This is a genomic window from Nocardia coffeae (assembly GCF_019890715.1).
GTDB classification, from domain to species: domain Bacteria; phylum Actinomycetota; class Actinomycetes; order Mycobacteriales; family Mycobacteriaceae; genus Nocardia; species Nocardia jiangxiensis.
This window is the reverse complement of sequence record NZ_JAINZY010000010.1, coordinates 1-57,240: the sequence shown is the minus strand read 5'-3', so window position 1 is coordinate 57,240 and position 57,240 is coordinate 1. Positions and strand designations below refer to the sequence as shown.

Annotated in this window: 55 protein-coding genes (1 of these 55 only partly in view); 24 read left to right on the top strand and 31 right to left on the bottom strand. The window is 67.2% G+C overall.

What is annotated here, in order from left to right:
- The 3 genes in view from K7711_RS30740 to K7711_RS30730 are tightly spaced (at most 56 nt apart) and all read left to right on the top strand, a layout consistent with a single transcriptional unit that may run on beyond the window.
- Positions 1-2,809: the 3' portion of an alpha/beta hydrolase gene (locus K7711_RS30740; RefSeq protein ID WP_222973367.1), read on the top strand. It extends 2,567 nt beyond the left edge of the window; the window shows 2,809 of its 5,376 coding nt (coding positions 2,568-5,376); its start codon lies off the left edge, out of view; its stop codon occupies positions 2,807-2,809.
- 56 nt (positions 2,810-2,865) lie between these two features.
- Positions 2,866-3,333, top strand: coding sequence for a hypothetical protein (locus K7711_RS30735; protein WP_222973365.1), 468 nt, complete (start codon positions 2,866-2,868; stop codon positions 3,331-3,333).
- A gap of 28 nt (positions 3,334-3,361) precedes the next feature.
- Positions 3,362-4,036, top strand: coding sequence for a hypothetical protein (locus K7711_RS30730; protein WP_222973364.1), 675 nt, complete (start codon positions 3,362-3,364; stop codon positions 4,034-4,036).
- 74 nt (positions 4,037-4,110) lie between these two features.
- On the opposite strand, the gene K7711_RS30725 is transcribed toward K7711_RS30730, so the two are convergent.
- Positions 4,111-4,602: a DinB family protein gene (locus tag K7711_RS30725; RefSeq protein WP_222973362.1), complete on the bottom strand. Its 492-nt coding sequence runs from the start codon at positions 4,600-4,602 to the stop codon at positions 4,111-4,113.
- Positions 4,603-4,921: 319 nt separating this feature from the next.
- Between K7711_RS30725 and K7711_RS30720 the strand changes: the two genes are divergently transcribed.
- A complete protein-coding gene (locus K7711_RS30720; protein WP_222973360.1) occupies positions 4,922-7,855 on the top strand; it encodes a DUF6924 domain-containing protein in 2,934 nt (977 codons plus the stop codon).
- Between the two features lie 31 nt (positions 7,856-7,886).
- Here K7711_RS30720 and K7711_RS30715 read toward each other — a convergent pair whose 3' ends face one another.
- Together K7711_RS30715 and K7711_RS48590 are read right to left on the bottom strand one after the other, a co-directional pair.
- The gene (locus K7711_RS30715; protein WP_222973359.1) at positions 7,887-8,630 is read right to left on the bottom strand and encodes an SDR family NAD(P)-dependent oxidoreductase; all 744 of its coding nucleotides are present in this window, start codon (positions 8,628-8,630) and stop codon (positions 7,887-7,889) included.
- Complete coding sequence (locus tag K7711_RS48590) at positions 8,602-8,778, bottom strand: SDR family NAD(P)-dependent oxidoreductase (protein WP_222973347.1); 177 nt, start codon at positions 8,776-8,778, stop codon at positions 8,602-8,604. The genes K7711_RS30715 and K7711_RS48590 overlap by 29 nt, the downstream gene beginning before the upstream one ends.
- Before the next feature lie 337 nt (positions 8,779-9,115).
- On the opposite strand from K7711_RS48590, the gene K7711_RS30705 reads away from it, so the two are divergent.
- From K7711_RS30705 to K7711_RS30695, 3 genes are all read left to right on the top strand, one after another.
- On the top strand, positions 9,116-9,772 hold the full coding sequence (locus tag K7711_RS30705; protein ID WP_222973345.1) for an O-methyltransferase: 657 nt from the start codon (positions 9,116-9,118) through the stop codon (positions 9,770-9,772).
- A 103-nt stretch (positions 9,773-9,875) separates the two neighbouring features.
- On the top strand, positions 9,876-10,532 hold the full coding sequence (locus tag K7711_RS30700; RefSeq protein ID WP_222973343.1) for a TetR/AcrR family transcriptional regulator: 657 nt from the start codon (positions 9,876-9,878) through the stop codon (positions 10,530-10,532).
- Between the two features lie 38 nt (positions 10,533-10,570).
- Complete coding sequence (locus K7711_RS30695; protein ID WP_222973341.1) at positions 10,571-11,812, top strand: cytochrome P450; 1,242 nt, start codon at positions 10,571-10,573, stop codon at positions 11,810-11,812.
- Between the two features lie 351 nt (positions 11,813-12,163).
- Here K7711_RS30695 and K7711_RS47915 read toward each other — a convergent pair whose 3' ends face one another.
- Positions 12,164-12,661 carry a BON domain-containing protein gene (locus K7711_RS47915; protein ID WP_235748066.1) on the bottom strand — a complete coding sequence of 166 codons (498 nt, stop codon included), beginning with the start codon at positions 12,659-12,661 and terminating at the stop codon, positions 12,164-12,166.
- Positions 12,662-12,713: 52 nt separating this feature from the next.
- The gene (locus K7711_RS30685) at positions 12,714-13,316 is read right to left on the bottom strand and encodes an Rv1733c family protein (RefSeq protein WP_222973339.1); all 603 of its coding nucleotides are present in this window, start codon (positions 13,314-13,316) and stop codon (positions 12,714-12,716) included.
- 381 nt (positions 13,317-13,697) lie between these two features.
- Between K7711_RS30685 and K7711_RS30680 the strand changes: the two genes are divergently transcribed.
- On the top strand, positions 13,698-14,501 hold the full coding sequence (locus K7711_RS30680; RefSeq protein WP_222973337.1) for a SigB/SigF/SigG family RNA polymerase sigma factor: 804 nt from the start codon (positions 13,698-13,700) through the stop codon (positions 14,499-14,501).
- A 28-nt stretch (positions 14,502-14,529) separates the two neighbouring features.
- Here the strand turns inward: K7711_RS30680 and K7711_RS30675 are convergent, their stop codons facing one another.
- Entirely contained in the window at positions 14,530-15,036 is a 507-nt protein-coding gene (locus K7711_RS30675) for a DUF6328 family protein (protein WP_222973335.1), read from the bottom strand.
- Positions 15,037-15,206: 170 nt separating this feature from the next.
- Here K7711_RS30675 and K7711_RS30670 point away from each other — a divergent pair, with 170 nt between their 5' ends.
- On the top strand, positions 15,207-15,716 hold the full coding sequence (locus K7711_RS30670; protein ID WP_308015030.1) for a DUF7144 family membrane protein: 510 nt from the start codon (positions 15,207-15,209) through the stop codon (positions 15,714-15,716).
- Between the two features lie 39 nt (positions 15,717-15,755).
- On the opposite strand, the gene K7711_RS49645 is transcribed toward K7711_RS30670, so the two are convergent.
- Both K7711_RS49645 and K7711_RS30665 read right to left on the bottom strand, forming a co-directional pair.
- Positions 15,756-15,911, bottom strand: coding sequence for a DUF8730 family Cys-rich protein (locus tag K7711_RS49645; protein WP_504740835.1), 156 nt, complete (start codon positions 15,909-15,911; stop codon positions 15,756-15,758).
- 29 nt (positions 15,912-15,940) lie between these two features.
- Complete coding sequence (locus tag K7711_RS30665; protein WP_222973333.1) at positions 15,941-17,569, bottom strand: FAD-dependent oxidoreductase; 1,629 nt, start codon at positions 17,567-17,569, stop codon at positions 15,941-15,943.
- A gap of 286 nt (positions 17,570-17,855) precedes the next feature.
- On the opposite strand from K7711_RS30665, the gene K7711_RS30660 reads away from it, so the two are divergent.
- Positions 17,856-19,142 (top strand): diguanylate cyclase domain-containing protein, encoded by a 1,287-nt coding sequence (locus tag K7711_RS30660; protein WP_308015029.1) that lies wholly within the window; start codon positions 17,856-17,858, stop codon positions 19,140-19,142.
- A gap of 35 nt (positions 19,143-19,177) precedes the next feature.
- Here the strand turns inward: K7711_RS30660 and K7711_RS30655 are convergent, their stop codons facing one another.
- Complete coding sequence (locus K7711_RS30655) at positions 19,178-19,399, bottom strand: hypothetical protein (protein ID WP_222973326.1); 222 nt, start codon at positions 19,397-19,399, stop codon at positions 19,178-19,180.
- On the bottom strand, positions 19,396-19,725 hold the full coding sequence (locus K7711_RS30650; RefSeq protein WP_222973325.1) for a hypothetical protein: 330 nt from the start codon (positions 19,723-19,725) through the stop codon (positions 19,396-19,398). Before K7711_RS30650 ends, K7711_RS30655 begins: the two co-directional genes overlap by 4 nt.
- A gap of 337 nt (positions 19,726-20,062) precedes the next feature.
- Here K7711_RS30650 and K7711_RS30645 point away from each other — a divergent pair, with 337 nt between their 5' ends.
- The 4 genes from K7711_RS30645 (at position 20,063) to K7711_RS30630 (ending at position 25,691) form a co-directional block, all read left to right on the top strand.
- A complete protein-coding gene (locus K7711_RS30645; RefSeq protein WP_222973317.1) occupies positions 20,063-23,383 on the top strand; it encodes a protein kinase domain-containing protein in 3,321 nt (1,106 codons plus the stop codon).
- Positions 23,384-23,456: 73 nt separating this feature from the next.
- A complete protein-coding gene (locus K7711_RS30640) occupies positions 23,457-24,272 on the top strand; it encodes an enoyl-CoA hydratase (RefSeq protein ID WP_222973311.1) in 816 nt (271 codons plus the stop codon).
- Between the two features lie 133 nt (positions 24,273-24,405).
- Entirely contained in the window at positions 24,406-24,864 is a 459-nt protein-coding gene (locus K7711_RS30635; protein WP_222973309.1) for an SRPBCC family protein, read from the top strand.
- 200 nt (positions 24,865-25,064) lie between these two features.
- Entirely contained in the window at positions 25,065-25,691 is a 627-nt protein-coding gene (locus tag K7711_RS30630; protein WP_222973308.1) for a nitroreductase family protein, read from the top strand.
- Positions 25,692-25,752: 61 nt separating this feature from the next.
- Here K7711_RS30630 and K7711_RS30625 read toward each other — a convergent pair whose 3' ends face one another.
- Positions 25,753-26,292, bottom strand: a complete 540-nt coding sequence (locus tag K7711_RS30625; RefSeq protein ID WP_222973306.1) for a cupin domain-containing protein — start codon at positions 26,290-26,292, stop codon at positions 25,753-25,755.
- A gap of 81 nt (positions 26,293-26,373) precedes the next feature.
- On the bottom strand, positions 26,374-27,984 hold the full coding sequence (gene mdlC, locus K7711_RS30620) for a benzoylformate decarboxylase (protein ID WP_222973299.1): 1,611 nt from the start codon (positions 27,982-27,984) through the stop codon (positions 26,374-26,376).
- Positions 27,985-28,267: 283 nt separating this feature from the next.
- Between mdlC and K7711_RS30615 the strand changes: the two genes are divergently transcribed.
- Positions 28,268-28,645, top strand: coding sequence for a nuclear transport factor 2 family protein (locus K7711_RS30615; protein WP_222973297.1), 378 nt, complete (start codon positions 28,268-28,270; stop codon positions 28,643-28,645).
- Positions 28,646-28,818: 173 nt separating this feature from the next.
- Here the strand turns inward: K7711_RS30615 and K7711_RS30610 are convergent, their stop codons facing one another.
- Positions 28,819-29,676, bottom strand: coding sequence for an SDR family NAD(P)-dependent oxidoreductase (locus tag K7711_RS30610; RefSeq protein WP_222973295.1), 858 nt, complete (start codon positions 29,674-29,676; stop codon positions 28,819-28,821).
- Positions 29,677-29,735: 59 nt separating this feature from the next.
- Between K7711_RS30610 and K7711_RS30605 the strand changes: the two genes are divergently transcribed.
- Positions 29,736-30,389, top strand: coding sequence for a TetR/AcrR family transcriptional regulator (locus tag K7711_RS30605; RefSeq protein ID WP_222973288.1), 654 nt, complete (start codon positions 29,736-29,738; stop codon positions 30,387-30,389).
- On the opposite strand, the gene K7711_RS30600 is transcribed toward K7711_RS30605, so the two are convergent.
- On the bottom strand, positions 30,355-31,344 hold the full coding sequence (locus K7711_RS30600; protein ID WP_222973285.1) for a LysR family transcriptional regulator: 990 nt from the start codon (positions 31,342-31,344) through the stop codon (positions 30,355-30,357). The two genes, K7711_RS30605 and K7711_RS30600, sit on opposite strands and share 35 nt — an antisense overlap.
- Before the next feature lie 69 nt (positions 31,345-31,413).
- Between K7711_RS30600 and K7711_RS30595 the strand changes: the two genes are divergently transcribed.
- Positions 31,414-31,926, top strand: a complete 513-nt coding sequence (locus K7711_RS30595; RefSeq protein WP_222973283.1) for a GNAT family N-acetyltransferase — start codon at positions 31,414-31,416, stop codon at positions 31,924-31,926.
- Positions 31,927-32,205: 279 nt separating this feature from the next.
- On the opposite strand, the gene K7711_RS30590 is transcribed toward K7711_RS30595, so the two are convergent.
- On the bottom strand, positions 32,206-32,916 hold the full coding sequence (locus tag K7711_RS30590) for a DUF8020 domain-containing protein (RefSeq protein ID WP_222973281.1): 711 nt from the start codon (positions 32,914-32,916) through the stop codon (positions 32,206-32,208).
- A 250-nt stretch (positions 32,917-33,166) separates the two neighbouring features.
- Between K7711_RS30590 and K7711_RS30585 the strand changes: the two genes are divergently transcribed.
- The 5 genes from K7711_RS30585 to K7711_RS30565 all read left to right on the top strand — a co-directional run bounded on the left by K7711_RS30585 (position 33,167) and on the right by K7711_RS30565 (position 39,953).
- On the top strand, positions 33,167-33,958 hold the full coding sequence (locus tag K7711_RS30585; protein WP_222973279.1) for an enoyl-CoA hydratase/isomerase family protein: 792 nt from the start codon (positions 33,167-33,169) through the stop codon (positions 33,956-33,958).
- A gap of 26 nt (positions 33,959-33,984) precedes the next feature.
- Positions 33,985-34,956, top strand: coding sequence for an ABC transporter substrate-binding protein (locus tag K7711_RS30580; protein WP_222973277.1), 972 nt, complete (start codon positions 33,985-33,987; stop codon positions 34,954-34,956).
- A gap of 113 nt (positions 34,957-35,069) precedes the next feature.
- Positions 35,070-37,418 (top strand): CaiB/BaiF CoA-transferase family protein, encoded by a 2,349-nt coding sequence (locus K7711_RS49050; RefSeq protein WP_222973275.1) that lies wholly within the window; start codon positions 35,070-35,072, stop codon positions 37,416-37,418.
- A 28-nt stretch (positions 37,419-37,446) separates the two neighbouring features.
- Positions 37,447-38,394 carry a quinone oxidoreductase family protein gene (locus tag K7711_RS30570; protein ID WP_222973273.1) on the top strand — a complete coding sequence of 316 codons (948 nt, stop codon included), beginning with the start codon at positions 37,447-37,449 and terminating at the stop codon, positions 38,392-38,394.
- Entirely contained in the window at positions 38,391-39,953 is a 1,563-nt protein-coding gene (locus K7711_RS30565; RefSeq protein ID WP_222973271.1) for an AMP-binding protein, read from the top strand. The genes K7711_RS30570 and K7711_RS30565 overlap by 4 nt, the downstream gene beginning before the upstream one ends.
- A gap of 6 nt (positions 39,954-39,959) precedes the next feature.
- On the opposite strand, the gene K7711_RS30560 is transcribed toward K7711_RS30565, so the two are convergent.
- The 15 genes from K7711_RS30560 to K7711_RS30490 form a co-directional block, all read right to left on the bottom strand.
- Positions 39,960-40,775, bottom strand: a complete 816-nt coding sequence (locus K7711_RS30560; RefSeq protein WP_222974070.1) for an IclR family transcriptional regulator — start codon at positions 40,773-40,775, stop codon at positions 39,960-39,962.
- Between the two features lie 201 nt (positions 40,776-40,976).
- Positions 40,977-41,825 carry an alpha/beta fold hydrolase gene (locus K7711_RS30555; protein ID WP_222973269.1) on the bottom strand — a complete coding sequence of 283 codons (849 nt, stop codon included), beginning with the start codon at positions 41,823-41,825 and terminating at the stop codon, positions 40,977-40,979.
- A complete protein-coding gene (gene fdxA, locus K7711_RS30550) occupies positions 41,825-42,145 on the bottom strand; it encodes a ferredoxin (RefSeq protein ID WP_040832015.1) in 321 nt (106 codons plus the stop codon). Before fdxA ends, K7711_RS30555 begins: the two co-directional genes overlap by 1 nt.
- Before the next feature lie 4 nt (positions 42,146-42,149).
- On the bottom strand, positions 42,150-43,160 hold the full coding sequence (locus tag K7711_RS30545) for an NAD(P)/FAD-dependent oxidoreductase (RefSeq protein ID WP_222973268.1): 1,011 nt from the start codon (positions 43,158-43,160) through the stop codon (positions 42,150-42,152).
- Positions 43,161-43,311: 151 nt separating this feature from the next.
- Complete coding sequence (locus tag K7711_RS30540; RefSeq protein ID WP_222973266.1) at positions 43,312-44,097, bottom strand: class II aldolase/adducin family protein; 786 nt, start codon at positions 44,095-44,097, stop codon at positions 43,312-43,314.
- Positions 44,098-44,108: 11 nt separating this feature from the next.
- On the bottom strand, positions 44,109-44,945 hold the full coding sequence (locus tag K7711_RS47910) for an ABC transporter permease (protein ID WP_308015028.1): 837 nt from the start codon (positions 44,943-44,945) through the stop codon (positions 44,109-44,111).
- A complete protein-coding gene (locus tag K7711_RS30530; protein ID WP_222973260.1) occupies positions 44,942-45,748 on the bottom strand; it encodes an ABC transporter ATP-binding protein in 807 nt (268 codons plus the stop codon). Before K7711_RS30530 ends, K7711_RS47910 begins: the two co-directional genes overlap by 4 nt.
- Positions 45,748-46,722, bottom strand: coding sequence for an ABC transporter substrate-binding protein (locus K7711_RS30525; RefSeq protein WP_222973258.1), 975 nt, complete (start codon positions 46,720-46,722; stop codon positions 45,748-45,750). Before K7711_RS30525 ends, K7711_RS30530 begins: the two co-directional genes overlap by 1 nt.
- A gap of 202 nt (positions 46,723-46,924) precedes the next feature.
- Complete coding sequence (locus K7711_RS30520; RefSeq protein ID WP_222973252.1) at positions 46,925-47,878, bottom strand: NAD(P)-dependent oxidoreductase; 954 nt, start codon at positions 47,876-47,878, stop codon at positions 46,925-46,927.
- Between the two features lie 105 nt (positions 47,879-47,983).
- Complete coding sequence (locus K7711_RS30515) at positions 47,984-48,856, bottom strand: alpha/beta fold hydrolase (RefSeq protein ID WP_222973250.1); 873 nt, start codon at positions 48,854-48,856, stop codon at positions 47,984-47,986.
- Positions 48,853-49,821, bottom strand: coding sequence for a DODA-type extradiol aromatic ring-opening family dioxygenase (locus K7711_RS30510; RefSeq protein WP_222973248.1), 969 nt, complete (start codon positions 49,819-49,821; stop codon positions 48,853-48,855). The genes K7711_RS30515 and K7711_RS30510 overlap by 4 nt, the downstream gene beginning before the upstream one ends.
- Positions 49,821-51,164, bottom strand: a complete 1,344-nt coding sequence (locus K7711_RS30505) for a M20 family metallopeptidase (RefSeq protein ID WP_222973246.1) — start codon at positions 51,162-51,164, stop codon at positions 49,821-49,823. The genes K7711_RS30510 and K7711_RS30505 overlap by 1 nt, the downstream gene beginning before the upstream one ends.
- A 122-nt stretch (positions 51,165-51,286) precedes the next feature.
- Positions 51,287-52,576: an aromatic ring-hydroxylating dioxygenase subunit alpha gene (locus tag K7711_RS30500; protein ID WP_222973245.1), complete on the bottom strand. Its 1,290-nt coding sequence runs from the start codon at positions 52,574-52,576 to the stop codon at positions 51,287-51,289.
- 80 nt (positions 52,577-52,656) lie between these two features.
- Complete coding sequence (locus K7711_RS30495) at positions 52,657-53,079, bottom strand: hotdog family protein (RefSeq protein ID WP_222973243.1); 423 nt, start codon at positions 53,077-53,079, stop codon at positions 52,657-52,659.
- A complete protein-coding gene (locus tag K7711_RS30490) occupies positions 53,076-53,561 on the bottom strand; it encodes an FAS1-like dehydratase domain-containing protein (RefSeq protein ID WP_222973236.1) in 486 nt (161 codons plus the stop codon). Before K7711_RS30490 ends, K7711_RS30495 begins: the two co-directional genes overlap by 4 nt.
- Before the next feature lie 103 nt (positions 53,562-53,664).
- Here K7711_RS30490 and K7711_RS30485 point away from each other — a divergent pair, with 103 nt between their 5' ends.
- Both K7711_RS30485 and K7711_RS30480 read left to right on the top strand, forming a co-directional pair.
- The gene (locus K7711_RS30485) at positions 53,665-54,516 is read left to right on the top strand and encodes an alpha/beta fold hydrolase (protein ID WP_222973234.1); all 852 of its coding nucleotides are present in this window, start codon (positions 53,665-53,667) and stop codon (positions 54,514-54,516) included.
- Positions 54,497-55,765, top strand: a complete 1,269-nt coding sequence (locus K7711_RS30480; protein ID WP_222973232.1) for a multidrug effflux MFS transporter — start codon at positions 54,497-54,499, stop codon at positions 55,763-55,765. The genes K7711_RS30485 and K7711_RS30480 overlap by 20 nt, the downstream gene beginning before the upstream one ends.
- On the opposite strand, the gene K7711_RS30475 is transcribed toward K7711_RS30480, so the two are convergent.
- Positions 55,728-56,471 carry an IclR family transcriptional regulator gene (locus tag K7711_RS30475; protein WP_308015027.1) on the bottom strand — a complete coding sequence of 248 codons (744 nt, stop codon included), beginning with the start codon at positions 56,469-56,471 and terminating at the stop codon, positions 55,728-55,730. The two genes, K7711_RS30480 and K7711_RS30475, sit on opposite strands and share 38 nt — an antisense overlap.
- Positions 56,472-57,240 lie beyond the last annotated feature (769 nt).

Here is a 57,240-nt window from a genome sequence, read left to right as displayed (position 1 = left end):
GATGCGGGAGGAACTGGTCCGGCGCATCTTCGATCCGGTCTACGACGATCACGACACGTCGAGACTTGCCGCGAGGTTCAAGACTGAGCTGCGCACCGCGCTCGATCCGATCAACGAGGCGGTGAACCGAGCCGATCTCGACCCGGCCGAGCGACTCGCCGCGACGCAGCGCGCCGTCGACGAGTTCCGCGACCGGATGCCGGAGGAATTCCGGAATGCGTTCGGCGAGGACCGATTCGGCAAGATGCATCAGGCGGCCGAGGACCTGGCCGGATTCGAGGACGCAGGCAACCCTGGCGACCATCCGGCCAGTGGCGTGCTCGACCACAACAGCCACGAGGTGGAGATCGGCGGCCGCCGGACGCCGCTGACCGACCTGCTGCACGAAGTCGATCGGGCCAATCGCGGTGCGCGCGAGAACGGCCTGAATCTCGAGTACGTGATCGTCGATCATGCTCGGAGCCCGGAGGGGCGCTCGATGATCGAGGTGTTCTCCCGCCCCCGGCCGCAGCACGCACTTCCCTTGGAGCGCTATCGATTCGGCGCGGATCACGAGAAGATGCCACTGGTGCCGCGCGAAGCGACCATGCGCCGCACCGACGGCGCACGGTTCATCGTCGATGTCGGCACGGGCCGCAGCGGATTCCCCGAGGAGATGATGCCCGCGGCCGATCGCGGCCACGGCAACCTGACCCTGAAAACCGAACTGAGCCAAGGGTATGCCGTTCCCGCGCAACGCCAACGAGGTCTGGGCATCCTGGATGCCGGACCGTTGACGCAGCCGGGTTCGCTGATGGTCTACGGCGATCTGCTCTTCGGCGGAAAGGTGTTGGGCGACGGGGAAACCGGCGCCATCGGCAGACTGCTGCTGAACAACGTCAACGCGCACTTCGATCCGGCCACCTATCAAGAGCTCGCTCGGCGTCTGCCCGAGATCATGGCTCCGGGCGGCCGGATCGAGATGCAGTGGGACATGAGTTCGGAACGGCCGCCGGGCGATCCGCGTGGCCGACTCGGCGATCGCGGTCACATCCGTGGCGACGAACTGATGCAGGCGATCCGGGAAGCGCTCCCGGAACAGATCGCGGCGCGCTTCGAGACGGTCGACGAGCAGACCCGGGAGTTCGGACCGGAAGGGCCGAAGGATTACTACTATTCGATCCAGGCCGCGAAGAGCAACGAGGTGGATCCGGGGAAGCTGGCCGGGTTCAAGCCGCCGACTCCGGATCATCGGATGGTCATCGTCTACAAGCCGGAAGGCTATCGCGAGCCGGAACACGGCCCGGACCTGACCGGCGCGGTCGAGCGACCCCCGGAACTCGAACGATTGCACGAGGATCTGCGCGCGGCACTCGGGGAGGAATCCCACGCGCGCCGCACCGCCGCCGACCTGCACACCCGCGCCGACGCAGCCGAGAATCCCGAGCACGCACGCGAACTGCGCGAGCGCGCACGGATGCACCAGGAGCGCTCCGACCAGGCCCGCGCCCGAGCGCAGGAGACGCGAGCCCGGCTGATCACCCTCGAGCGCGCCCGAGACGACGACGCCATGGCGGGGGTGGACGCTCGGCGTCAGCGCCTGGAAGATCTGGCCGACACGCGTCTCGCCGAGGAACCCGCGACCGGCCGTCCCTTCGATGTGCCCGGTAGCGAATCGTTCGGGGAGCCGGAGTTCCTGGCGCGGCCGCTGCACTTCCACAAGGGACTCCTGATGGCGCACCTGATGGAGCGTCCCGCTGCGGGCGAGGTCGCCGGCGCCGGCGAGCACCCCGCCGATGGTGTTGCGCGGCTGCAGGATTCGGACATCGGCATGCTGGAGGACCCGAAACAACTGCACGAATTGTGGTCCGGACTGTCGCGGGCTGAGCAGGAGGATTTCTATCGCGCCGACCCGTTCATCGGCAATCGCGACGGGATCCCGCAGGCGGACCGCGATCACTACAATCGCCGAACTCTGGACTGGCTGCGAAACCTGGCCCGCGAGGAGAACGACGCCGATCGCCAGAAACAATACGACGAAATAGCGAAGATGCTCGACCCGGGGAAACATGTCGAAGGACAGCCGCAGCTCCACCTGTCGTATATCGACCACAATGTGCGTTTCGCGTATTCGCTCGGTAATCCGGATACCGCCGACAATGTCGCCATCGTGATGAAACCCGCTGTGGGAGTATGGAACAGAAACGGCGTGCGCTATGCCGGCGAGACCCTGGCACAGATACGCGACGCGGCCCTGATGAGCGATCCGGAGGCGGAGACGGCGGTAATCCTGTGGGGCGGTTACGACAATCCGCCCGCACTGGTCGAAGCGGCCTTTTCGCACTACGCCGAGAACGGTGCGGAGGCCGCGCGCCGCTTCCACGAGGGATTGCGGGTCACGCACGCGGGGCCGCCCTCGCGCAACACCACGATCGGTCACTCCTACGGCGGCGTCATCTCCGGCCACGCCGCGGGTCGCGGAAACAGCCTGAACACCGACAATGTGGTCTTCCTCGGCGCACCGGGCACGGGAGCCGAACACGTCGGTGAACTCCACCTGACCGGCGTCGCCCCCGAAGACATCGGCGATCACATATTCGCCACCGTTGCCCGATACGATTCCATCCAGTTGTTTCCGGACGCGCACGGCCCCGAACCGACCGATCCCGATTTCGGCGCTACCGTGTTCACCACCGACTCCACGCCGAGTAGGCACCCCTCGGGATGGAATCCGAAGGATCACACGGCGCCGGTTTACCTCGGGCGCGACAACCGATCCTTCCGAAACGTCGGACGGATCGTCACCGGACATGCGGACGAGTTGGAATGACCGACCGGTGTCGGGTAGAACTCGATCGAGCGAGCGATACGGACGAGGATGGTGGTATGCCGGAAGAATTCACTCAGGCCGCGGCGCGGAATCAATTGCATCGGTACCTCGTTCGCACACTGCGCGCACTTCCCGCGGAACTGTCCATCGCGTTGCGGCACCCGCAATTGCCTCGCGCGCGGCTGCACGGCGGTGTGACGATGCCCTTCGGCGACGACGGACGCGAGATCGTCTCGGAGTACTTCACCATCGGGTACTGGGTGATCGGTACCACCCCCGATACCGCCGGGGAATACTTCGACTCGGTGGTGCGGTCCTGGGCCGAATTCGGCTGGCCGACCAGAGCGGACCGGAGTGGTTCGCGCACGCGCGCGGCCGACACCCGCACTCCCGACGACTTCCAACTGCACATCCAGCGCAGCGCCAACGGATATCTCAGCCTGTCCGGCTCGACCCCGCCCTTCCCCGTCGGCTCGGTCGCCGGAGATCCGCTTCCGCAGGTCATCGAACATCCGACCGGATGAATCGCGTGCCGAACGACAGGAGCCGGGCATGAGTGACGAAATACCGGGCGCACAGGAACAACTGGAGCGCGACGGCACGTCCCTGCGTGCGCAGATCCTCGAGCTGGCCCGCGAACTCACCCCCGAGCAGCTGCCGGACATCGTCCTGCCCGCCCCCTCCACCGTCGACTGGCACGAACCGCTGCGGTATCAGTACCGGGTCAGCGACCGGATCCAACGCGCCGTCGAACTGAACTCCCCGGAATTCATCGATCGCGCCGCTGCCGTGCTGACCGATCGAGGGTGGGCGATCGAGCGCGGATCGACCGAGGTGCCGGGGTCGACGCCGATGATCCACGTCGCGGGCAGCCGCAACGGTTTCCGGATCATGGTCCGCGTCCAGGAGGGCTATCCCGGTGTGCTCTACGTCGGCGAGACCGCCCCGCGCCCGCTCTACACACCCGAGACGTTCGTACCGCCGCCACCGGAGAAAACCGCCGAGACCGTCGACCCCGGCTATGTGCTGTGCTACGAGTGCCAGGGGCGCGGCTGGTGCCCACTGTGCCAGGGACGCGGCTGGGTGACCGGTGACGACGGTCGCGAGACCTGCCCGGAATGCCATGGGCTACTGGGCTGCCCGATCTGTGACGGCCGCGGCCAACTGGTGATCACCGAACTCGACACATGGGAGCGCAGGCTCTATCCGGAACTCGGCACACCGTGATGACGAAGGGGTACACCGTGCCGACCACGCTGCTCCTGGCGCGGACCGACGCCGAGCAACTCGCGCGCTGGTGACTATCGCGGGTGTTCGATCTGCTCGCGCAGGATGTCGGCGTGGCCGCAGTGTCGCGCGAGGTCCTCGATCACGAACAGGTAGATGAACCGCAGGTTCACCTCGCCGAGGCCGGGGTGCGTCCGGATCTCGTCGAGCTCGAATTCGGCGGCGATCGCTCGGGAACGCTCGTTGACCCGCTCGAATTCCGCGATCACGTCGGCCACGGTCTCCTCGTCTCCCACGACGAAACTCGCATCCCCCGACGTCGTGCCGCCGTCGCAGTCCGGCTTGGGGATCCCGGCCAGAATGTGCTGAAACCAGATCCGCTGGGCGACCGCCGCATGTTTGACAAGTCCGATCGGCGTGGTCACCGACGCGACCAGCCGGCGACGGGCATCGTCCTCGGACAGCCCGCGCAGCGTGTTCGCCAATTCGGCCCGATTGCGATCGAGGACCCCCTCCAGCAGTCGACGCTCACCGCCGATGGTGACCACCGGTCTCGTCCAGGTCATGTCCGCTCGATTCTCTCGGTGTCGTGGATCGGCAGGGGCGGAGGCGAATTCACCGCGGCCGAACCACACCGTCCTTCGTGTGCACATGATCGCAGATCCGATTCCGGAGCAGGGCGCTGACCGGGGCGAATGCCGCTCGGCGGGAATGTGTCGGTGCTCGGGCCTATGCTCGGTCCCGCACACGGATATCGGCCCGCCCACGAGCATCGTGTTCGGTCACCGAGATCGGGCTTGCGGCAACAGCTTTCGCCGAGCCACGGGTATGTCGTCGTGCCGCCGTGGAATTCGTTTCGGCGTCCGGATGTGATGAGGAGGATCGGTGGGGTCGGTGTCGGATGAGGTGTCCGCGTTCGCATTTCGGATGTGGCGGCGTGCTCGGGGGTCCGCGCGATGGGAGCCCGCGGCGAGACTGCTGGTGTGGGTGGGCGACGACGATCGCGCGGCGCCCGCACGGCTGTCCTGGGTCACTCGGGACGGGGCCCGGTCCGCGCTGGGTTTCACGCCGGACATGGCGAGCTGCTACGGGCATCGACAGGACGGCGGCGAGGTGCAGGAGTTGCGGGGCGAACTCGACGACCGGCCCGCACCGGACACCTTCGCCGTGCGTGGGTACGAGTTCGATACCGAGACAACAGATCTCGATACCGGAGACGCGGCCGGGCGGTTGCGGATCCTGATCGACGACGGTAGCGCGGCCGAGCCGGGCTCGGTGGAGTGGTCGAGCGGATCGGGTGACGCCCGTTCGATCGTGCTGTTGTCGCGGGATGTCGGCGACCTCGTCTCCGGCGTTCGGGCCAGTGCCGAACATCGCGACGCCGACGAGGTGGCCGCGAATCTCCTTCGCGACTCGACCGACAAGTGGTTCGCCGGGCAGCGCCGGGCGACCCTCGAGTTCCGGCTGTCCGAGCCGATCGCGGTCGATCACTACGTGCTCACCTCCGCCAACGACGCACCCGACCGCGACCCGTCGGCATGGACGCTGCGCGGTTCGGCGGACGGGCGGCGCTGGCGCATCCTCGATACCCGCTCCGGCCAATCGTTCCCCGATCGGCACCACTCCAGGGCCTACCGGATCGCCGAACCGGGGCCCTGCACGCACTATCGGCTCGACATCACCGGCAATCACGGCTCACCGCACCTCCAGTTGGAGACCGTGCGATTCCTGGTCGACGACGGTTTCGTGGGCTTTCGGCAGCCGGCCGGGCTCATCCCCGCCCCGTACCGGGGCACCGCCAGGGTGCGAGCCTCGTCGGAGGCATCTGCTGCGGCCCTGCTCGGCGGGTCGGCGGCAGCGAAACCCGGTGGCACGGCGGCATCTACGCTGAAAAGCGCGACAGCAGCACTGGCGGGCGATGCGACGGGATCCACGCTCAGCCGTGCGGCAACCCCCTTCGCGGCACGGGTGATGCGGCCGCTCTCCGCTCCGTTGCACTCGGCCCCTGCGACACCGGCTCAGCCGGCCTCATCACCGTCAACTCCCGCTCGAATGGACGCCGCACCCGAGATCCAGCCGGGCGAGTCGTCGCCATGGCAGCCGGGAGGGTCGTGGCTGCCGTTGGGGGGCGGCCTCTCGATGCAGTCACTGACCTCCCCGTCGGGGCGATTCACCGCTCTGCACTCACCGTATGAACCGTCGTTCGCGGTGCGGGACAACCACACTCGCGATCGGGTGTGGATCAGCGATTCACCGTCGTCGAGCCTGCTGTGTCTGGGGCCCGACGGCGACCTGGTGGCCTGGGACCACCACGGCAACCACGTGTGGAGCACCGGCACGGCGTGGCTGGGGGTACAGCGGCTGGAGCTGCGCGACAGCGGTGAGCTGGCCCTGATCGATGCGGATGATGCGGTGGTGTGGAGTTCGGGAATTCCGGACGTCCCCGCGGGTTACGCACCCCGCCCGGCGCCCCGGGGATCGACGTTGCGCCGCGGCGAGAGCCTGTACGGCCAGTCACTCACCAGCGACGACGGGTCGACCGTGCTGTTTCACGACGGTCGCGTGGCACGAATCATCGTGCACGGACGCACCTCGCACTGGGACGAGTTCCCCGACACCGAGAACGTCCTGATCCTCGACGACGACGGATTCCTGTACCTGCGCGACCTGAACGGTACTGTGCTGCACCAGATTTCCGGCCCCGGCACCGAACTCGTGGTCGAACGCGGCGCGGCCGAGCTGCGCGACGACACGGGGAATCTCGTGTGGACCTCATGTCCTCATTCACAGCGACCGGGTCCGGTCCGGGCACCGGAGCTGGCGCAGGAGGCGGCTCTGACAGCCTGGTTCGGCGCACTGATCGGCGACGATCACTGCGTAGCGGTGGCACGGGACACCACACCACGGGAGATCCTCGGACAGCTCGGTGTCACCCCGGTGGCGGGAACCTGGACCGACCTCCAACGACACAGGGACGCAACGCATCCGGACGGCGGAACCATCGTGGCGGCCCTCGCGGTGGACTCGCACGTCCTGTTGCTGTCCGATGATCCGGATCTGCCGGTCACCACACTGGCGCCGTGGGTGGCGACCGTGCGGCAGCAGGACCAGGACTGCGGTTTCGCGGCGTTCAGCGTCCATCGGGACGGCGAACTCGTCACCGAACTTCGGGAATTCCCGCATCGCCGCAAGGGAACCCGGACGCCGGAGATCGCCACCGCGTTGACGGAGCTCGTGCACGATCTGGACCTGCGCACACTGCTGTTCCGCACGGCCGGAATCGTCCCCGACGCAGTCGAATTGGGCGGCGAGCTGCTCGGCGGCGTCCTGTCCCCGAAGCCCGAGCTCGAATCCGCGAGCGCCGCTCCGCTGTTGGTGATCGACGGATGGGAGAGTATGACCCCGTTGGTGATCCGCACCGACTTCACCGACGACGATGCCTGGAATCGCGTGATCGAGCAGATGCGTTCGCCGTGGATGGACGACGATCCGGTGGACCCGCACCCGATCACCGATCCCCGATTGGCCGGAGCCCCGGCCGAACAGGTGCTGCACGAGGTGTGCGAGGCACTACCCCAACCGGCGACGCCGGGAGCGATATTCATCGCCGACGAGGTCACCATGCGCGAGCCCGGACACCCCCTGCTGGCGGTGACGACCGAGTGGGACGGCCGGCCCTTCGAGGACGACGACGAGGAGTTCATCACCCAGTTCCGCCTGTTCCCCGACGCCGCGATCGAGATCAGTACGAACCTGGACCTGGCCAATATGGACTTCGAGGACTTCGCCGACGAGGGGGTGTACGAACGCATGACGTGAGCGCGGGGTCACCCGACGTCGGATATCGAACTCAACTGGCGGGCAACGTGATTCCCCCGTCGGTGACCATGCGCTCACTGAGTTCCCAGAGCCGCCCGGCCGACTCGTCGTCGGTCGCGGCCGCGGACGCGGTGGCGGGCTTGCAGTTCGCCCAGTAGCCGCCATTGGTCGATACGACCTCGTCGCCGGTGGCAACCTGGATCACCGTCTCCGCGCCCTGTTCGGGCGACCTGCCGAAAATCCGTGCGATCGGCATCGTGAGGATGCTCATCACGCCGCCCATATGACTGTTGTGGTAGAAGTTCGACGCGACGAACCCGGGATGCACTGCGGAGGCGTGCAGCCCGGATTCGCCGAAGCGGTGCGCGAGTTCGCGAGTGAACAGGATCTGCGCGAGTTTGGCGTTCGCGTAGGCGGGCAGGCCGCTGTACCCGTCCTCGAAAGTCGGGTCCTCCCAACGGATCCCCTTGGTGTACTTGTGCCCGTTGGAGCTGACGTTCACCACTCGGGCCAGCGGATCGCGCCGCAGGTGAGCCAGCAGCAAGCGAGTCAGCGCGTAGTGTCCGAGGTAGTTGGACGCGAAGGTCTCCTCCACTCCCTGCACGGTGAGCCTGCGTTCGGGCACCGCACCACCGGCGTTGTTGACCAGCACGTCGATGCCGTCCGTACTCGAGATCAGCTCATCCGCACATCGCTCGACGCTGCGCAGATCGGCCAGGTCGAGTTCCACCGACCGCACCGATTCGTTACCGCTGAGCCGCCGCAGTTCCGTCACCCGCATCGCGCGCCTTGACCGGGTTGCGGCAGGCGAGAATCGTCGTCGCGCCCCGGCCCGCCAGATCCGCCGCCACGGCCCGCCCGATACCGCTGTTGGCCCCGGTAATCACCACGACCCGATCTGCCAAGTCCTGTTCGTCCGCCATCATCACTCTCCTTCGCGCCCACATCGTTCGACTGCGCGCGCCCTGCCGACCGACGCAGGATAGCGCAACACCGAACCGCACGCATGCTCCGAAGGCATGCCACGAGCGCACGAATTACCCAGCAGTCCAACAGATCTGGATGCCTCGCAACAACACACCTCACGCAGTTCCCCGACGGTCCCGATCATCCACGAGCCCGGCCGCACGCGACGAGCACACCTCGACGCGCCACCCCGTGACGAATCCGGACCACCGCCGAGCAGGTGGCGGGCGGCACCGAGACTCCCTACGTTGGTCGGTGGCGCCGCACCTTCCCACGGATGACAAGGATCCCGATATGAGCAACACCCTCACGAGTTCCCCCGCCGCCGACGTACTCGCACGGCTGTACACGAACGCCGAACGCAGCCATCGCGACCATCAGGAACGCCTCGCCACCGTGCCGCCCGAGCAGCGGCCGCAGACCACCAACTCCCGCGAATTCTTCGCCGCCGCAAAGGATCTGTACATGGCGGTGCGTCCCGACACCAGTCGGCTGCTGTACATTCTGACCCGCACCCGCCGAGCCAGCACGATCGTGGAATTCGGCACCTCGTTCGGGGTGTCCACACTCTGCCTGGCCGCCGGGCTGCGCGACAACGGCGGCGGCCGGGTGATCGGCACCGAATACGAGCCGACCAAGGCCGCCGCCGCTCGGGCGTCCCTGACCGAGGCGGGCCTGGTGGACCTGGTGGAGATCCGCGAGGGCGACGCACTCGAGACCCTCGCCCGCGATCTGCCCGATCAGGTCGACATCCTGTTCCTGGACGGGGCGAAGGAGATGTACCTGGACGTGGTGAAGCTCGTGGAACCGAACCTGTCCCCCGGCGCACTGCTCGTCGTGGACAACTCCAACCGCAGCCCGGAATTGCTCGCCTACCTGCGCGACAGCGAGGACTACCTGCCCACCGCCGTCGCCGACGACGTCACCGTGGCACTGCGCACCACACCGTAATCCCACGCGTACCTCAATGCCCGGCAGCAGATTTACGTCAAACGTTTGACTTAGAACGAGCCCGACACGTTTACTGGTTGCAGGGACAACCTGGAGGAATCCAATGCCGGGTATCGAGGCACGGACGACGCGAGCCGACCGGACACGGGAGTCGATCCTCACCGCCGCCGAGCGACTGCTCGCCGAGCAGGGCGTGGCGGCGGTGTCGAGCCGCCGGGTCAGTGAGGCTGCGCGACAAGGGAACAACGCGGCTGTGGGCTACCACTTCGGCAGCAAGGCCGACCTGCTGCGGGCGATCGTGCGCAAGCACACCACGGCGATCGAGCTGATCCGATCGGACCTGCTCACCGCTGCCGCGGACTCCACCGAACTACGCGACTGGGTGGCCTGCCTGGTCCGTCCGTACACCGAACACCTTGCGGCACTGGGTAATCCCACCTGGTACGCCCGTTTCGCCGTGCAGGCGATGGCCGACCCGACGTATCGGGAGATCATGACCGACGAGGCGTTCAGCGCACCGTCGTTCCAGCAGACCGTCGAAGGCTTGAACCGGTGTCTGCCCACGTTGCCGTTGCCGGTGCGCCTCGAACGCCAGGAGATGGCAAGCCATCTGCTGCTTCAGGTTTGCGCCGAACGCGAACGATCGCTCGCGCGTGGCGTGCCGCCGACCCGCCGCAGCTGGGCGGATGCGGCGACAGGTTTGATCGACGTGCTCGTCGCACTCTGGTCGGCGCCGATCACCGAATGTTCCGTTGAATAAAAATTGCTGGGAGACAACAGAATCCGGGAGACAACAGCATGACGAGCACCATCAACTCGATCGAGAACGGCGCGCCGGAACTGTCGATGTTCCCGATGCCGCGCGCGGCATCGGCCCCGTTCGATCCACCACCCGAACTCCGCACCTTCCAGCAGGCAGGTCCGCTCCGCAAGGTCAGGCTGTGGAACGGCGAGTCCGCGTGGCTGGTGACCCGGCACGCCGAACAGCGACAGCTGCTGGCCGATCCGCGGGTCAGTGCGGATATCAACAGCCCCGGCTACCCCCACCAGACTCGGCTCGACACGACCACCGGGCCGCGCAGGGGGCTCAGTTTCATCTCCATGGACGACCCCGAACATATGCGCCTGCGACGCATGGTAACCGCGCCGTTCATGATCAAACGGGTGGCGGCGATGCGTCCCGCGGTACAGCAGATCGTGGACGAACTGATCGATGACCTGTCGGCGAGCCCGCACCCGGTCGACCTGGTCGACGCGTTCGCTCTGCCGGTGCCCTCGCTGGTGATCTGCCGACTGCTGGGCGTGCCCTATGCGGACCACGATTTCTTCCAGACCAACACCAAGATCGTGATCAAACGCGACACTCCCCCGGAGGAACGGTCCGCGGCCACACTGCGGCTGCAGGAGTACCTCGACGACCTGATGGGCAGGAAGATCGCCGACCCGGCCGACGATCTGTTGTCGGAGTTGGCCGTCGAGCGGGTCCGCACCGGCGAGTTGTCCCGCGAACAGGCCGCCGACATCGCACGCCTGCTGCTCATCGCCGGCCACGAGACGACCGCGAACATGATCGCGCTCGGCACGTTGGCGTTGCTGCAGCACCCCGACCAGCTCGCGCTGTTGCGCGACACCGACGATCCCACCACGGTCGCCGACGCGGCCGAGGAATTGTTGCGCTACTTGAACATCGCGCACACTGGGCGACGCCGCGCGGTGACGGCGGATATCGAGATCGGCGGTACGGTCATCCGCGCGGGTGAAGGGATCATCCTGGTCAACGAGATCGCCAACCGCGATCCCGCGGTGTTCACCGATCCGGACCGTCTCGACATCCGACGCAAGTCCAAGCAGCATGTGGCCTTCGGCTTCGGAGTCCATCAGTGCCTCGGACAACCGTTGGCGCGCATGGAATTACAGGTCGTCTACGGCACGCTCTATCGCCGCCTGCCCGGCCTGCGGTTGGCGGTCGATTTCGATCGCATCCGGTTCAAGCACGACGGATTCGTCTACGGCGTCTACGAACTCCCGGTCACCTGGTGACATGATTGCGCGGCGGGATTCGGGGTAGCCGCCGACCATGACTCGCCCGCTGCCACCGATTCCCGACCCCGCGCCGCCACAGCCCGTCCCGGACCCTCCCCCGGAACCGCCGATCCCTGCCCCGCCGCCCCCGGACCCGTACCCGTCGCGGCCCGAACCCGAACCGCGCCCGGTGCTACCGCCGGTGCCCGACCCGGCCCCACCCGCCTGGTCGCGGCGCACCGACCCGCCCTGCTTCCACCAGCGTCGGACGCCACGTCCGGCATGAGGCGAGTCGAGGCGGTGCGATCGGTCGTGGCATGTGTCGATCGCCGATGAGCGGGTAGGCGGGTGGCCGCACCCCGGCCGGAATCAGTCGAGCTGTTCATGGCTGGCCGGAATATCCGGCGTCGTCACGCGAATATCGTTGTGCACCCGGAGTTTCGGTGCGTTCTCGCGCACGATGTCGTCGAGTTGCAGGCGTCGTTGCGCACTGCCCACCTCGCCGCACAGCACCACCGCGTGGTCCCGAACGCTCACTCGGACATCGAGTTCGGCCGTTCGGGGGTCCTCCGCGAGCGCTCGGCGCAGGTTGGCCGCCGAGTACTGGGGCGAAAGGTCGTCGGTGGTGACATCGCCGTGATGGCCGAGCAGGCCCAGGAACGCTCGCGCACACGGCGACCTCCCGGCCTGCTCGGCCACCCGTGACCAGTCCACCTGCTCTCGCAATTCGCGGGCGGTCTGCAACAGTCCGGTGTGTTCGAGCCGAGCCGCGCACCCCCGGGCGACAGCGAACGGAATCTCCGCACTCAGCAGGGTGTTCGCGACCCGGGTGGCCGAGTGCACGAAACGATCGATCCCTGTGTGCATACCCGCCTCCTACCCTTCGGGGACCGGGTTGTTCGCCGGGACGCACAGCCCGCTATCCGCGATTGACCTCCCGGCTCAGGCCACGCCACTCGCGCGTCCAATCGGCGCGGCGGCGGATTTCGAACAGTGAATACAGCACGGCCAGCACCGCGCCCACGACGAGGGCGACGCTGCCGAAGACCTTCATTGCCCGGTCCACGCCGTCGCCCAACGCCAGATCCGTCGGTGACAGATCGTGCAGCGGACGGCCGTCTCCGCCTACTCGCACCGGAAACCGATCGCCGGGCCTGGCAGTCGAGGGGACGTCGATCGTGGCCGTGTGGGTGTGCCCGAACCGAGTCCACACGACCTGCGTCTGCCATGTCCTGGCGGAGGCGACACTGTCCTGGCCGACCACCGTGGGACGTTCGGTGACGGTTCCGGCGACGGTGACCGCCGAGGCGATCACGGCGCGTTCGTGCACGAGAGCTTCGGCGTAGCGAGCCGTTCCCGCGTGCACAGCGAATGGGATGGCGGCGAGCAGCAACAGGGCCGCAACGATGCGGGCCCCCGCCTCCCAGCGGTCCGAGGCCCGCATCAACGGGTTGGCACTCCAGGGCGCGGTGCGCCATAGTCTGCGTGGCAGAGATGGGCGGTTCGTCACGTCGATTCCCATCTATTCGGATTTTCACTTTCCTGCTGGGTGGCCCCTGAAACCACCCGCCGACTCGCCCCCGGATCCTCGCCATTGAGAACCTTCGTCATCATCGACGATAGCGACGGCGCATTCGGCCTCGGCACCCGCATACCCCGACCGACGATGCGAAAACGGCGCGACATCACTCCATCGGCACCCGCTCGGGCACCGTAGGCAAACGGTGGGCGAACCGGGTGCACGACTGCCCGGTGACCCGTCGCTCGATGTAGCGCCCGTCACAGCCGGGCTGACGTAGCGGGCGGTTTCGGCCATACTGGAGGCCGCGACGTTCTGATGTGGTGACGTTCAAACCAACAGCGCACCGAACCGCAAGCGACCTCGTCGCTCTGGAGGTACACCATGACCTCACGCATTCCGACCAGCTCAGCGCGCTCCCACCGGGGAAACGACCCGTACGACGGTATCGAGCCGTGGCTGGAGAAAATGGCCGCCCTGCCCGATGACGATCCCGAGCACGCCCGGCTGCGCGGCGAGATCATCGACCGGTGCCTGCCGCTGGCCGAGCACATCGCCCGCCGCTACATCCGACGCGGGGAAACCTACGAAGACCTCTATCAGGTCGCGGCGCTGGGACTGATCCTCGCCGTCGACCGGTACGACCCGGCCAAGGCCGCGACATTCGTATCCTTCGCGGTGCCCACGATCATGGGTGAGGTGCGTCGCCACTTCCGCGACCGCACCTGGGCAGTGCGGGTGCCGCGGCCCGCCAAGGAATTACAGGCCGATATCGGGCCTGCCGTGGAACGCCTGGCACACCGGCTGCACCGCATGCCCACCAATTCGGAACTGTCCACCGAACTGGGTGTCGATCGCCTGGACATGACCCAGGCGATGCTGGCAGCCAACGCCTATTCCGCCGACACCATCGACACCTCACCCACCGACGCCGACCGCGCCGCCGCCCGCATCACCGACGAACTCGGCAGCGAGGACACCGGGTACCGGATCACCGACGAAGCGCTCACCGTCGCCCCGCTTCTGGCAGATCTGCCGTTCCGGGAACGCGAGGTCCTGCGGCTGCGGTTCTTCGAGAACCGGACCCAGACCCAGATCGGCGAACAGATCGGCCTGTCCCAGATGCAGGTGTGCCGCATCCTCACCCACACCCTCACCAGGCTGCGAGAACAAGCAGTCCCGAGCTGAGTCCGGACGCGCACCGCCGCAAGAGATTTCACCGATGCCGCCGCTGCCACCACGGATACACCACCCACAGGCCGGTGAACAACGCCGCGAATCCCACACCGGCGATGACCCCGGCGACCGGCCCGACGACCGTGTCGAAGATCAGCACCGCCACCCCGGTCAGCGCGACCCCCAGCAACAACAGACCGGTCAACGCGTAGTAATGGGCGGCGACGACCACACTCTCGAGCCGATGCCTGCGAAACAACAGCCGGTGCGCGGCCACCGGAGCGGTCAGGAGAACGGTGGCCGAGATCGAGGCCACCACCACGACCAGATACACCACCCGCATCGCACTCGACAGGGATTCGAATCGCGTCTGGAACGGCAGCGTGAGCAGAAAGCCGGTAAGTAGCTGAACACCGGTCTGGACGACACGCAATTCCTGGAGCAGACCGGTCAGATTCCGATCCAGCTGCTCGGGTCCGGTCTCGCCGCGAACCCGCCGATCCCACTGATAATCGGGCGCTGCCTCGTCGTAATCATCCCGTGCCATCGATATCCTCAACCTGTGGGGGGAATACGAGCCACCATGGGAAACAATTCATTTCACGGTTTACCCAGTAGTTGCCACAGTATTATGGAAGAAGTTTTTCCCACGTATCCACACCGTAATGCGGGGCACGACGGCACCCTGCAAACGCACTGAGCCGAGGGAGAAAAACAATGTCGGACCAGGGAACACCCACCGCGCAGGTACCACCGGCGGAACCGAATGCCGGAACCGAGCCCGCCGCCCCGCGAGGCCGCCACGAGACCACCTCCCCGAACCTGCAACAGGGGGCCGCGGCCGTGGGCACGATGGCCGCGGTGGTGTTGATGCTCGTCGCCGGAGCGCTGCAGATTCTGGAGGGGATCTCGGCGATCGAATACGACGACATCATCGTGGTCGGCCCCCGGTACACCTACCAGTGGAACGCCACCGGCTGGGGCGTGGTCCACATCGTCATCGGCGCACTGCTGGTGCTCGCCGCGCTCGCGCTGTTCACCGGCAGGCTCTGGGCACGAACCCTGGCGATCGTGCTGGCCGCGGCATCGATCGTGGCGAACTTCCTCTGGCTGCCGCACAACCCGTGGTGGTCGATCCTGCTCATCGCCCTGGACGCATTCCTGATCTGGGCAATCGCCACCTGGCACCATCCCGGACAGGGCGCGGCCACACACAGCGCGTCCTGAGACGGGATCGTGGCAGGAGCGCCACCGGAAGTGTGAGAATCAGCCGCCGAAGGGCCACCATGCCCGTTTCGAACTATCGGCGGCACACGCACAGCGCTGGGCCGCGGGCACATCGCCGAGCACTTGCTCGACGTGCTCGCCACAGCCGGTGTAACCGGGTTTGCCGCATTTGCGGCAGACGATGCGTTGGCACATTGCGTCGATTTCCTTATCTCTGGAAGGGGTCAGGGATGCGGCGCTGCCGTGGCCGCACACCAGGTCAGATATCCGCCGTCGAGATTGACCGCATCGTGGCCGAGCTGGGTCAGCAGCCGCGTGGCGCTGTTGCCGCGCTGGCCGACCCGGCAGAAGACCAGCACCGGACCGGCAGGTATTTCGGCGGCCCGATCGCGCAATTCGTCGAGGGGAATGTTGACCGCGCCCGGTATCGAGCCCTCGGCGTACTCCTCGGGTGAACGCACATCGAGCAGACAGGTTCCGGCCACGATCGCATCATCCACCTCGGACCACTGCGCCGTGCGCAGCACCCCGGTACGCAGATTGTCGGCCATATAACCCAGCATGTTCACCGGATCCTTGGCGGAGCCGAACTGCGGAGCATAAGCCAGTTCCAGATCCATCAGCCGCGAGGCCGTGATGCCACCGGCCATGGCCGTGGCCAGCACATCGATACGTTTGTCCACGCCGTCCGCACCGACGGCCTGCGCGCCCAGAATCTCATCGGTGTCCGGGTCGACCAGCAGTTTCAGCGATATCCCCTGTGCGCCGGGGTAGTAACCGGCGTGCGCGAGCGGATGCGAATGCAGCGCGGTGAATCGGCGACCCGCGGCACGCAGTCGCTTCTCGCTCCATCCGGTCATCGCCGCGGTGAGACCGAAGACGCCCAGGATCGCGGTCCCGGAGGCGGGCGGGTCCACGGCCGGAAGCCCGGCGATGACGTCGGCGACCAACCGCCCCTGCCGATTCGCGGCATTGGCCAACGGGACCGGCATCGGCTCCCCGGACAACGCGTCCGTCTTCTCCACCACATCGCCGACGGCGTACACGTGCGGCGCGGAGGTTCGCAACCGGTCGTCGACCACGACTCCCCCAGCCGAACCGATGTCGAGACCGGCCGCACGAGCGAGGGCGCTCTCGGGGCGCACACCGATCGCCATGATCACCAGATCCGCCGGGACCACGCGCCGATCGGACAGGGTCACGGTGTCGGCATCGACGCGCACCAGCTCGGCGCCCAGCTCCAACCGGATCCCGTGCTCGCGCAGTTCGGCGGCGACGGGCGCGGCCATCTCCGCGTCCAGGGGCGCGAGCACCTGCGGGCCGCGTTCCACCACCGTGGTCGAAATCCCGCGCCGCACAAGGTTTTCAGCCATTTCCACCCCGATGAACCCGGCCCCGACGACGACCGCGGAGCCGACCTCGGCGACAGCGGCGGACATGCGGTCCACATCCGCGATGTCCCGCAGTACCAGGGCGCGATCCGCACCCGGCAGCGGTGGCACGATCGCGCTCGCCCCGGTGCTGAGCACCAGTTCGTCGAAGGATTCGAGATACTCCCGGCCGGAATCCAGTTCGCGCACCACGACGGTCCGGTTTTCCGGGTCGAGGGTGATCGCCTCGCTGCGCACCCGCACGTCGAGCCGGAACCGCGCCGCCAGCGATTCGGGCGTCTGCAGCAGCAGCGATTCCCGTTTCGGGATCACACCGCCGACGTAGTAGGGCAGCCCGCAGTTCGCGAACGACACGTGATCCCCTCGTTCGAGGACGATGATCTCGGCCGTTTCACTCAGCCGCCGCAGACGGGTCGCGGCCGACATGCCACCGGCGACTCCACCGACGATCACAACCTTCATTCCACACCTCCCGGCAAGACACTGTCACATACCCCACGGGGTATATCGGCTCAACACAATATACCCCATGGGGTATCGAGAGCCTCCTGTCGACCGGCTCACACATGGAAATTCACACGCGTCCACCAGGTGTGTCGATCTTCACAAAAGATCTCGACTGTGATATTTCAGGCGACCGATATGGTTCCAAGCAGTACATTCAGAGGGTTCTATCGTGAAAAAGACCGCTGGGTCGCTCTCGGAGTGGGGTTGTCCGCGAGCAGCTCGATTGCCGAGGGGATCGTGGGTGAACGACGTCGCGGAAGTACTCGCCAGGGCGTGGTCGACCGCCCTGGCGCCTACTGCCGTGGTGTCCGAGTCCACTCCGCAAACCCGGTATCTGCTGCGCGGTCTGGTCGTGGATCTGCTCGTCGCCGTGCACTCCGACCCCTTCGACGTATCGGCGGGCATGCAGGTCGGGCGAGCGCTGGTCGCGGCACAGTGGATCGACGAGCAGGTGCCGTCGGTGTCCGCACAGGTGCTGTACCGGCTCGGTGAGCACTGCGACCACCCCGACGCGGCCGCCCGGTCGGCGGCATTGCTCGCCGCGCTCGGACAGGGCCACCAGGCCGGGCTGGACGATCTGCGGGACCGGGATCGGCAGCACGCCATGGCCCCGCACGAGTCCGGCAACGACCACGATTCCCGGTTCCGGATGGTGTTCGACAACATCGCCGCCGCGGTCGCCATCGGCGATACCGAAGGCAGGCTGCTCGAGGCGAACAACGCGCTGGCGGACATGATCGGCGTCCCGGTCTCCTCACTGCAGGGGATTTCGGTCTACGACTTCGCACACCCCGACGACCGGGAACACATCCGCAAACTGCTCTACGACGAGCTGGTTCCGGCCAGATCCGGCACGGTCGCCCTGGAACGCAGACTGGTACGCGCCGACGGCACGGTCGGGTGGATGTCCTTCGCCATCACCTACGTGCAGGGAATCAACGACCACCAGTCCGACTACCTGCTGGCGGTGGGCGCGGACGTGACCGAAATACATCAGCGGCACGAGGAACTGCACCGCGAGGCCCGGCACGACCCGCTGACCGGGCTGCCCAATCGCCGCCTGCTCACCGAACGGGTCGACGAGCTGATCGCCACCGCGCACCCCGATGATCGAGCCGGATTCTGCTTCGTCGATCTGGATCATTTCAAGACGATCAACGACCGCTACGGCCACAATGCCGGGGACAAGGCGCTGTCCGCGGTCGCGGCCCGGCTGCGCAACAGCGTGCGCGACTTCCACTGCACCCTCGCCCGCATCGGGGGCGACGAATTCGTGGTACTCATTCCGCCGCCGGCCGGTATGTCCCGCACCACGGTCATCGCCGACCGGTTGCTGTCGGCGCTGGCCGATCCGATCATCATCAACGGGCATCCGCTGCGGATATCGGCCAGCATCGGCGTGATCGTGACCCCCATCGCCGATGCCGACACCGAATCCCTCCTGGCCGCCGCCGACACCAGCCTCTACAACGCCAAATCCAACGGCAAAGGTCACTGGGTCCTGCAGATCCTCGGCGCACCCGTCTGACCGACGTTCGCCACGTCGACCGCGAGCCGGGGCGATCAGGGACCGAGGAACAAGCGCTCGTTCGGCAGACGGGTCTCCGGCAGACATTCTTCGACGGTGTCCACGATCAATTCGATTGCGCACCAACGCTTTCGATGCCAATCGCGGATCAGGTTGCGGGCCACGCCCTGTGCGGCCCGATAGTCGAAGGCTATTCCGTTCACCCAGACCCGCACGTGCATATCTTCGCAGGTCAGGACTGCAACCCCGGCTGTCACTGGACCGGGGTGGTCGGGGGCGCCTCGTCGAACCGCCAGGCCGACCTCAGCGCCTTCAACAGTGCCCGCTTGCGCAACCGGGTTTCGGGACCGTCGGTTCGGTGCGGCTCCAGACCGGCGTCGAGCATCTCGACGAACCGGCGGCGTCCGACGCCGAAGACGACGAGCAGTTCGCCGGTGCCGGCGCCGCCGAACGGCGCCCAGCGGATGGCGAATGCGATCACCTGCAACGCGTCGGTGTCGACCGCGCGTGCCCTGCGGAGAGAGTCCAGTTCACGCAGCGAGGACCGGGCCCACGACGAGCCGTAGTCCACCCGGGTTCCCACGGGAGCCGGCTCCGTCCTCGGGGGCGCCTCTCGGCCCGGTGGCACCGGCTGCGGCGGTCTCCCCCGGGCATCGCGAACCACGCGGGAGCAGCCCCGTTGTCGATCGTGTCGATCCATGAGTGTCCTTGCGCGAGAGTTCCGGACCATCACGCGAAGTATTCTTTCCGCCCGCACGATCCGGCGACCGGAAAACTACCTACTCGCATACCTGTTCCGCCCGCGCCCGCGCGGCGGCGGCGCCCGGTGCGACCGAGCGTCCAGCGAGTGGCGTCCGGCCGCCACCCCGGCCGCGACCGGCGATATCCTGTAGCCACGTGGTAACGAGGTGACTCAACAGATGGCCGTCCGCGAACCATTCGAGCAGACCCAGCGTGATGTCGTACCGACGGTCGCGGCGGAACTGCACGCGGCCGGGTTCGATGATGCGCAGGAAATCGGGCGTGGCGGGTTCGGGGTTGTGTACCGCTGCGTGCAGCCGGAGTTGGGTCGCAGTGTCGCGGTGAAGGTACTCACGGAGGACTTCGACGACGACAACCGGTCTCGATTCCTGCGCGAGCAGCAGGCGATGGGTCGGCTGACCGGCCACCCGAACATCGTCGGCGTCCTGCAGGTGGGCACCACCGAGAGCGGCCGGCCGTACATCGTGATGCAGTTCCACCCGCAGAATTCCCTGGAAGCGCTGATTCACCGGGACGGACCGCTCGATGCGGCCGGAACGCTCCGGCTCGGCGTGAAGATCGCCGGCGCCCTGGAAACCGCGCATCGCGCCGGCATCATTCATCGCGACGTCAAACCCGGAAACATCCTGATCACCGATTACGGCGAGCCGGCGCTCACGGACTTCGGTATCGCCCACATCGACGGCGGATTCCGGACCAGCACCGGCACTGTCGCCGGATCCCCGGCATATACCGCACCCGAAGTGCTGGAGGGTAACCCGCCGAGTCCGGCCGCCGACATCTACGGCCTGGGCGCCACACTCTTCTGCGCGATCACCGGTCACGCCGCTTTCGAACGGCGAAGCGGTGAGCAGGTCGTCGCCCAATTCCTGCGAATCACCACGCAGCCGGTCCCGGACCTGCACGGGAAGGGAGTGCCCGCGAACCTGAGCGCAGCCATCGCCTGGGCGATGTCGCCCGATCCGAAGGATCGCCCGGCCTCCGCCGCGGAGTTCGGCGCCGAACTGCGGCGGCTGCAATCCGTCAGCGGACTTCCCGTCGACGAGATGGCAGTGCTGGCAGTGCCCGCGGCAACTCCTGCTGCCGACGATGCGTCGCCCTCGCCCCGCTCGGTGACCGGGCCCGCCATGGCCGAGGCGCTCTCTGGACCCCTGCCGACCACGGTGGGCAGGCTCCCGCTCGAACTCACCAGTTTCGTGGGACGACGCCGCGAACTGGCTGAACTCAAGGAGCTGCTGTCCTCGTCGAGACTGGTGACCTTGACCGGATTCGGCGGGGTCGGGAAGACGCGGCTGGCCTTGCGTGCGGCCGCGGAAATGCAGAAGCGATTCAGCGGTGGGGTGCGCCTGGTCGAGCTGGGCGAGTTGTGGGATCAGGCCGTGGTCGTCGATGTGGTGGCCACCGCGCTGGGCGTGCGCAATCGACTCGTGCCGTTGACCGAAGGCGGCGAGACATCGGTGGAGCAGGTGGCGACGAGCCTGGCCAACCGGCATCTGCTGCTCGTGCTGGACAACTGTGAGCATGTGGTCGACGCGGTCGCCGCACTGGTCGAGACATTGCTGCATCACTGCGTGAAGCTGCAGGTCCTGGCCACCAGCCGCGAGCCCCTGGGCATCGGCGGCGAGGTGGTGCTGCAGGTCCCGCCGCTGACCGTCGCCGACACGGAACCGCGATCCGGGCGGCACGACGAGCCCCTCGACGACGCCGTCTCCTTGTTCGCGCAGCGGGCCGCCGCGGTCGTGCCGGGATTCGCGATCACCGAGTCGAACCGGGAAACGATCGAACAGATCTGCCGACGACTCGACGGACTGCCGCTGCCGATCGAGTTGGCCGCCGCACGCCTACGCGTCATGTCCGCCGAGCAGATTCTCAAACGGCTGACCGACCGGTACCAACTGCTCACCCTCGGCCCGCGCGGCGTGCCGCCGCGGCAACAAACCCTGCGCCTGTCCGTCGACTGGAGTTACGAACTGTGCGAGCCGCGCGAACAGCAGCTGTGGGCTCGATTGTCGGTCTTCGCCGGAAGTTTCGAACTGGACGCGGCCGAAACCATCTGTGCCGGAGACCTGACGGCCGAGGAACTACTGGACACCCTCACCTCCCTGATCGACAAATCCATCCTGCTCCGGGAGCAGGTGGACTCGGCCGTCCGCTTCCGAATGCTGGAAACCCTGCGCGACTACGGCCGGGAGAAGGCCGAACAGGCCGGACAGTACGCGGCCCTGCGCGCGAAGCACCGCGACTGGTATCTCGCGATGGCTCTGCGGGCGGACGCCGAGTGGATCGGGCCCGACCAGGTGGAGTGGATCGCGCGGCTCGGGCGGGAGCAGCCGAACTTCCGGGAGGCGATGACGTCCTGCCTGGCCGTCGCCGGCAGTGACGACATCTCGGCCTGCCTGCAGATGGCCGCAGCCCTGTACCCCTACTGGCTCTCCCGCGGACAATTGCGCGAGGGACGGAGCTGGCTCGACCGCGCGCTGGCCCAGCAACCCCGCTCGGACACGAACGCGCGCGTCAAAGCGCTGGTCGCCGCGACCGTGCTCGCCGGTACCCAGGGCGACCTGCGCGCGGCGACCGCCCTGCTCACCGAGGGGCAGACCCTGGTCCGGAACATGACCGACCCGGACCCCGACGCCCAGGCCCGGATCGGACTCGTCACGGGACTGCTGGGTCTGCTGTCCGGCGACCTCGGTCCGGCCTGCACCCAACTGCAGGAGGCCCTGGCCATCCTGGGTCCGCAGGACGACACTTCGCAGATCCGGATGGGAATCCTGCAAACCCTGGGCTGGGCCTACGAACTGCAGGGACTCACCGAACAGGCAACCGCCTACAACGAGCAGGTCCTCGCGATAGCGGAAGCGCACGGCGAGGCGGTACACCGGTCGTACACGCTCTGGGCGATGGGAGTCACCGAGTGGCAGCAGGGCCATATCGAGCGAGCCGTCGAACGCATTCACCAGGGCCTGCACCTCACCCGGCTGGTGGACGACCCGTTCATGACGGCCGTGGATCTGGAGGCCCTGGCCTGGATCGCACGCGAGCAGCAGGATGCCGAACGGGCCGCCACGCTGCTGGGCGCTGCCGCATCGCTGCGCGGTGTCACCGGCGGCACCACGGTGTTGTTCCCCCACTTGCTCGTTCACCACGAGACCTGTGAGCGCCTCACCCGGGAGATGCTCGGCAAGCGGGCCTTCACCACGGCGCAGCGCAAGGGCCAGTCCATGCAGTTCGACGAAGCGATCGCGTACGCCCTCGGCGAGACGACGACACCGGCCGCGGATACCGCACCGACGCTCACCACGCGCGAGATGGAGGTCGCCGCCCTGGTAGCCGAGGGACTGACGGACAAGGCCATCGCCACCCAACTGGTGATTTCACAGCGGACCGCGCAAGGCCACGTCGCGCACATCCTGACCAAGCTCGGTTTCACCTCACGCGCCCGAATCGCGTCCTGGGTCATCGAACAACGGAACTCCTAGCCCGGCCGACGGGGCCGACTTCGCTGATTGTTTCGACCCTCCTTCCGTAGCACTGTCCGTACAGTTGTCCGCCATGACCGACAACCTCGTACTCGTCGACAGACCGCGGCCGCACACGGCGCTCATCACATTGAATCGGCCGGAACGAATGAACTCGATGGCTTTCGATCTGATGCTGCCGCTGAAATCGGCGATCGAGGAGATCCGGCACGACAACTCGGTACGAGCAGTGGTGCTGACCGGCGCCGGGCGCGGATTCTGTTCCGGCGCCGATCAGAAGGCCGCCGGCGCCGTCCCGCATCTGGAGGGACTGACAGCGCCGACCATCGCGTTGCGTTCGATGGAAATGCTCGACGAGGTGATATCGGCGTTCCGCCGCCTCCATCAACCCGTCATCGCAGCGGTCAACGGCCCCGCCATCGGCGGTGGGCTGTGCCTGGCCCTGGCCGCGGACATCCGCATCGCCGGTGACGAGGCGTATTTCCGCGCAGCCGGGATCAACAACGGACTCACCGCCAGCGAACTGGGGCTGTCGTACCTGCTCCCCCGATGCATCGGAACATCCAGGGCGTTCGAAATGATGCTCACCGGCTGCGATGTCGACGCGCACCAGGCCGAACGCATCGGCCTCGTCTCGCACTGCGTCCCCACCACCGAGCTCCTCGACTACTGCTACGACATGGCGGACCGGATCGCCGCCTTCTCCCGGCCCGGAATCGAACTGACGAAGCGCACCTTGTGGACCGGCCTCGACGCCTCCTCGCTCGAGGGACATATGCAGGCGGAAGGCTTGGGACAGCTGTTCGTTCGCCTCCTGACCGACAACTTCGAAGAGGCCGTCGCCGCACGTGCGCAAGGCCGCCCGGCGGTGTTCCGCGATAAGAAGTAGTTATAGAATAATCGTTAACTTAACAGGTACGATCGTTCACTATGAACGATCCAACGAACATCACGTGAGCGAGAACACCCGATAACTTAAAGATGACTCCGAGACCGGTGAGTCCGCAGGCAGAGAGCACGATATGCGCACGACGACCGACCACCGATTCATCACCGACGTGGCACCCGACCGAATACTGCAAGCGCTCCTGGCGGTCGAGCGAATCCCGGATTGGTCTCCCGCACACCGCGACGTGCGCGTGGCCACCCGCGACGAACTACATCGCCCTCGCCGGGTGTATGCGACGGTGACGCCGCTGAACAACTCCGACCGACAGGTCCTCGAATACACCTGGGCCCCGGACCATGTCGCATGGGAGGTCGTGGAGAGCGCGGCAGGCGGCGGCGGCAAGGGGTGGTTCGACATCGAGGAGACCGACGAGGGCACGGAGGTCCGATACCACTCGGAGGTCTACCTCCCCATCCCGGTACCCGGCCTGCTACTCAAACGCACCGTCTCACGTGTCAACCACCGAGCAATGCAGAACCTCATCGAATACCTCGAGGAATTCCGCTCCGAACAACAGCCCGACCCGACCTGAGTGGGCCGATCCCGGCATCGACCCGCACTCTCACCACAGCTCCGGCGTCGACCGAGCTCGTCAGACGCCTGCCGACAACAAACCATCGTCGGCGAGTAGGTGCCAGCCCCCTGCCGGAAACGGTCGATTCGGCCGGGCGAGGAACAAAACGAAGGTTCGGTCACCTTGCACCGGATACATCGACCAGAAGGAGTCCCGTTGTGACCGATCTGCTTCCGCTCACCCCGGACGCGCTGCTGACCACCACGCGCGCCGTGCGCCGCAGACTCGATCTGACCCGGCCGGTGCCGCTGGAGGTGATCCGTGCGGCGCTGGAGGTGGCCCTGCAGGCTCCCTCGGGAGGTAACCAGCAGCGATGGCACTGGATCGTGCTGACCGATCCGGCGATCAAGGCGAAGGTCGCGGAGCACTATCGGCGCTCGCATCTGGCCTACCGCGAGGCCGGGGGCGAACCGGCCGACGAGAGCGCCGCACGGATCGCCACCAGCTCGGACTATCTGCGCGAGGTGATGGCCGAGGTCCCGGCGCTGGTGATCGGCGCGATCGATACGGGAAGCGACGCCGAGCTCGGCGGCAATCAGGCCGGATTGTGGGGTTCGCTGCTCCCGGCTGCGTGGAGCCTGGCGCTGGCGCTGCGCGCGCGGGGCCTCGGGACCACTTGGACCACACTGCATCTGCAGTACGAGCGTGAGGTCGCCGAAGTCCTCGGCATTCCCGACACCGTGCGTCAAGGGGTGCTGCTGCCGGTCGCGTACACCAAGGGCACCGACTTCCGGCCGGGCCCGCGCGTCGACCTCGACTCGGTGCTGCACATCGACGGCTGGTGAGGCGCGCCCGTGCCCGGTGGCCGACGCGGTGGTCGGCCACCGGCGCGGAACGCGCCCCGCGCTATTCGGTCCCGGTGTGGCGCCGAGTGATCACCACCGGTTTGATCTCCTCGGGGATCTGGTCGAACGCCGATACCGGCACGCCGAACGACGCGGCGAGCACCGAGCGCGGCAGGCTGTTGAGCGTGCCGACGATCCCGATGTCGTCATTGGGTTCCTGGGTGCTGGTGTTGAACACCACCAATACATCCAAACCCTCTGTCTCACTGGCATTTTCGAAGTAGTGGAAGAATCCCCGCGGAGCGAACACCAGATCGCGCGGGCCCGCTTCGAACAGGTCGTTGTGATAGCTGCCGTCCGGATGCGTGCCGAGCATGGTCCATCGGGCGAGCCCGGAGATCACGAAGTTCAGCTCCCACGCCGAGGGGTGCCAGTGCGGTTCGCGGATTCCGCCGGGCTCGAGATGGATCAGATACACCGATCCTTCCTGACCGCGCAGAACCGGAAAGTTCTGCTCGTGCGCGCCCTGCAACTCGCCGCCGTCGAATCTGTTCGGCTCGGACGCCGAGAAACTGAAGACATAGGGGTGATCGGTTGTCATGCCACGCTCCTTGAATGTCGAAACCGCATGGGGGCAATCGCTTTCGCAGTCACACGCCCGAGGTCACCGACTCACGGATGCTCAGAGTGCGGCCTTCTCCGGTTGGGTGGTCACCACGATGACGGTGGTGGCGCCGGATTCCAGCGCGAGCCGGAACTCCTTCTCGAGGTCGCCGGCGGAGGTGACGTCGACCGAATGGCAGCCCAATCCTCTTGCCACCGAAGCGATATCGAGACCGGGCAGGTCCAGTCCGGGCACACCCGGCGTCTGTTCGAGATCGGCGAAGGATTTGAGGATGGAGTACTCGTGGTTGCGCATCACCACGTACACGATCGGCGCGTCGTGTTGTACCGCCGTCCACAGCGCCTGGACCGAATACTGGAAGGAGCCGTCCCCGATCAGGCCGATCACCGGACGCGAGACACCGCGGTCACGATCACCCAGCGCGACCCCGACCGCGGCCGGCGCGGCCCAGCCGATACCGCCACTGGCAGTGGCGAACATCGAATCCGGCTCCACGGTGGGCAGCCACTCGGCATGCTGAGTCATCGTCGAGGTGGACTCGTTCACGAACACGGCATGTTCGGGACGGACTTCACTCAGAGCCGCGTAGACCTCGTCGGGGGTCAGCGTCCCGTTCGACGTTTCCGGCAGGCTCCGCCGACGCGGCATCGGCTTCGGCATCTCACGGCCTCCCCCGTCGCCCACCAGTCCGGTGAGCAGTTCGATCGACAGTCTCGCGTCACCGAGGAGGCTGTCACCGGCACGGGCGGCCGCGGCAACCGCCGGGTCGTCGGTGATCTGCAGCAATTCAGTTCCGGCAGAAAGGATCTCGCCGGGCACGTAAGGGTAGTAGCGGAAGACCTCGGCCCCGATCACCACGACGAGGTCGTGTCCGGCCAGGCGCTCGCCGATGGCCTTGACCGACATACCGACCGAGCCCTGGAACAACGGGTGGTCCTCGGGGAAAGCGGCACGATCCGGAAGCGGAGGTGCGTACACCGCGGCCCGCATCTTCTCCGCCAGGACGATCCCGGCGTCCCAGCCGCGGGCACGGTCCACGTCCGGCCCGAGAATCAGCGCCGGCCGCCGGCTCATCGCGATGCGCTCGGCGAAGATCCGCAGCCGCTCCGGGTCGGGCGCATACCTCGTACTGACATCCCGCACCACCGCCGGGCCTTCCAACGGCTGATCCCAGTCATCGAGCGGAACGGACAGGAACACCGGCCCGGCGGGAGGCTGCACGGCCATCGCATAGGCCCGCATGAACGCCTCGGGCACGGCCTCGGCACGTGCGGGCTCGTAGGACCACTTCACCCACGGCCGCGGCATCGCCACCGCGTCGCGGTTACTCAGGTACGGGTCGCCGATCAACAGTTCGCGATGCTGCTGACCGGCCACGATGATCAGCGGCGTGTGCCCGTGATAGGCCGCGACCAGGTTGCCGATGCTGTTGCCCAGCCCCGCCGAGGAATGCAGGTTCACCAGCGCCGGACGCCGCGTGGTCTGGGCGAAGGCATCCGCCATGGCGATGACGGACGCTTCCTGCAGCCCCAGGACATACGTGAAATCCTCCGGGAAGTTCTTGAGGAACGTCTCCTCGGTCGACCCCGGATTACCGAAGATCGTGGTCAGGCGCAACGACCTCAGCAAATCGTAGGTAACGCTCTGCACGGACGATTTCGCGGTCATGATGATCGGTCAACTCCCTTCGCCGGTGGGAGTCGGCAATCGAACCAGGAGTGTCCGTGTGCGCTGCCACACAATCCACTACAGACTGCCGACTGCGGGGTGTAGCGCTATGACGAAGATCGATGATACCCACTCCGAGCGCAACTCTGAACAGCTCCAGCCATTGACAGCAACCATTCAGCGACAGTGCCGCACACCTCGCTGCGCGACAGTTACCATCGGCGGGGACGCGCTGTGCGATCACATGGCGACGGTTCGAGCACTCCGTACGCAAGGAGTCATCATGACCAACTCCCCCGCCGAGCTCATGCGACGCAACTTGCTCGAAGTCTTCGACGAGCCCGATGCGAACCGCCGGGCCGCGGTCATCGCCGCGAACTATTCCGACGATGTGGTGTGGCACGAAAAGGATCGAATCATGCACGGGCGCAGGGAATTCGAGAGCCGCGCCGCGGAGTTGCGGGCCGAGCACCCGGACTGGGTCTTCCGGCCCGCGGGCCCGGCGTCCGAGCTCGACGACATCGGCCACCTCGGATTCCGGTACGGCCCGCCCGATCAACCGCCGGTCGTCAGCGGGATGGACATCGCCCGGACCAGGGACGGCGTCATCATCGAGCTCTACACCATAGTCACCGACATCCGTCAGCCGTCGATGATGTAACCGACCGTGTAGGTACTCACGTGATGCCCCCTGAACAGCGAGTTTCCGGTGCTTCACGGAGCGTGCGGCGTCGTGGACGCGCGGCGGTTCGCCGGGAGTGCATCGCCAACGTAGCACCTCACAGCGGTCGCACGGCCCGGTCGGCCAGCGGGCGACGTCGTCACCGGTTCACATCAGTCGGTGGGGAGCGCGACCGGATAGTCCTGGCCGAAGTCGGCGGATCGGCTCACCGCTGCCCACTCGGCCGCTTCCTCGAGCTGACCGCGCGAATACGCCTGCGCCATGTCCACGGCACCGGCTCCGAGTAGCAGGTGGGCGGGTGGATTCTGACTCTGGACCACCCGCACCAGGATCTCGGCGGCGCGTTCCGGGTCACCGGCCGCCGCGCTGTTGCGGAATCGCCGCACCATCGCGCCGACGGTCTGGTCGTACTCCGCGGGGATCTGATGGATCCGCATCGACGAGCCGGCCCAGTCGGTGGCGAATCCGCCGGGCTCGACGACGAGGTACCGGATGCCCAGCGGTGCGGTCTCGGCTTGAAGTACCCGGGTGAAGCCGTCGACCGCGAACTTCGCCGCCTGATAGGACCCCAGGCCCGGGTTCGCGCCGACACGGCCCCCGACAGAGGAGAACTGGACGATGGTGCCCGCCCCCTGAGCTTTGAGGACCGACAGGGCTGCGGTCGAGACGTTGTAGACGCCCCAGAAGTTGGTGTCGAACTGTCGACGGAAATCCTCCTCGGACATGGTCTCCACCGGCGCCACGTTGGCGTACCCGGCGTTGTTGACCACGACGTCGATCCGGCCGAAGGCGGCGACCCCCGCCTCGACGGCGGCGACCGCCGCGGTTCGATCGGTGACATCGAGCGCCACCGGCAGCACCCGGTCGCCGTAGCGGCGGACCAGTTCGTCGAGTTGCTCGGGTTTTCGTGCCGTGGCGACGATCTGGTCGCCGGCTTGCAGGGCCGCGACCGCGAGTGCGTGACCGAAGCCGCGCGAGGAGCCGGTGATGAGCCAGGTTCGTGTTGTCATACTTTTAGCAAAACACTGTTTTGTTATTAACGCAACCGCGTTGCACTACAATGCGGAGTATGAGTTCGACCTCACCTCAGCGAGCACGCAGCACAGAAGCCAAGCAGCAGCGCGAGCAGACGATCCTGGATGCCGCCCGGTCGTTGGGCGCCCAGCACAGCGTGCGCGAGGTCACCCTCACCGACATCGCCGCCGCTGTCGGCATGCACAAGTCGGCCATGCTGCGCTACTTCGAGACCCGCGAGCAGATTTTCCTGATGCTGACCGCTGAGGGCTGGCGAGAATGGGTGCAGGCGTTGCGCATTCAGCTGTCCGCACTCACCGATGCCGACCCGGAGACGATCGCGGCAGCTCTCGCACAATCGCTCACGGCTCGCCCCCTGTTCTGCGACCTACTCGCCCAGGCGCCGATGAACCTGGAACGCAACGTGTCCCTCGAGGCCGCATACGCGTTCAAGAAGGCCGTGCTCGCCGAGGTCGACACCCTGAACACCGCACTGCGACAACAGATCCGCATCACCGAGCCCGCGGCCGTCGACGTCATCTCCACGGCGACGGGCATGGCCGGAGCGCTGTGGCAGATGGCCGCACCCGGCACCGGCCTGCGCACGCTCTACGAATCCCACCCCGAACTGGCGCACGCGGTCGTCGACGTCGAACCGAGACTGACGCGCATCCTCACCGCCCTGCTGACGGGAATGGCGCCGACCTGACCGAATCACCAAGGGCACCTGTGGAATTCGAACCGGAGGTGGCGACCTCCCGGTCGTTCGCCCGAGCGTCGGCCTTCGGCAGTAGCGCCAGGAAGTTGCGGACGAGAGCTCGATCGTCATCGGCTCGGTGAGCCACGTAAACCGTTGTCGTGCCGTCTGTTTCGGTGAGTGGCACGATGCGGACGGTTGGTGGCGCGGTGAACGTCGCGCTGCGGGGTGCGATGGTGACGCCCAGCCCCTCACCCACCAGATACAGGATGGTGGTCCAGTTGTTGCCTTCCTGGACGATGCGGGGCCGGTAGCCGGCTTCCACCAGGGGCCGCAGGTTCTTGTCGTGGGCGTGGGCCCCGGCGGCGCGGGGGAAGAACACCAGCGCGTCGTCGGCGAGGTCGGAGCCGGTGAGGGCGGGGCGGTCCGCCAGCGGGTGATCGACCGGCAGCACTGCCATGAACGGCTCGGTGACCAGCGGGAACAGCACGGTGTCGGGCTGTTCGTCGGGGTCGCGCACGATCGCCATGTCCAGCGCACCGTGGCCGAGCTGCGCCATCATGTGGCTCGTGTAGCCCTCGATGAGGTCGATCTGCACCAGCGGGTAGCGGTCCCGGAACTGCCGCACACTCCGCAACGGTGTGAGCGGCAGCACCGATGGGACGAAGCCCAGGTAGAGCCGCCCCTGGCTGCCCTGGCCGATGCGCGCGACCTCGTCCAGATCGCGGGTCGCGTGCGCGAGGATGGCCGCGGCCCGCTCACGCAGCACCTCACCCGCCGGAGTCAGCGCGACACTACGCGAGGTGCGGTCGAACACACGGGTTCCCAGAAGCGTTTCCAGCCGCTGGATCTGCTGGGTCAGCGCGGGTTGAGCGATGTGCAGCCGCCCGGCCGCCCGTCCGAAATGCAACTCCTCGGCCACGGCCAGGAAGTACCGCAGATGCCGTAGTTCGACCCCATCAGCCATAAGTTCAACGTATCAATCGGACCCGTCAAGTATTGGACGTGATCATTCGCCACCGGGCATGCTGACGAGGTGACACAGCAGACCGCATCCGTTACCGCCGAACAGATCGACACCATCGTCGTCGAGCCGATGTCGGGCCCGGCCGACGCTCGCGCGTTCAAGGAACTCAACGAGGAATGGATCGTCGAGCTGTTCACCCTCGAACCCGCCGACTCGGTCAAACTGGACAACCCGGAACGCGAGATCGTCGCCAAGGGCGGACACGTACTCATCGCCCGCGACGGCGAGGACATCGTCGGATGTGTGGCACTGGTGGCGGAGGGCGACGGCGTGTTCGAGCTGTCGAAGATGGCCGTGGCACGCAACCGGCGCGGTCGCGGCCTCGGCCGGATCATCCTGCGCGAAGCCATCGACTACGCCCGACGCCAGAGCGCCACCACGCTGTTCCTCGGCAGTAGCACCAAACTGGCCGACGCTGTGCACCTGTACGAATCGATCGGCTTCGTACACGTCCCCAGCGACCAGATCGGCCCCATGCCCTACGAGCGCGCGGACGTGTTCATGCGCTACGAGCTGCGCTGACAGCTACACCGGACGCGGCTGGCATCACCGGATAGCCAAGTGCGCGAGAACATTCCACGTCGCGGCGTGTGACATCGGTTGAGTGATTCACGAGATCTGTTGTGCCCGTCGGATCAGTAGTGTGCATACGGCCTGTACCGCAGGACGGGCGCGGCTTTCCTCTGAAGCGATATCGCATCGCGATGCTGCGACACGATCCCGACGACCGCGCGAATACCGGTCAGCCCCGGCAAAAGCCAGGGCTGACCGGTATATCTGTGTTCCGTCGGCTCCGGGGACCTACTTGGCCGGGTTCACCGGGGGCTGATTGATAGTGGTGAAGTACTGGACCGCGGCAGCGATCGCCGCCGGGGCGGTGATCAGGATCTGGCCCGCGAGGGTACCCAGCGCGCCGACGGCGACGATGCCGCCGAGGCAGCCGATGGCCGCCGCCGGAATGAATGCGCCGAACAGACCGACGATCGTCGCCGCGGCCACGGTCGCACCGGCGATACCGCCGAGCACGCAGCCGACGGCACCGCCACCCAGGCCGCCGACCAGGGTGCCCAGCGTGGCGCCCATGGTGATCGTGCTGGTCAACCGCGACCAGGCGGCCTGCTCACGGTCGTACGGGGTCTTCCACGGCGCAGTGTTCTCGTACGGCAGGGAGACCGGCTTGTAGGTCGCGTGCGCCCTGTCGAACTTCGGCGTCAGGGTGGCCGTGCGACCGGCGATATCGGCCGCGATCGGGAACTCGAAGTCATCGACCCGGAAAGTCAGCGGCATGCCGGCGACCACGGTGCCGTTGGCCGCCTTGACCTTGAAAATGCCGTTCTGCACAACCATCGATCCGGCATCGGTTGTGACGATCGACTGGGTGTCGGTTGCGTGGGCGGTGAAGCCGACCGCGGGCTGCGCCGGGTGTTGCGCCGGGGGCGCAGCGCCGGCGGAACCGGACGCGATCCCGACCGCGGCCACCAAACCCGCGGTCACGGTGACGATTTTCCTCATCTTTGTTTCTTTCCTCTCGGCCGGTCTCTGTGAGACCCACATCACTTCCGGGTAGGAAGTGCTGGAACGATGCCCCAGCGCGTCGCGCGATGTCAATGGATCGGGTCCGCTCAGCTGACCGGCCGACTTCAGAGGCCGGATCGCTTCGCCTCCGGTTTGCTCAGCGGACCTCATTCGTTTTCAGAACCGGGCGGCTCATCGATACTCACTCCTCGACGCTCCCGTTCCCGCACATCGAGATAGGCACCGAATGCCCGCGAAAACCGGACAATCCACCGGATTCCTCCGACCGGAGATATCGGACGGGGTTGGGACCGTCACGATCGACCGCCCACCGGCGAACGCGTTCGATCCCGCGTTGATCACGGAATTCCTGGCGGTGCTCGCGCCGCTCGTGCAGGACCCCGACGTGCGGTGCATCGTCCTGCGAGGCACCGGCAGATTCTTCGTCGCGGGCGCCGACATCGGGGTCATGCGTGAACTCACCGAGGCCACCCAGCGCGCGATGCGTCCGTGGGTCGAGGTTCAGCGGATGCTCGAAACCGCACCGAAGCCCGTCCTGGCGGCCCTCAACGGGCATGCGTTGGGCGGCGGAGCCGAACTGGCTCTGGCGTGTGACATGCGGGTGATGACGGAGTCCGCGACCATCGGCTTTCCCGAGATCTCGCTCGGGTTGTTTCCCGGCGCGGGCGGCAGCCAGCGCTTGCCCCGGCTGCTGGGCGCACATCGCGCCAAGCTGCTCATGATCGAAGGCGCCCGGCTCACCGCCACGCAAGCGCTGCACATCGGGCTGGTGGACCGGGTGGTTCCCGACGCCGAATTCGACGACTGCGTCCGCTCGACCGCGCACGCTTTGGCGGCCAAGCCGACTCGCACGATCGGACTGCTCAAACGCGTTGTGCGCGAAGGCGCTTCGTTACCGCTCGAGCAGGCACTCGACGTCGAGTTCGCGGCGGTGCTCGAGCTGATCCGGACAGCCGATGCCGCGGAGGGCCTGCAGGCGTTCCTCGACAAACGCCCACCCACTTTCACCGGTCGCTGACCCGAGAATCCGAAGGGATCCAACACATGATCAGAGTTCTCCGGCGATACGGGGTCGCCGTGGTGGCGACAGTCGCGGCGATCACGATCGCCGCCACCGCGTGCACCCGGCCGGCGACGCAGGCTGTCGGCAACGCGGGCGACCTGGTTCGCATCTCGGTCGGCGTCGACCCCTCGTACGCGCCGATCTTCCTTGCCGACAGCGAGGGCATGTTCGCCAAGGCCGGACTGCATGTGCAGGTCATCCAGACCGAGGGCGGCGCGGCCGGGGCGCAGAACGTGGTGGCGGGCACCTCGGAACTGTCCGGGAACGCGGACTCCACCGCGCTCACCGTCATGGCCGGCAATCCCGGACTCCGGGCGCTCGGCGTGTACGAGGATTCCGATCGATACTTCCGAGTGGTGCTGCGCAGCGGCGTCACGCCGAAGTCCATCCGGAAGATGGGCGTCTTCCCGGGGATCGGGCTGTACTTCACCGATCGCTACCTGCGCAGCGTGGGTCTGGATCCGGCGTCGGTGGCCCTCGTGACGACCAGTCCTCCCGAGCAGCCCGCCCTGCTGGCACGCGGCGATATCGACGGGTTCATCTCCTTCGATCCCTGGGTCTCCCGAGCGGTGGCCTCGGGCGGGCAGATCGCCGGGACGACGGGCAACTTCGGCGCGAAATACTCGCAGTGGCTGCTGGCGTCACAGAGCTGGCTCTCGGGCCACGAGAAACTCGCCGGACAGGTGTTCCGCGTGATCGCGCAGGCCGCGGACATCATCGCGGCAGATCCCGACCGGGCGGCGAAAGCGGTGGCGAATGCCATCCACATGACTCCGGCCGAAGCGCGCGGCCAGCTGACCCAGATCGATTTCAAGGGACGCGATTTCACGTCCGCCGATATCCAGCAAGCACGAGAACTGGTGGACTTCTTCCGCGGTCAGGGAAAGCTGAGCGGGCAGATCGATCCGCAGGGGGTCATGCTCAGCGGCTGGTACCCGCAGAACGCGCGGTAGGCGCCGGGCCAGGCCCGGTCGGCAGAACACACTCATGAACCTCCACCGGCCCCGGCCCTCGTGCCCGGTGCAGCGCCGCGGGAGGCTCGCACACCGTACGGAATGGAGTACCAGTGGCCGAATCCACTGTCCGCGTCGTGGAACTGTCGAGCCCGTTCACTCGATTCGCCGGGCGAATACTCGTCGGCCTGGGCTACGAGGTCATCCTGGTCGAGCCCCCGGAGGGCGACCCGGCCCGCCGTGAACTCGACGGATACGCCTTCGCCCACTGGCACGCGGGTAAGCGGTCGGTCGTGCTGGATCTGGCCGCCGAGGACGATCGGGACGCGCTCGAGCGTCTGGTCGCGGGCGCGGACATCCTGCTCGACGGCACCGACGCTCGATCGGAAACTCTTGCCTTCCAGCATGATTCACCGGTGCACGTCCGCGTGACGCCATTCGGCGAGTCCGGCCCGCACAGCTCTTGGGCGGCAACGAATCTCACGGTCGCCGCGATGGGCGGCATGATGGCGCAGGTCGGTACGCCCGACGCTCCGCCGCTGTGCCTGCCCGAAGGACAGGCCGAGCAACTGGCCGGGGTCAACGCGGCGATCGGCGCGCTGCTGGGCCTGCGCGCCAGGCGTTTCGGCCCGGCGCCGTTCGTCGACATCTCGGCGCAGGAGTGCGTCGCAGCGAGCCTGGAAGCGGGCACCCTGGCATACCTGCACGAGGATCGTGTTCCCGGTCGGCCGGGACGGGTGCATCCACTGGTGCCACACGGATTGTTCACCGCCGCAGACGGTTTCCTCGGCGGCGGACTCGGCGGCAGCCCCCGGATGTGGGACGAAACGCTGCGCTGGCTGATCGAGGAGGGCGCGCAGGAGGATCTGGACGACCCGCGCTGGCGCGATCCGGTGGAACGGAAAATCCACCAGGATCATATTTTCGCTGTCCTGCAACGCTTTCTGGCGAAATGGCCGAAAGAGGAGTTCGCCGTCCGCGCCCAGGAACGCAAACTGCCCTGGGCCGCGGTGGACGGCCCCGCCGAACTGCTCGTCAATCCGCAGCTGAACGACCGCGACTTCTTCCTGGATGTGGTCTCCGGCGACGAGGTGACTCGTGATCTGGGCTTCGGCTTCGCGTTCCCGGAGGGTCGGCGGATCCGTGAACTCGTGGTCCCCCGGCTCGGCGCCGACCAATCGCTGATATCCGAAAAACGCACTGTCGCAAGTTCATTCCCGCAACACGAGGCGCAGTCCGGCAGAGGCAGCCTCGACGGCATCCGGGTGCTCGACCTGACCTGGGTCCTGGCCGGCCCCTACTGCACCAGAATTCTCGCTGATCACGGCGCCGAGGTCATCAAGGTCGAATCGCTGGGCCGCCCGGACCCGACGCGCTTCTCCCCCGCCATGCACCTGTCCCGCGGCCCGCACGACGATCCCGACACCAGCGGCTATTTCAACGACGTCAACCGGAACAAGCGCAGTATCACCCTCGATACCCGCACACCCGAGGGCCTGGCGGTACTCGCCGACCTGATCGCCGCCAGCGATGTCGTGATCGAGAACTTCAGCTCGTCGGTGCTGCGGAAGATGGGGCTGGGCTACCAGCGGCTTCGCGAACTGCGACCCGACATCGTGTACGTCTCGATGTCTGGCATGGGCCACACCGGGCCACGCAGCAGCTGGGTGTCGTACGCGGACATCGTCTCGGCCAGTACCGGTCTGACGGCGCTGACCGGTTGGGATGCCGACGACGTGGTCGGCGTCATCTACGGCCACGGTGACATCGTGGCCGGACTGCAGGCGGCCACGGCCACCCTGGCGGCGCTCGAACACCGCGACCGCACCGGCCGCGGCCAGCACGTGGACCTCTCGCAACTCGAGGCGATGGCCGCACACATGGGCACCGCGGTGATCCGGTCGACCGGGACCGGGCAGGTTCCCGAACCCCGGGGAAACACCGAGGACGCGTGGTCGCCGCACGGCGTGTTCCGCTGTCTGGGCTCCGATCGCTGGGTGACGATCGCGGTTCGCCACGACGCCGACTGGCATGCCCTGTGCGCGCTGATCGAACGCCCCGATTGGGCGGATGCCGACGAGTTCCGCACCGCCGAGCGACGACGGGCGCGCGACTCGGAGATCACCGCCGCGATCACCGCGTGGACCAGGACGTTGCCCGTCCAGGCGGTCACCGAGGCCCTGCAAGGCGCGGGCGTGCCCGCGGGCGCGGTGCAGGACGGCCGGGATCTGGTCGAAAGCGATGTCCATCTGCGCGCTCGCGGCTTCTACGTGCGGCGTGAGCATCCCCGCGCGGGCGCCTTCCTGCACGAGGGCGCACCCGTCCGGATGAATCGCGCGATCAGTGAAATCCGCACCGCCGCACCACTTCTGGGCGCCGATACCGATTCGGTGCTGCACGACGTGCTGCGGTACCCACCTGACCGGATCGCACAGCTGCGTGCGGCGTCGATCCTCTCCTGAACCACTCACCCGCACACGAAGGAGATATATGCGCGCCGCGCGGCTACACAGTTTCGGTGAGGCACCCGTCCTCGACGACATCGACATCCCTGCCCGGAAGGCGGGCCAGACGCTGGTGCGGATCGACGCGGCGGCGCTCGGCCACCTCGACATGACCGTGGCCAGCGGCACATTCGACATCAAGCCACCGCTGCCACACATCGGCGGCACCGACGGCGCCGCGACGGTCGTCGAGTCGGACACTTTCGCGGCGGGAACGCGGGTGCTGGTCCGGGGCGGTGGCATCGGGCTGACCAAGAACGGTTGCTGGGCAGAGTATCTCGTCGCGGCGGACAGAGCGTTCACGCCGTTCGACTCCGATCTGCCGCCCGAGGTGGCGGCGACCTTCTTCCTGCCCAGCACCACCGGGTACGTCGCCGTACACGACATCGCGGAGGTCCGTGCCGGAGAACGCGTGATCGTATCCGGCGCGTCGGGTGCGGTCGGCTCGATGGCCGCCCAATTCGCCCTGCTCGCCGGCGCCGCGGAAGTGATCGGCGTGGTACCCCGGCAGGACCAGGTGGAGTTGCTGCCCGACGGGGTACGCCCGGTCGTCGGCCGGGGCTCGGCACTGGCCGAGCAACTGGGTGACGAGCCGGTCGCCGAGGTCCTGATCGACACCCTCGGGGGCGATATGCTGCCCCCGCTACTCGGCCGCGTCGTGCCGGGGGGACGAGCTGCGCTGATCGGTTACACACTGGGCACCGAACTGGCTCTCGATCTGCCCAACTGGCTGCTGAGCGACGTGAAGATCCTGCCGGTCAACATGATTCGCAAAGGAGCCCGGCAGGCCGAACTCGCTCCCGACCTGATCGGCAAGCTCGCCGCGGGCGAGGTGCGGCTGGCGGTGCAACAGTTTCCGCTCGATCGGATCGCCGACGCCCTGCAACTGATGCGCGAAGGCAAGGTGGCCGGGCGCGCCGTCGTCGTGCCATGACCAGCGACGCGCTGCACGGCGAACCGGGACTTCCCGCGGCGATGACCATTCCCGCACTGCTCGTTCTGCGGGCCCAGGAGTGCGGGGAGCGGATCGCGGTGCGTGCCGGGCCGGTCGCGGTGAGCTATCGCCAACTCCTGGTCCGGGCAGCGTCCATGGCGAAAGCCCTACACGCGCAAGGAGTTCGAGCCGGAGACCGGGTCGCGGCACTGCTGGACAATCGCGTGGAGCTCGTCGACCTGTTCCTCGGCTGCTCGTGGCTGGGAGCCGTCGTCGTGCCGTTGAATGTGGCCTTGCGGGGCGAGGGTCTGCGCCACGTGCTCGTCGAGTCGGGGGCACGCCGGCTGCTGACCGAGCCACGGTATGCCGCACAGGTCGAGGCGACGCGGTTCGCGGGCGTGTGCTGGCTGGTCGGCTCGGATACGGCCCCCCGGGTCGATTCGGCGATGACCGATCCGCCCCGCGCACAGGCACCGGTGACCGATCTCGATCTCGCCGCGGTGCTGTTCACCTCGGGTACCACCGGCCCGCCCAAGGGCGTTCGCTGCCCGCACGCCCAATTCCTCTGGTGGGGTGCGGGAGTCGGGCGCTCGCTGGGTCTGCGTGCGGGCGACGTCCTGTACAACTGCCTGCCGCTGTTCCACACCAACGCCCTGGGCACACTGTTCCAGGCGCTGGTGTGGCGCGGCACTTTCGTACTGGGAGAACGGTTTTCGGCAAGCGGTTACTGGTCTGCGGTGCAGGAGTCCGGCGCCACGGTGACCTATCTGCTCGGCGCCATGGTGCCCATGCTGATGAACCGGCCGCCGTCCCCGAGCGAGCGGGCCCACCGGGTGACCCGGGCGCTGTCACCCGCCACGCCTGCACACCTGTACGAACCGTTCCGCAACCGCTTCGGTATCGACCTCATCGACGGATTCGGTACCACCGAAACGAATCTCGTCCTCGGGTCGCTGCCCGGCCGTCGCCGGGACGGCTTCATCGGCACCGTGCTGGACGGCTACGAAGCCGGGGTCGTCGACCAGGGCCGTCCCGTCGCCGACGGCGCCCCGGGCGAACTGGTGGTCCGGAGCCTGCGGCGCGGTGGATTCGCGGCCGGATATCTCGGTGAAGCCGTCCCGGCGCAAGGCGCCTGGCTGCGCACCGGAGACCGGGTGATCCGCGGCCCGGACGGCTGGTTCCGATATGTGGACCGGCTCAAGGACGTGATTCGCCGGCGCGGGGAGAACATCTCGGCGACCGAAGTGGAGTCGGTACTGTCCCGGCACCCGAACGTCGCGCAGGCCGCGGTCTTCCCGGTGCCGTCCGAGCTCGCGGAGGACGAGGTGATGGCCGCGATCGTGCCGCGCGAGTCCGCCGTGCTCGACCCCGCGGACCTGCTGCGCTTCGCCGAGGCCGACCTCGCCCACTTCGCGCTCCCCCGCTACGTCGACCTGGTGGCGAGACTTCCGCTCACCGAAACCGGCAAGGTGCGCAAGCAGGAATTACGCGCTCGCGGAGTCGGGCCGGACACCTGGGACGCGCAGCGCCAGGGCTTCCGGCCGACCCGTACTCGATGAGCGGAGTCAGCGCCCGCACCCGTTGAACGAACACATCGCGGCACTGCACGCACTCTCGCGCGGTGCCGTCTCACCCGCGGTATGCGTGCAGCGCATCGCCTGCAGTGTCCGCGTGATACCCACACCCGCGGTCCGCAAAGCGCCGGTGATGCGGCTGACGTTGAGCCGGGCGGTGGGCGCGGTCACCGACAAGGCGCCCGCAAGCACGCGCGGGCCGCTGAACACCGGCACGGCGACGCTCATGTAGCCGAGCCGGGTCTCCTCGACCTCGACCGCAAGTTGCTCCTTGCGCATCCGCTCGAGCTGGGTGCGCAGCACGCCCACGGACATCGTGGTGCGGCGGGTGAGCGCCGTGAACCCCTGCTCGACGACCTCGTCGAACACCGACGGGGGCGAGAACGCCAGGATGATCTTGCCGGTGGCCGTGCAGTACAGCGGCAACCGGCCCGCCACCCGCGACTGCTGGTTGAGTCCGCGGTGACCGACGATCTTCTCGATGTAGAGCACATCGATACCGTCCCGAACCGCGAAGTGCACCGTTTCCTGCGTGGCCAGCAGTAGATCCTCCATGTACGGCAGCGCCGCGTCCCGCAGGATCCGCTGCCGGGGCACGAGTTGACCGAGTTCGAACAACCGCAGACCCAGCCGGTACTTGGTGCCCGCTCGTTCGAGCAGGCCCCACTCCACCAACTCGCCGGCCAGCCGATAGACCGACGCTTTCGCCACGCCGCTGCGGCGGGTCAGTTCGGTCAGGGACAGATCACTGCACTCGCTGTCGAACGTGTCGAGAATCAGTCGGGCTTTGCCGAGCACGGTGGGCATGTCGGTGCCGGACTGCTGGGCTTGCGCAATCGGCACCACGGGTCCGATTCCACCGGGTCCTCGAGTAGCTGTCGTCAAGGGATACCTCCTGGTGGGCCGCGGCGAGCGGAACTTGTCGATTCGGCCGACCACGGCGACACGCTCACCTGATGTCGTCACGCTACGGGCCGGATGCCATGAGAGGCACGTCACAGGGTTCGCTCAGTGGACCCGTTTCACAGTGTTTACATCGGCCCCGGTGACCTCGGTCGATGCGAGGAACTCTCGCGTCACCGCGGCTATTGCCGCGGCCTCGCGCTCGATGAGCGCGACGGTACCGTTCTGGATCGTGGCGCTGCGGACCGAGCGGGCCGCGGTGAGGTGGGCGCTCAGCAGCGGGAGGTTGGGCATGGAGAACGGATCCTCGCCCGCGCCGATCAGGAGTACGGGGGCGGTCACCGAACCGATCCGGTCCTCCATCCGGTAGCGAGCGCACGCGCGGTGTCCCTCGGCCGGGTCGACGCCGGGGGCGAGGGCGTCGCGGACGAACCGGTCCAGTAACCCCGCGACCGGTACCGGATAGTACGGTCTGCGCAGTTCCCAGAGCGTCCGCAGATGCGCACCGTCCTCGCTCTGCTGCGCCCGGTCCACACCGGCTCCGGTCGCGTGGTCGGTACGGTAGCGCTCATCCGTCCACGGACAGGACGACAGCACCACCGCGGCGATCCGTTCGCTGCCGGTGGCAGCCAGCTCGAGCGCCACCGCGGCGCCGGTGTGATGCCCGAGAACGGCGGCACGGTCGACGCCGATCGCGTCGAGCAGTTCCCACGCACCCTGGGCGTAGAGCTCGATGGTCTGCGGCGCAGGGAGTTTCGCGCTCGCGCCGAAACCCGCCATGTCCATCGCGATCACGCGGTGCTCGTCGGCGAGCAACGGGATCAATTCCCGGAACTCGTCCCAGGAGCGCGGCGTCTGGTGCAGCAGGAGCAGTGCCGGACCGTCCCCTTGCTCGGCGTAGTGCAGCTGACCGAAAGACGTGTCCGCGTAGGCGAATCGGAGGTTCGCGCCCATCAGTACGCCGCCACCATCGGTGTGTCGACGCCGACCGCGTCGATCTTCGCCGCGCCGCCCGGATTGCCCACCGGCTCGGTCCGGGTCGGCAGGATGTCCAGGAAGAACCTCTTGTTGTCCTCCTTGAATTCCGGTGCGGCCTTGCGGTCCACGGTGATCGCCTCCACCGGGCACGCCAATTCGCATGCGCCGCAGTCGATGCACTCGTTCGGGTTGATGTACAGCTTGCGCTCGCCCTCGTAGATGCAATCGACCGGGCATTCCTCCATGCACGAGCGGTCGGTGTAGTCGATGCAGGCCTCGCCTATCACGAATGCCATCTCCTCAGTTCTCCTGTTCGGTGGAATGCCCCGGGAAGATCTCCGCGTCCGGATCCAGGACGGCCGCCGCGTTGTTCACCGCGGTGGCGGCCTCCCCGAAACCGACCGCGATGAGACGAACCTTCCCGGGGTAGTCGGTGATGTCGCCGGCCGCGTACACGCGCGCGAGGTTGGTTTCCATGCGGGTGTTCACGACGATGTGCCGAGAATCGATGTCGAGTCCCCATTCGGTGAGCGGACCCAGATCCGCGGTGAAACCCAGTGCGGCGATGACGGATTGGGCGGGCAGAGTGGTCGTCGAGCGGTCGAGCTTGTGCGCGATGTCGACCTCGGCGATCCAGCCGTTGCCGCGCACGGCCGCGACGTCGGCGTTGACCAGTACCCGCACCGAGCTGTCGGACACCTTGGCCACGGTCGACCTGTGCGCCCGGAACCTGTCGCGTCGATGGACCAGGGTGACCGAGTTGGCGATCGGCTCGAGATGGACGGCCCAGTCGAACGCGCTGTCGCCGCCGCCGACGATCACCACGTCCTTGCCCTCGTGCACCGACGGGTCGGGAACGAAGTAACTCAGTCCCCGATCGAGGAAGTCCTGGCCCTTCGTCAACGGCCGGGGTGTGAAGGTACCGATACCGCCGGTGAGGACGACCGCGCCCGCGGTGATGGTGCGCCCCTTGCTCGTCGCGACGACCGCATTGCCGGACGCGTCGTGGGACAGGCTCAACGCCTGCTCCCCGAGCAGATAGGTCGGGTCGAACGGCGCGGCCTGCGCGAGCAACCCGTCGATCAGGTCACGACCGCGCACGGACGGAAATCCCGCGATATCGAGAATGGACTTCTCCGGGTACATCGCGCTCACCTGCCCGCCCGGCTCGGCGAGCGCGTCCAGCACCGCAACGCGCAGCCCGCGGAATCCCGCGTAGTACGCGCCGTAGAGTCCCGCCGGGCCCGCGCCGACGACAAGGATGTCGACGCCGAGTTCGGTGGTGGTCGAGAGGAGGGGCGATTCGTTCACAGCGCGAACGCTAATCAGCTTACGGCCCTTGATAAATGAACTCGGTCCGGTCAGCAGACTCCGTCCGGATCGAGTTCGGCGCACGAAACGGGCCCGGCGGCCACGCGACGTGGCCGCCGGGCCCGGCGGATGGAAATGACGGATCGTTTTTTCAGGCGGCGAACAGTTCCGGTTCCTCCGCCGCGATCTTCTGGATGATGGTCGAGTACGCGAACCAGCCGACCTTCTCGGTGCCCACCGCCTCGTAGGTCTGAGCCGCGATCTTGTCGTGCAGGACAACGGGTTCCCCGGCCGCGCGGGCGGTCAGTTCGGCCTGCATCGAGCGTTCCATCGACACGTACCACCACACGGCGCTCTCCACCGAGGTGCCGACGGTCAGATGTCCGTGGTTGGTGAGTATCACGGCCTTGTTGGCGCCGAGCGCCTGCGCGATACGGCGACCTTCCTCCTCGTCCAGTGCGACGCCGTGGTACTCCTCGTACATCGAGTGGTCGTCGTGAAATGCGCAGGCGTCCTGCGTGATCGGGGACAGCAAGCGGTGCAGCGAGGAGAACGCCTTGCCCTGCAATCCGTGGGCGTGCACGGCGCCGACGACCTCCGGCCTGGCCTCGTGCACTTTCGAGTGGATCACGAACGCCGCCCGGTTCAACGGGCCCCGGCCGGACAGGATCGTGCCGTCCGAGGCCACGTGCAGCAGTTCGTCGGGCATCACCGTGGCGAAATGCCGCCCGAAGGGCGCGGTCCAGAAGGTGTCGGGGCGTTCGGGGTCGCGTGCTGTGATATGCCCGGAGATGCCCTCGTCGAGCCCGAACCGCGACAGGATGCGATAGCCGCCGATCACCGCGGTTTTGCGACGCTGCCGTTCCTCGTCGAGATCATCCGATTCCGGGCGGCCCGGAATCCCGGCCAGCTCGGCGATTGTGGAAGGCTGATCCATTGTGGCCCTTTCTATTTGACGCCGTACCGGGACAGGAATTTCGCCGAGAGCAACCGCAGCACGCGGTCGAAGACGAACCCCATGATGCCGAGCACGATGATCCCGACGAACGTCCAGTCGATCCGGCCGTAGTTGCGGGCCTGCCAGATCATCGAGCCGATACCGCGATCGGCGGCCACGATCTCGGCGGAGACGATGGTCAGGAAGCTGTTGCCCATCGCCAGCCGGGCTCCGGTGACGATGCCCGGAACCGCCGAGGGCAACACCACGGTCTTCATCAGTTGCAGCCGGTTCGCGCCCAGATTCGTCGCGGCTTGGAGTTTGTTCTCGCTGATCGCCACCGTGGCCGCGATGGTGCTCACCGTCACGATGAACACCGAGGTGTAGAAGATCAGCACGATCTTGGAGGTTTCGCCGATACCGAACCACACCACCGCCAGCGTGACGAAGGCGATCGGCGGGATGAAGCGGAAGAACTCGATATAGGGATCCAGCAACTGACGCACCAGGTTGACGCGCCCCATCAGGATGCCGATCGGGGCGCCGATCACGACGCCGAGGCTCCAACCGAGCAGGATTCGCTGCGCGGACGCCGAGACGGACGCCCACAGCACGCCGCGCTGGGTGAGTTCGACCGCCGCGGACCACACCTCCCCCGGAGAGGCGATGGTCGTCGGCCCGTACCACCACGCGAGGAAGGACCACACCGCGAGACCGAGCACCCCCGAGGCCACCCACAGCAGCGCGGTGCGGGTCACCCGCCCTGCCGCCGCGAGCGATTTGCGCTGTGTCCGTTTGGCATTCGCATTTCCAGCCGACGCTGCGGGGCGCTGCACGATGGCGGTCACAGCTCGTCCTCCTCGATACCCTGGTTCCGCAACGACGCCACGACCTCGGCGCGGATGTCGTCGCGCAGTTGCTCGTACAGATCGATCACCTCGGGATGGGCGCGATCGCGCGGGCGGGGCGCGTCGACCTGGTAGATGCTCTTGATGCGGGCCCGCGGTCCGGCGGACATGACCACCACGCGGTCGGCGAGCGTGAGCGCCTCGTCGATGTCGTGGGTGACGAACACGACCGTGCAGCCGGTGTGCCGCCAGATCTTGTCCAATTCGATCTGCAGGACCTGCCTGGTCTGCGCGTCGAGGGCGCCGAACGGCTCGTCCATCAGGACCAGCGAGGGCTGGTTGGCCAGCACACGGGCGATCTGAACGCGTTGGCGCATACCGCCCGAGAGCTGCGAGGGAAATTTGTCACCCGAGTGCGGCAGGCCCACCATGGCCAGGTATTCCGCCGCGATCCGTACCTGTTCGGCCTTGTTCGCCCCGTGCATGCGCGGTCCGTAGGAGACGTTCCCGCTGACGGTCATCCACTCGAAGAGCGCCTCCGAACTCTGGAAGACCATGCCCGCGTGCGGGTTGCTTCGCCTGACTGTCGTACCGTCACAGCGGATTTCCCCGACGGTGGGTTCGATGAAGCCCGCCATCGAGGACAACAGGGTCGACTTCCCGCATCCGCTGGGGCCCAGGAGACAGACGAATTCGCCCTCCCGCACCTGTAGATCAATTCCCGAGACGATATCCGCGGCGCCGAAACTTATTCCGAGGTTTTCGATTTCGACGGGAACGCCTTTGATTGCTGTCACACTCATTACGCACTCTTCTTGTACCAGTCGGTGAGCATCGCCGACTGCAGGTCCGGTTGGTCACTGAGGGCGCCGATCTTCTTGTAGAAATCGACGACCGACTGCGCCGACACGATGTCCTGCGCGGTCAGATTGTGGACACCGAAGTCGATTTCCTTGATCGCGGTGATGGTCTGGTCATCGGCCACGTTCACCGCGGATTTCGTCGCCGCCGCGGCAGCCGGCGGATCGGATTCGACGAGCTGCGTGGCCTTGTCCAGAACCTGGGCGACCTTGCGCGCGGTGTCCTCGTGCGCGGCCAGCCACGGCTGGGTCGTGATCGCCCAGTGGTGGTAGAGCCAGTTGTAGTCGCCGGTCCGGGCGACGACATGTCCGGTGTGCTGGCTCAGCGCCGCGGCGGGCCACGGCTCCCACAGCACGTATCCGTCGATGTCGCCGCGGCTCAGTAGCGCGGGCATGTCGGTCGGGGTGGCCGTGATCATCTTGACCGAGTCCGGCCGCACACCGTGCGCTTCGAGATATTTCTCCGTGGAGATCTGGCTCAGGCCGGGAACGATGCCCATTTTCTGCCCCGCGGCCGGTGCATCGATCCCATTGCGCAACACGACTTTGATGTAGTCGCCGGAGGATTCGTAGGAGTACATCGCCCGCAGCGAGGGATTCTCCCGCAGCTGCGCGATGGTGGTGGTGTCGGAGCTGCCCGCGATCTGGACCTGCCCCGTCGAGAGGGCGTCGACGGCCTCACCGCCCCGACCGAACTGCACCAGCTGCACATCCAGACCTGCCTGCTTGAACAGTCCCTCGTGCTCGGCGACGAAGAACGGCGCGTAGGAGGCATCGATGCCCACCGCGATCCGGATCGAACCGCCCGCCGAATCGGCGGTGCTGTGCGTGGCCGGGCGGCTGCACGCGGCGGCCGCCACCGTGGCAAGGACTACCGCTGCGAGGGCAGCGCTACGGAATTGAGATCGCCAGGCCATATACCGACACCTTCGTTCTGTGATCTGGGCCGCATTCGTGCGGTGGTGTGAAGCAACTTAGCCATGTACGTCAGGGCTGGAAATCATCTCGGTCCGCCGAATGAACCCGCAGCGACGGCCTTACGCCGACGCAACATCCAGCACGTCACGGGCACTGATTCCGGAAACATCGCCGCAATATTCCATTGCGGCCGAAGTATTTTCACAGGGTCCAGTGCGGGCGGTCACCCACGCAGACGCGCGCCACGTTCTGCGCCGTCATCGCGTAGATCTTCCGCCGCGCGGTGTCGCTGCCGCCGGCGATGTGCGGACTCAACAGCACGTTGTCCAGGGCGCGCAGTGGACTGTCGGAGGCGAGTGGCTCGACCGCGAAGACGTCGAGCGCGGCGCCCGCCACCGAGCTGGAGCGCAACGCGTCGACGAGCGCCGACTCGTCCACGACGGCGCCGCGCGCGACATTGACCACGAACGCGCCGGCCGGCAGCATCGCCAACTCGCGCGCGGAGATCAGCCCTCGGGTGTGTTCGTTCAGCGGCACGGCCAGGACCAGCACGTCCGTGACCGGGAGCAGATCGGCCATCGGCAGAAACCGCGCCGTTGCGCCGGGGTGAGCGGCGCGCGCAGTGTAGGCGACCTCGCATCCGAACGCGGCGAACAGCGTCGCGCACTGACGCCCGATCGCCCCGAAACCGACGATCCCCACCCGGAGTTCGCCCAGGTCGCGGCAACCGCGCGCGAGTATCCCCTCCTGCGGCCAGCGCCCCGCCGTCACTTCGTCGTGCGCCCACCGCATCGATCTGCTCAGGTTCGCCGCCGCGACGACCGCCCACTCGGCGACCGACGCCGCGTTGGCGCCCGGGGTGTTGGCCACCGGAACTCCGGCAGCCGCCCATGCCGCCACGTCGATGAAGTTCACACCCGCGCCGGGCTGCTGGATCAGCTGCAACCGACGGCCCAGCGCCACCTCCGCGGTGCCCAGCGGTAGCGCACCGCTCCAGTCGCCCACGACGACATCGGCGGTCGGCAGCAACCGGTGCAGTGCGGTGACGCTACGCGCCGCCGGACGGACGACGTGCCCGGCCGCGCCGACCGCATCGCGGATGCGCTTGCCGAGTGCGTCGTCCTCGTCCGCGGTCAGCAGCACGATGCGCTTCATCGATCCGTTCCTTCTCGAAAGTCGTTGTACCGCAGCCATGAACGGGCGGTGGCCGGTCATGCACCACCATGCGTGACCGGCCACCGGTATCGGCATCGCCCTGTCTCAGGCCGGTGCCGTGGCTTTCGCGGACGCTTCGGCCAGGAAGTCCAGGCTCAGCGGGTTGTACTGCTCGGCCTGCTCGTGCTGCGGCCAGTGGCCGCACTCGGGGTAGAGCTGCAGCCGCGCGCCGGGGATGTCCTCGGCCATCTTCTTGGCCTCCGGGACGTCACCGAAGGGATTCTCGTGGCCCCAGACCACGAGCGTCGGCGCCTGGATGCGCGCGAGCCGGTCCGGCCGCAGCAGGTTGCGTTGCCGAATCTCCATCTCCTGCAAGGACAGCAGGTTGTGGATGTTCGCGACGAAATCGGGCTGATGATAGATCCGGTGCCGGACTTCGACGAGTTCCTCGGTGGCATCGGCCGGATCGTGCATCAGCAGCCGCAGCCGGTCCCGCGTCAGTTGAATGTCGTTGCTGCGCACTGCTTTCGTGGTGGAGGTCTTGATGCGATCCATGATGGCGGGGTTCGCGACCGTGCCACCCGCGGCGAGCAGCTGCAGCGACAGCACGCGCTCGGGAAGCTCACTGGCCAGATGGGCGGCCACCCAGCCGCCGAGCGACTCACCCACCAGATGTGCCCGCTGGATTCCGACCGCGTCGAGGTAGTCGACCAGATGCTCGACGTAGCGCGGGATTTCGTAGGGATAGTCCGGTTTGCCGGTGTAGCCGTGTCCCAGCATGTCGATGGCGTGGCATCGGTACAGCGGCGCGTGCGCCGGGATGTTGCGCGCGAACGCCTCGAGATGGCCGCTGGTGCCGTGCAGGAACACCACCGATTCCTCGCCCGTGCCGGCGCGCAGCGTGCGGGTGGGAATACCGTTCGCGTCGACGGTCGTCAGGCTGAAGTCGAGCCCGGCCAGTTCGTTCCAGATTGTCATGATCGTGTCCTTCGTGATGACGAGTTGCGATGAGAGGGGTCGAGAACGGCGACGCCCATTCCGGTGAGCCATTCCGGAATAACCTCGTAGACAAGGCGTTCCGCCGGGATGTAGTCCAGGATCGCGGCCATCATCAGCCAGGTGCGCAGCTCCTGCGCGCCGTTCCCGGCCGCCTCCTGGACATAGGTCGTGGTGTACTCGGCGAGTTCGGCCGCCTTGCCCGCCGCGAAGAGATCGAGCAGGTGATCATCGAACTCGGGCGTGATGGCGGCCTGCGCGGCCCGGATGATCTCGCGGCGGCGCACGTCGTAGTCCGACCAGTTCTCCCGGCCGTCCAGCCACGCTCGGACCATGAAATCCTCGTCCTCGCCGTGCGGGTCGCGCCAGTCCGGCCAGGGCAACCGGTGCGAGAGCCCACCGGACGCGATGACGACGACCCGCTTGTCCGCCGGGAAACTCGCGATCGCCGCGCGAATCGCGGTGGCGAGTTCCGCGGACCGCGCGAAGGTGGGCAGGGGTGGCGCGAAAACGTTGACCACCAACGGCACGATCGGCACATCGAGTCCGTCGAGCAGGTACTGGATCGCATGGGACTGCCCGTGATCGATCTGCAGCCGCGCCGAGTACGCGAGATCGAAACGGCCGCTTTCGATCACGGTGTTCGCCAGGTAGCGGGCGAACTCGACGTCGACCGGCTGCGGCCCCTTCGGTGTTCCGGATTCGCCGCTCGAAATACATTCCCCCACACCGAGAGTGAAGGCCGGAATGAGATCCAGCCAGAATCCGCGGAAGTGGTTGGAGCCGATGATCAGCGCGACATCCGGTGCGGCGGCCGCGATCCGTTCCCGCGCGGCGTACAGAGCGTCGCGGAAACGCTCGGCTTGCGCCTTGTGCGTGGTCTGCTCCCAGTGGGTGTTCATCAGAGTGCTGTGCGAGGCTCCGACCCCCAGCACGATCGTCGCCATCAGGCCATCCCTACTTCCTCGAGACTCCGGGTGACCGTGTCGAGTGCGACACGGACCAGATACTTGGTGAGCTTCTCCGCGTCCCGCAGGTCCACCGTGTTCATGCCCATCGCGAAATCGACCTCGAACGGGGCGTCCACGACCTTCGGCATGCCGACCCGCACGGCGGGAATCCCGCGGCCGCGCAGGATGTTCGCGTCGGTCGCGCCGCTCGCGTCACGGAACTCCCGGTGCGGAACGCCTTCGGCCGCTTCCCATGCCTCGACAGCCTTGCGGCACAGCCACATCCGTGGATCCGAGCCCTCACCCGGGATCGCCAGTATCTGCTCCACGTCGACGCGGATATCCAACTCGGCGGCGATCCGCCGCACGGCCGCGACCAATTCGCGTTTGGCCGCGGTGGGCGTGGTGCGCGGGCTCAGGCGCAGATCGACCATCATGCGCACGCAGGCCGGGGTGAACGACGCGGTGCGCTCCCAGCCGCCGCGGATGTTCGCCACCATGCCCTGCGGCTGGACGAGCCCGTCGTCGTGCGCTCGCGAGTACTGCGGAAACCATTCCTCGAGCCGGGTGGCCACCGCTCCGGCCAGGGCCACCGGGTTCCGGTACGGCAACCGGTGCCGCGAGCCCACGTACGTGTGGCTGCCGTGCACCGTGATCTCGAACCAGGCCAGGCCGACCTCTTCCCACGAGACGGTCCACCCCGGTTTGGCGATGAGGGCGTAATCCGCCCACACCCCCTGTTCGAGCAGGAAGGAGCAGCCGACGCCCTGACCGGTGTTCCGCCGCGGATTGCCCACGCCGGGACGAGCATTGGTCGGCATCCCGCCGGCCCCGAACCCCAGCAGCAGGTCTCCGGTGAGCGGCACGCCGGCCGCCCGGATCGCCTCCCCCGCGGCCAGCACGCAGGCGGCGTGCCCCTTCGGGTTCGAGGCGCCCAGCCCGATGACGTAGTCCTGGACCGTCGTGGCTCGCGCGACCATGTCGGCGCGCAGCGATTCACCGACCCACGGCAGATCCTCGTCGGGGTCACCCGTGGTCACGGTGTCGATCGGTGCGTACAGCAGCAGATCCGGTCCGGTGCCGTCGCCGCGCACCCGGCCCCACGAATTGGCTTGGCGGTCATCGAGATACATCGTCTGCGATTCGATGTCCGCCGCGGCCAGGGTGGTGGTGATGTGCCGGGCCAGCGGCGCCTCGTCACCGGTGGGACTCGCGATGTCGACGAGGCCGGTCAGCAACTCGCGCAACCGGTTCCGGTCCACCCGTGCGCAAGCCGCCTCGGCCCAGCGGCGTCGGCGGGGGTCCAATCCGGCCAGCGCATCCGCTTCCGCGACGGTCATCGACGAACCTGGTGTACCTGGGTGTTGCTGTGCCGCGCGAGGATCCGCCACACGGCGGGCGCGCCCACGACGGCCGCGCCGCCCGCGACGAAGGCGATCAGTGTCTTGAGCATGTACTTCCCCTATTCACTGGACGGGACGGAGCGTGCGGAGGCCGCCTCACCGGTGCCGTTCTGTTTCGCGGATGCCCGTCGCGCCCGCGCCTGCGCCACCGGTTGCTTGACGAATTCGACAGCGGCCGTGAGCTTTTCGGCGTACTCCTCTTCGGCGAGATTGCGCCAGACGGTCAGCGAGACGTCGGGCCGGTACAGTTTTTCCGGCGGCGCGTCGGTGACCTCGACCATCCACGCGTCCTGCCCGGAGAACTGACCGTGGAACAGCCAGCGAATCGCCCCGAGGTACTTCGCGTAGAAGCCGAGCTTGTGCACCCCGGTCACGAAATTCACCATCAGACCGACATATCGGTGATTGTCGTCGTCGACCGGCACGTAGAACTCGTAGTGGATGAAGTTGGGGTAGGAAATGCGCAGCACGCCGGGCATGGACAGGGACGCGAAGCCCGGGAAGTTCTGCGCCGCGATGACCGGATTCACCTCCAGTCCGGCGCCGACGTTGCCGATCTGCGAGACCTTCGTCTCGTCCGGCCGCTTCTTCCACCACCGCTTGTTGGTCCACGTCCCCACGCCGGGGAATTCCGCCTCCCAATACACCTCGTCCTGGACGCGGTAGATCCATCGGCCCTCGCGCACGATGCGGGTGATGTTCCAGGTCGGCATCGGCTTGAACAGCCGCCACAGCGAGGTGCGGTGCAGATATTTCGCGTGCCCCTCATCGAAGCCGTTCTCACACGCGAAACGCCAGTTACCCGCGCGCGGCTGAATACGACCGCCGACGATGCCCTCGTTCTCGACGAGTTCGCGCGGCAACTGCTCGTCCAGCGGCGGGGCGGGCTCGCGGGTGATCGGGATGTAGACCCAGACCAACCCCAGCCGCTCCTGCGCCGCGTACGTCTGCACCTCGACCTTGCCGCAGATCTTCGAATCGGGGCCGTCGGTGATGACCGCGACGAGCTTGCCGTCGGTCAGGCGATAGGTCCAGCCGTGGTAGGGGCAGCTGACCGTGCCGGGGAACTGCTGGTCGCCTTCCGACAACGGCACCCCACGGTGCGGGCAGCGGTCGTGCAGCGCGTACACCTGCCCCGCGTCCCGGATGAGTGCGAGCTTCTCGCCGCAGATCGTGTAGCTCTGCGGGGTTCCGGTGATGTGGTTGGACCAGGTGACGGGATACCAGTAGCCGCGGTACCCGCTGCCGGCCGCGTTGTACTTGGGCCAGGCCGTCCAGTCCTGCCTTCCGGCCGCACGCGGACGCTCAGGCACCTCCTGCGCGGCTTTCGGCGCCTCGACACCAGTCATGTGAAGTCCTCCCGAGACGAGATGAGTGATAGTGCGAATACTCGGCGAGTCCTGGCCGGACGCCAACGGATTCGGTTTGCTCAGCAGACCGGGTCCGCGTGTGCGACCACCACGGCCTCACCTTCGGCGCACAGCACGCCGTCCCCGGTGTGCTCCCGCAATTCGAGCGTGACGAGCCCGTCGGCGATCTCGCCGACGACGCCGGTCACGACGAGCTCACACCCCACGTACGCGGGCGCGCGGTTGCGCCATCCCACGGAGACCACGCCGCTCGGCCCGCCGGCGAACTCGGCCGCCGCGCGGAACAACAACGCACCGTGTAGCTGGGCCATCACCACGGGCGCGTCCAGGCCCTCGCTCGCGGCGTGGACCGGGTCGTAATGGATGCGATGCGCGTTGTGCGTGAGAGCGCCGAAGCGCAGCAGGCGCACCGGGTCGGTCCGCAGCACGACAGGCTCGATGCTCTGGCCTGTGACGGCATGCGCACTGTGCGGGGCCGTCATCGGACGATGAACCGTTCGGTGACGGTGGCCAGTACTCCGGCCCGCGCGGCTCGAAAGACCTTCGACACCGTCATCAGGAGAAACTCCGAGCCCGGCCGGCCTTTGCACGCCACGTCATCGAGCGTGCGCCGCACCGCGATCGGATCCCCGAGCGGCGTCTGCCGATGGAAGGCGATGCTCTGCCCACCCGCCATCAGGCGGACGTCCAGTCCATCGGTGCCGGGGACCTCGTCGCGGAACATGCCGTCTTCGCGGTAGTCCCCGTCGACGCCGCCGTCGGGCCCGCGCAACAAACTGGGCAGGTACAGCGGATGCACCTGGAAGCCCGTCGATTCGGGGTCCAGCAGCCGGGGATCGCGTTCGCCGCACGCGCGCGCGAAGGCCACCGCCTCGGTAACTCGCAACGGGCCGAGATCGCGGTGCTCGACGGCGCCGAGGAGGGCGCGAGCCCGATCCCGGGCCGTTCGCAGATCTGATCGCATGCGCCGCAAGCTAACCGCGCGCACCGGGGCACGGCCACAGACCGGGACCGCCCAGCGGACCCCGATCCTTCACACCACTCGCGAAATGACGTCAAGTGTGCGCATGGCTCAACTACCGAACAGCTTGTACGCCGACGCGGCGGGCGTGAAGTTCCACTACCACGACCTCGGCGCCGGGAGTCCCACGATCTTCCTGCACGGCGGCGGACCGGGCTGCACCGCGTGGTCCGACTTCGGTCCTGTCGCACCGCTTTTCGCGCGTGACCGCCGGGCGATACTGGTCGACATCCTGCAGTACGGCCGGTCGGAGAAGTGCACGATCACCGGGCCGATGTGGGATTTCCACGCGGCGAAGATCGTCGCGCTGCTGGACGAGTTGGCCATCGACCGCGCCGACTTCGTCTGCAACTCGTGGGGCGGGACGATCGCGCTCAACCTCGCGGCCAAGTACCCCGACCGGGTGCGCGCACTGGTGATCACGGGCAGCATGCCGGTGTTCCACGGTCCGCTCGCTCCGCTACCGGAGAACGGCCACCGCGGCCGGACGGCCCGGGACGTCTACTACGGCGGAGAAGGTCCTACCCGGGAGAAGATGCGTCAGCTGATCACCCGCCTCGAGTGGTTCGACGGCGACAAGCTCCCGCGCGAGACCCTCGACATGCGCTACGAACAGAGTCTCGACCCGGAGGAAATGGCTCTCGCGGCGGCGTCGGACAACCCACGGGGTGACTGGCAGGATCTCACCGCCGAACTCGGGATGATCACCGCGCCGGTGTTGTTCGCCTGGGGAATGTACGACGCCTTCCTCACGCCGGACTACCCGTTGATGCTGGCCAGAATGATCGAGCACGGGCACCTGTACGTGATGGACAAGGCGTCGCATCACCTCCAGGAGGAACGGCCGTACGACTACTACTCCGTGGTGACCGGTTTCCTTGACCAGCAACATCCGTGACGCGGTCCCGGTGCGCCCGCCCGAAGGCGCGGACCGGATTCGACTCGTGCTCGTCCTGGGGGTGCTGACCGCGCTCGGGCCGTTCACCGTGGACATGTATCTGCCTGCGCTGCCGACGATTTCGGCACATTTCCATACGACCGACACAGCCGTGCAGCTCACCTTGACGGGCACGTTGGCGGGACTGGCGATCGGCCAGCTCGTCGTGGGCCCGCTGTCGGACAGCTATGGGCGGCGCAGGCCACTGCTCGTCGGCACCGCTGTGCACGTCTCGGCCTCGGTGGCATGCTTCTTCGCACCTTCGGTCGCGGCACTCGGCGCCCTGCGCGCTCTCCAGGGTTTCGGCGCCGCCGCGACGGGAGTGATCGCGATGGCGGTCGTGCGCGACCTGTTCGTCGGTCGCGCCGCGGCGGTCGTGCTGTCCCGGTTGATGCTGGTGATGGGTGTCGCGCCCATTCTCGCGCCATCGGTCGGCGGGCTGGTGCTCAGCGCGGTCTCGTGGCAGGGGGTGTTCCTCGTACTGGCCGGGCTCGGTGCGGGCATGATGCTGCTCGGCGCCTGCGCCCTTTCCGAGACACTGCCGCCCGACGCGCGCGCCGAACGCGGAATCTCGCACGCGCTCAACGGATATCGCACCCTGATCGGTGATCCGCGGTTCCTCGTCCTCGTGTTGGTGTGCGGGTTGGGCCGGTCGGTCCTGTGGGCCTACATCGCCGGGTCGTCCTTCGTGATGCAAGGCCAGTTCGGGCTCACGTCGCAGACCTACGGTTTCGCCTTCGCGGCGGGGGCGGTGGTGTTGATCGGCGCGTCCCAGTTGAACGTCGTGCTGCTGAAGCGATGGTCCCCGCTGTGGATCAGCCTGGTCTCGCTGCTGGTCAGCACGACGGTCGGTGTGGCGTTCATCGTCCTCGCGGCAACCGCGACCGGCGGGTTCGCCGGTTTCGCGCTGCCGGTCCTGGCCCTGCTCGGCGCCACCGGATTCGTGATGCCGAACGTGCCCGCACTGGCGTTGTCCCGGCACGGCGCGATCGCGGGCACGGCCGCCGCGATGGTCGGCTTCGCACAGTTCGGCGCGGCGGCCGTGGTCGCACCGATCGTCGGGCTGCTGGGAAATACCAGCCTCGCGGTGGCGATCGTGACGACCGCATCGGCCGGGCTGGGTTTCGCCGCTCTGGGCGCGGTGAGCAGCAGGCGTCCGCCGGTCCCGGGCGCTACGCCGAGCGCGCGAGAGAGCCCAGTGTCCGGGTGATGCCGGCGCCGGCGGTCTTCAGCGGGCCGGACATCCGCTCGAGTCGCATCCGTGCGGTGGTGGTGGACATGCCGACCGCTCCCACCAGCGCCGAGTGCGACCCGAACACGGGCACCGCCGCGCTCACCACACCGACGGCTACTTCCTCGGCCTCCACCGCGAGCATGTTCCGCCGGATCGTGACGAGTTGGCGGTGCAGATGCGCCGCCGACGCGACCGTCCGCCGCGTGAAGGCCGGCAGCCCGTTCTCGACAACCCCGGTGACCACATCGGCGGCGGACAACGCGAGGATCGCCTTGCCCGTCGCGGTCGCGTACAGCGGCAGCCGTCCCGCGACCCGAGACGGCATCTTGATCGCGCCGTGGCCGACGATCTTGTCGATATAGAGGACGTCGAACCCGTCCCGAATCGCGAAATGCACCGTCGCACCGGTCGCGGCATGCAGTTCCTGCAGGTACGGCAGGGCCGCGTCGCGCAACATCCGTTGCGTGGGCACCAGCTGCCCGAGTTCGAACAGACGCAGGCCGAGACGGTAGCTCGTCCCGGATCGTTCGAGAACACCCCACTCGACCAGCGCGGTCGCCAGCCGGAACGTCGTAGCCTTGGCGACCCCGCTGCGGCGTGAGAGTTCGGTCAGTGACAGCTCCCCCGCCTCGGCATCGAATGCCTCGAGCAGCAATTGCGCCTTACCCAGTACCGTTTGCACGATCGCCTCCACGAACTCGGGCGGTCCACTCTCCAGACCAGGTCTGCACACCATACCGTTTGCCCGCATTGCGATCCATGGGGGATTTCGCCGCAAAAAAGTAAGGACAGGCTGCACAAAAGTCAGCGCGGCGAAAATTGCTGACGAATTCCCAGGGCGTCCGGTCGCCACCTCGCCGCCGCTGCGGCCGGACCAGGACACCCCTACACACGATGCGATCGAAGATGTCTTCGCCAGCTCCGAGGGCTCGCCTCGCACACCGCAGCGCGGAGCCGAGCGCAGCAAGGCCTCGGCCGCAATGGCACAGACCCAGAAGCATCTCAGCTCACAGTCCGCTTCACACGCTGCAGCAAACCGACCACGTACACACCCCGGCGTGTCGCAAATTCAACACGCCGATCAATTTTCGCCGCAGCATCCTTTCAGCAATCTCGCATCTCTGAGTCCAGCCGTTCCGCCACCAGGTCCGGAACGAAGTCCGGTCCGAGACCGTCAGGGTCTACCTCGAATACGGACGAGCGCAGCACAGCCACCGCAAGTTTCTGCATCCCGAATAAAGTCAGGCGACATACGTTGCAAGCAAACGTCTCTGGGACCTCCGGATGCCCCAGTCGGCGGTGTGCGCGATCTCTACGTCAGGCAGGCTTGGATCGTGGGCGTACTCGATGTGGGGTTCCGGATCGAGTGCCTGATTCGTACAAACGAAACCCACCCTTTCGACAGGCCGATGAGCAGAGCCAGGCCAGCATGCCAGCTGCGAGTCCTGTAT

Bases quoted from the DNA above. Each gene is read 5' to 3' on its own strand.
- K7711_RS30735 (WP_222973365.1), top strand. From the start codon at position 2,866: ATGCCGGAAGAATTCACTCAGGCCGCGGCGCGGAATCAATTGCATCGG.
- K7711_RS30730 (WP_222973364.1), top strand. From the start codon at position 3,362: ATGAGTGACGAAATACCGGGCGCACAGGAACAACTGGAGCGCGACGGC.
- K7711_RS30725 (WP_222973362.1), bottom strand. From the start codon at position 4,602: ATGACCTGGACGAGACCGGTGGTCACCATCGGCGGTGAGCGTCGACTG.
- K7711_RS48590 (WP_222973347.1), bottom strand. From the start codon at position 8,778: ATGGCGGACGAACAGGACTTGGCAGATCGGGTCGTGGTGATTACCGGG.
- K7711_RS30705 (WP_222973345.1), top strand. From the start codon at position 9,116: ATGAGCAACACCCTCACGAGTTCCCCCGCCGCCGACGTACTCGCACGG.
- K7711_RS30700 (WP_222973343.1), top strand. From the start codon at position 9,876: ATGCCGGGTATCGAGGCACGGACGACGCGAGCCGACCGGACACGGGAG.
- K7711_RS30695 (WP_222973341.1), top strand. From the start codon at position 10,571: ATGACGAGCACCATCAACTCGATCGAGAACGGCGCGCCGGAACTGTCG.
- K7711_RS47915 (WP_235748066.1), bottom strand. From the start codon at position 12,661: ATGCACACAGGGATCGATCGTTTCGTGCACTCGGCCACCCGGGTCGCG.
- K7711_RS30685 (WP_222973339.1), bottom strand. From the start codon at position 13,316: ATGGGAATCGACGTGACGAACCGCCCATCTCTGCCACGCAGACTATGG.
- K7711_RS30680 (WP_222973337.1), top strand. From the start codon at position 13,698: ATGACCTCACGCATTCCGACCAGCTCAGCGCGCTCCCACCGGGGAAAC.
- K7711_RS30675 (WP_222973335.1), bottom strand. From the start codon at position 15,036: ATGGCACGGGATGATTACGACGAGGCAGCGCCCGATTATCAGTGGGAT.
- K7711_RS30670 (WP_308015030.1), top strand. From the start codon at position 15,207: ATGTCGGACCAGGGAACACCCACCGCGCAGGTACCACCGGCGGAACCG.
- K7711_RS49645 (WP_504740835.1), bottom strand. From the start codon at position 15,911: ATGTGCCAACGCATCGTCTGCCGCAAATGCGGCAAACCCGGTTACACC.
- K7711_RS30665 (WP_222973333.1), bottom strand. From the start codon at position 17,569: ATGAAGGTTGTGATCGTCGGTGGAGTCGCCGGTGGCATGTCGGCCGCG.
- K7711_RS30645 (WP_222973317.1), top strand. From the start codon at position 20,063: ATGGCCGTCCGCGAACCATTCGAGCAGACCCAGCGTGATGTCGTACCG.
- K7711_RS30640 (WP_222973311.1), top strand. From the start codon at position 23,457: ATGACCGACAACCTCGTACTCGTCGACAGACCGCGGCCGCACACGGCG.
- K7711_RS30635 (WP_222973309.1), top strand. From the start codon at position 24,406: ATGCGCACGACGACCGACCACCGATTCATCACCGACGTGGCACCCGAC.
- K7711_RS30625 (WP_222973306.1), bottom strand. From the start codon at position 26,292: ATGACAACCGATCACCCCTATGTCTTCAGTTTCTCGGCGTCCGAGCCG.
- mdlC (WP_222973299.1), bottom strand. From the start codon at position 27,984: ATGACCGCGAAATCGTCCGTGCAGAGCGTTACCTACGATTTGCTGAGG.
- K7711_RS30615 (WP_222973297.1), top strand. From the start codon at position 28,268: ATGACCAACTCCCCCGCCGAGCTCATGCGACGCAACTTGCTCGAAGTC.
- K7711_RS30610 (WP_222973295.1), bottom strand. From the start codon at position 29,676: ATGACAACACGAACCTGGCTCATCACCGGCTCCTCGCGCGGCTTCGGT.
- K7711_RS30605 (WP_222973288.1), top strand. From the start codon at position 29,736: ATGAGTTCGACCTCACCTCAGCGAGCACGCAGCACAGAAGCCAAGCAG.
- K7711_RS30600 (WP_222973285.1), bottom strand. From the start codon at position 31,344: ATGGCTGATGGGGTCGAACTACGGCATCTGCGGTACTTCCTGGCCGTG.
- K7711_RS30590 (WP_222973281.1), bottom strand. From the start codon at position 32,916: ATGAGGAAAATCGTCACCGTGACCGCGGGTTTGGTGGCCGCGGTCGGG.
- K7711_RS30585 (WP_222973279.1), top strand. From the start codon at position 33,167: ATGCCCGCGAAAACCGGACAATCCACCGGATTCCTCCGACCGGAGATA.
- K7711_RS30580 (WP_222973277.1), top strand. From the start codon at position 33,985: ATGATCAGAGTTCTCCGGCGATACGGGGTCGCCGTGGTGGCGACAGTC.
- K7711_RS30570 (WP_222973273.1), top strand. From the start codon at position 37,447: ATGCGCGCCGCGCGGCTACACAGTTTCGGTGAGGCACCCGTCCTCGAC.
- K7711_RS30565 (WP_222973271.1), top strand. From the start codon at position 38,391: ATGACCAGCGACGCGCTGCACGGCGAACCGGGACTTCCCGCGGCGATG.
- K7711_RS30560 (WP_222974070.1), bottom strand. From the start codon at position 40,775: ATGCCCACCGTGCTCGGCAAAGCCCGACTGATTCTCGACACGTTCGAC.
- K7711_RS30555 (WP_222973269.1), bottom strand. From the start codon at position 41,825: ATGGGCGCGAACCTCCGATTCGCCTACGCGGACACGTCTTTCGGTCAG.
- fdxA (WP_040832015.1), bottom strand. From the start codon at position 42,145: ATGGCATTCGTGATAGGCGAGGCCTGCATCGACTACACCGACCGCTCG.
- K7711_RS30540 (WP_222973266.1), bottom strand. From the start codon at position 44,097: ATGGATCAGCCTTCCACAATCGCCGAGCTGGCCGGGATTCCGGGCCGC.
- K7711_RS30530 (WP_222973260.1), bottom strand. From the start codon at position 45,748: ATGAGTGTGACAGCAATCAAAGGCGTTCCCGTCGAAATCGAAAACCTC.
- K7711_RS30525 (WP_222973258.1), bottom strand. From the start codon at position 46,722: ATGGCCTGGCGATCTCAATTCCGTAGCGCTGCCCTCGCAGCGGTAGTC.
- K7711_RS30520 (WP_222973252.1), bottom strand. From the start codon at position 47,878: ATGAAGCGCATCGTGCTGCTGACCGCGGACGAGGACGACGCACTCGGC.
- K7711_RS30515 (WP_222973250.1), bottom strand. From the start codon at position 48,856: ATGACAATCTGGAACGAACTGGCCGGGCTCGACTTCAGCCTGACGACC.
- K7711_RS30510 (WP_222973248.1), bottom strand. From the start codon at position 49,821: ATGGCGACGATCGTGCTGGGGGTCGGAGCCTCGCACAGCACTCTGATG.
- K7711_RS30505 (WP_222973246.1), bottom strand. From the start codon at position 51,164: ATGACCGTCGCGGAAGCGGATGCGCTGGCCGGATTGGACCCCCGCCGA.
- K7711_RS30500 (WP_222973245.1), bottom strand. From the start codon at position 52,576: ATGACTGGTGTCGAGGCGCCGAAAGCCGCGCAGGAGGTGCCTGAGCGT.
- K7711_RS30495 (WP_222973243.1), bottom strand. From the start codon at position 53,079: ATGACGGCCCCGCACAGTGCGCATGCCGTCACAGGCCAGAGCATCGAG.
- K7711_RS30490 (WP_222973236.1), bottom strand. From the start codon at position 53,561: ATGCGATCAGATCTGCGAACGGCCCGGGATCGGGCTCGCGCCCTCCTC.
- K7711_RS30485 (WP_222973234.1), top strand. From the start codon at position 53,665: ATGGCTCAACTACCGAACAGCTTGTACGCCGACGCGGCGGGCGTGAAG.